At 72.3% G+C, this 57,671-nt stretch carries 43 protein-coding genes, 1 pseudogene and 1 riboswitch (2 of these 45 only partly in view); of the genes and pseudogenes, 30 read left to right on the forward strand and 14 right to left on the reverse strand.

Annotated elements, in window-relative coordinates:
• Positions 1-484, forward strand: the 3' portion of a protein-coding gene (locus tag AB0C66_RS05470; protein WP_362433405.1) for a helix-turn-helix domain-containing protein. The gene continues 59 nt to the left of window position 1, outside the view; only the last 484 of its 543 coding nucleotides appear in the window; its start codon lies off the left edge, out of view; its stop codon occupies positions 482-484.
• Between the two features lie 468 nt (positions 485-952).
• Here AB0C66_RS05470 and AB0C66_RS05475 read toward each other — a convergent pair.
• Positions 953-1,735, reverse strand: a pseudogene (locus AB0C66_RS05475) (peptidoglycan DD-metalloendopeptidase family protein); the annotation flags it as partial.
• Positions 1,736-2,291: 556 nt separating this feature from the next.
• Here AB0C66_RS05475 and rpsB point away from each other — a divergent pair.
• From rpsB to AB0C66_RS05520, 9 genes are all read left to right on the forward strand, one after another.
• The gene (gene rpsB, locus AB0C66_RS05480) at positions 2,292-3,245 is read left to right on the forward strand and encodes a 30S ribosomal protein S2 (RefSeq protein ID WP_362433074.1); all 954 of its coding nucleotides are present in this window, start codon (positions 2,292-2,294) and stop codon (positions 3,243-3,245) included.
• A 111-nt stretch (positions 3,246-3,356) separates the two neighbouring features.
• Positions 3,357-4,193: a translation elongation factor Ts gene (tsf, locus tag AB0C66_RS05485; protein WP_362433077.1), complete on the forward strand. Its 837-nt coding sequence runs from the start codon at positions 3,357-3,359 to the stop codon at positions 4,191-4,193.
• A 154-nt stretch (positions 4,194-4,347) separates the two neighbouring features.
• Entirely contained in the window at positions 4,348-5,130 is a 783-nt protein-coding gene (pyrH, locus tag AB0C66_RS05490; RefSeq protein WP_254745138.1) for a UMP kinase, read from the forward strand.
• A gap of 104 nt (positions 5,131-5,234) precedes the next feature.
• The gene (gene frr, locus AB0C66_RS05495; protein ID WP_176180391.1) at positions 5,235-5,792 is read left to right on the forward strand and encodes a ribosome recycling factor; all 558 of its coding nucleotides are present in this window, start codon (positions 5,235-5,237) and stop codon (positions 5,790-5,792) included.
• Positions 5,792-6,970, forward strand: coding sequence for a phosphatidate cytidylyltransferase (locus AB0C66_RS05500; protein ID WP_362433079.1), 1,179 nt, complete (start codon positions 5,792-5,794; stop codon positions 6,968-6,970). Before frr ends, AB0C66_RS05500 begins: the two co-directional genes overlap by 1 nt.
• 71 nt (positions 6,971-7,041) lie before the next feature.
• Positions 7,042-8,148 carry a 23S rRNA (adenine(2503)-C(2))-methyltransferase RlmN gene (rlmN, locus tag AB0C66_RS05505; protein WP_362433081.1) on the forward strand — a complete coding sequence of 369 codons (1,107 nt, stop codon included), beginning with the start codon at positions 7,042-7,044 and terminating at the stop codon, positions 8,146-8,148.
• A 51-nt stretch (positions 8,149-8,199) separates the two neighbouring features.
• A riboswitch (TPP riboswitch) is annotated at positions 8,200-8,304 on the forward strand.
• A complete protein-coding gene (locus AB0C66_RS05510) occupies positions 8,299-9,366 on the forward strand; it encodes a thiamine ABC transporter substrate-binding protein (protein WP_362433083.1) in 1,068 nt (355 codons plus the stop codon). Its footprint overlaps the riboswitch before it by 6 nt.
• A gap of 95 nt (positions 9,367-9,461) precedes the next feature.
• Positions 9,462-11,075, forward strand: coding sequence for an iron ABC transporter permease (locus AB0C66_RS05515; protein ID WP_362433408.1), 1,614 nt, complete (start codon positions 9,462-9,464; stop codon positions 11,073-11,075).
• Positions 11,076-12,113 carry an ABC transporter ATP-binding protein gene (locus AB0C66_RS05520; protein ID WP_362433085.1) on the forward strand — a complete coding sequence of 346 codons (1,038 nt, stop codon included), beginning with the start codon at positions 11,076-11,078 and terminating at the stop codon, positions 12,111-12,113.
• A gap of 91 nt (positions 12,114-12,204) precedes the next feature.
• Here the strand turns inward: AB0C66_RS05520 and AB0C66_RS05525 are convergent, their stop codons facing one another.
• From AB0C66_RS05525 to AB0C66_RS05545, 5 genes are all read right to left on the reverse strand, one after another.
• A complete protein-coding gene (locus AB0C66_RS05525; RefSeq protein WP_362433088.1) occupies positions 12,205-13,323 on the reverse strand; it encodes an LOG family protein in 1,119 nt (372 codons plus the stop codon).
• Positions 13,324-13,399: 76 nt separating this feature from the next.
• Positions 13,400-14,635, reverse strand: a complete 1,236-nt coding sequence (locus AB0C66_RS05530; RefSeq protein ID WP_362433091.1) for a hypothetical protein — start codon at positions 14,633-14,635, stop codon at positions 13,400-13,402.
• The gene (locus AB0C66_RS05535; RefSeq protein WP_362433093.1) at positions 14,617-15,348 is read right to left on the reverse strand and encodes an ATP-binding cassette domain-containing protein; all 732 of its coding nucleotides are present in this window, start codon (positions 15,346-15,348) and stop codon (positions 14,617-14,619) included. The genes AB0C66_RS05530 and AB0C66_RS05535 overlap by 19 nt, the downstream gene beginning before the upstream one ends.
• A 143-nt stretch (positions 15,349-15,491) precedes the next feature.
• The gene (locus AB0C66_RS05540) at positions 15,492-17,129 is read right to left on the reverse strand and encodes a thiamine pyrophosphate-binding protein (protein ID WP_362433095.1); all 1,638 of its coding nucleotides are present in this window, start codon (positions 17,127-17,129) and stop codon (positions 15,492-15,494) included.
• Positions 17,130-17,190: 61 nt separating this feature from the next.
• Positions 17,191-18,663, reverse strand: coding sequence for a sodium:solute symporter (locus AB0C66_RS05545; protein ID WP_362433097.1), 1,473 nt, complete (start codon positions 18,661-18,663; stop codon positions 17,191-17,193).
• Positions 18,664-18,879: 216 nt separating this feature from the next.
• On the opposite strand from AB0C66_RS05545, the gene AB0C66_RS05550 reads away from it, so the two are divergent.
• On the forward strand, positions 18,880-20,415 hold the full coding sequence (locus AB0C66_RS05550; RefSeq protein WP_362433099.1) for a PucR family transcriptional regulator: 1,536 nt from the start codon (positions 18,880-18,882) through the stop codon (positions 20,413-20,415).
• A 78-nt stretch (positions 20,416-20,493) separates the two neighbouring features.
• Here the strand turns inward: AB0C66_RS05550 and AB0C66_RS05555 are convergent, their stop codons facing one another.
• Together AB0C66_RS05555 and AB0C66_RS05560 are read right to left on the reverse strand one after the other, a co-directional pair.
• Positions 20,494-21,855 carry an aspartate aminotransferase family protein gene (locus AB0C66_RS05555; protein WP_362433102.1) on the reverse strand — a complete coding sequence of 454 codons (1,362 nt, stop codon included), beginning with the start codon at positions 21,853-21,855 and terminating at the stop codon, positions 20,494-20,496.
• Positions 21,856-21,857: 2 nt separating this feature from the next.
• Positions 21,858-22,331, reverse strand: a complete 474-nt coding sequence (locus tag AB0C66_RS05560) for an Lrp/AsnC family transcriptional regulator (protein WP_362433105.1) — start codon at positions 22,329-22,331, stop codon at positions 21,858-21,860.
• A 182-nt stretch (positions 22,332-22,513) separates the two neighbouring features.
• On the opposite strand from AB0C66_RS05560, the gene AB0C66_RS05565 reads away from it, so the two are divergent.
• Complete coding sequence (locus AB0C66_RS05565) at positions 22,514-23,968, forward strand: gamma-aminobutyraldehyde dehydrogenase (RefSeq protein WP_362433108.1); 1,455 nt, start codon at positions 22,514-22,516, stop codon at positions 23,966-23,968.
• Between the two features lie 96 nt (positions 23,969-24,064).
• Here the strand turns inward: AB0C66_RS05565 and AB0C66_RS05570 are convergent, their stop codons facing one another.
• Together AB0C66_RS05570 and AB0C66_RS05575 are read right to left on the reverse strand one after the other, a co-directional pair.
• The gene (locus tag AB0C66_RS05570) at positions 24,065-24,763 is read right to left on the reverse strand and encodes a glycerophosphodiester phosphodiesterase (RefSeq protein ID WP_362433111.1); all 699 of its coding nucleotides are present in this window, start codon (positions 24,761-24,763) and stop codon (positions 24,065-24,067) included.
• Complete coding sequence (locus tag AB0C66_RS05575; RefSeq protein WP_362433114.1) at positions 24,760-25,782, reverse strand: adenosine deaminase; 1,023 nt, start codon at positions 25,780-25,782, stop codon at positions 24,760-24,762. Before AB0C66_RS05575 ends, AB0C66_RS05570 begins: the two co-directional genes overlap by 4 nt.
• A gap of 110 nt (positions 25,783-25,892) precedes the next feature.
• Here AB0C66_RS05575 and AB0C66_RS05580 point away from each other — a divergent pair, with 110 nt between their 5' ends.
• Positions 25,893-26,696, forward strand: coding sequence for a DUF4190 domain-containing protein (locus tag AB0C66_RS05580; protein WP_362433117.1), 804 nt, complete (start codon positions 25,893-25,895; stop codon positions 26,694-26,696).
• On the opposite strand, the gene AB0C66_RS05585 is transcribed toward AB0C66_RS05580, so the two are convergent.
• A complete protein-coding gene (locus AB0C66_RS05585) occupies positions 26,624-27,274 on the reverse strand; it encodes an NADAR family protein (RefSeq protein ID WP_362433119.1) in 651 nt (216 codons plus the stop codon). The two genes, AB0C66_RS05580 and AB0C66_RS05585, sit on opposite strands and share 73 nt — an antisense overlap.
• A 113-nt stretch (positions 27,275-27,387) precedes the next feature.
• On the opposite strand from AB0C66_RS05585, the gene AB0C66_RS05590 reads away from it, so the two are divergent.
• From AB0C66_RS05590 to AB0C66_RS05620, 7 genes are all read left to right on the forward strand, one after another.
• Entirely contained in the window at positions 27,388-27,822 is a 435-nt protein-coding gene (locus AB0C66_RS05590; protein ID WP_362433121.1) for a DUF4190 domain-containing protein, read from the forward strand.
• Between the two features lie 169 nt (positions 27,823-27,991).
• Entirely contained in the window at positions 27,992-29,512 is a 1,521-nt protein-coding gene (locus AB0C66_RS05595; protein ID WP_362433124.1) for a gamma-aminobutyraldehyde dehydrogenase, read from the forward strand.
• 67 nt (positions 29,513-29,579) lie between these two features.
• Entirely contained in the window at positions 29,580-30,827 is a 1,248-nt protein-coding gene (locus AB0C66_RS05600; protein ID WP_362433126.1) for a spermidine/putrescine ABC transporter substrate-binding protein, read from the forward strand.
• Between the two features lie 21 nt (positions 30,828-30,848).
• Complete coding sequence (locus AB0C66_RS05605; protein WP_362433128.1) at positions 30,849-32,003, forward strand: ABC transporter ATP-binding protein; 1,155 nt, start codon at positions 30,849-30,851, stop codon at positions 32,001-32,003.
• Complete coding sequence (locus tag AB0C66_RS05610) at positions 32,000-32,941, forward strand: ABC transporter permease (RefSeq protein ID WP_362433131.1); 942 nt, start codon at positions 32,000-32,002, stop codon at positions 32,939-32,941. The genes AB0C66_RS05605 and AB0C66_RS05610 overlap by 4 nt, the downstream gene beginning before the upstream one ends.
• Positions 32,941-33,735 carry an ABC transporter permease gene (locus AB0C66_RS05615; protein ID WP_362433133.1) on the forward strand — a complete coding sequence of 265 codons (795 nt, stop codon included), beginning with the start codon at positions 32,941-32,943 and terminating at the stop codon, positions 33,733-33,735. Before AB0C66_RS05610 ends, AB0C66_RS05615 begins: the two co-directional genes overlap by 1 nt.
• A 5-nt stretch (positions 33,736-33,740) precedes the next feature.
• A complete protein-coding gene (locus AB0C66_RS05620) occupies positions 33,741-35,186 on the forward strand; it encodes an FAD-dependent oxidoreductase (protein WP_362433136.1) in 1,446 nt (481 codons plus the stop codon).
• Positions 35,187-35,287: 101 nt separating this feature from the next.
• Here AB0C66_RS05620 and AB0C66_RS05625 read toward each other — a convergent pair whose 3' ends face one another.
• On the reverse strand, positions 35,288-35,782 hold the full coding sequence (locus AB0C66_RS05625) for a phosphatase PAP2 family protein (RefSeq protein WP_362433138.1): 495 nt from the start codon (positions 35,780-35,782) through the stop codon (positions 35,288-35,290).
• 564 nt (positions 35,783-36,346) lie between these two features.
• Positions 36,347-37,696, reverse strand: coding sequence for a 4-aminobutyrate--2-oxoglutarate transaminase (gene gabT, locus AB0C66_RS05630; RefSeq protein ID WP_362433140.1), 1,350 nt, complete (start codon positions 37,694-37,696; stop codon positions 36,347-36,349).
• Positions 37,697-38,274: 578 nt separating this feature from the next.
• Between gabT and AB0C66_RS05635 the strand changes: the two genes are divergently transcribed.
• The 3 genes from AB0C66_RS05635 to AB0C66_RS05645 all read left to right on the forward strand — a co-directional run bounded on the left by AB0C66_RS05635 (position 38,275) and on the right by AB0C66_RS05645 (position 44,113).
• Positions 38,275-40,347: an ATP-binding protein gene (locus AB0C66_RS05635; protein ID WP_362433410.1), complete on the forward strand. Its 2,073-nt coding sequence runs from the start codon at positions 38,275-38,277 to the stop codon at positions 40,345-40,347.
• A 222-nt stretch (positions 40,348-40,569) separates the two neighbouring features.
• Positions 40,570-42,417 carry a PucR family transcriptional regulator gene (locus AB0C66_RS05640; protein ID WP_362433142.1) on the forward strand — a complete coding sequence of 616 codons (1,848 nt, stop codon included), beginning with the start codon at positions 40,570-40,572 and terminating at the stop codon, positions 42,415-42,417.
• A 235-nt stretch (positions 42,418-42,652) separates the two neighbouring features.
• Positions 42,653-44,113 (forward strand): aldehyde dehydrogenase family protein, encoded by a 1,461-nt coding sequence (locus AB0C66_RS05645; RefSeq protein WP_362433144.1) that lies wholly within the window; start codon positions 42,653-42,655, stop codon positions 44,111-44,113.
• Positions 44,114-44,141: 28 nt separating this feature from the next.
• Here AB0C66_RS05645 and AB0C66_RS05650 read toward each other — a convergent pair whose 3' ends face one another.
• Positions 44,142-48,431, reverse strand: a complete 4,290-nt coding sequence (locus AB0C66_RS05650) for a CHAT domain-containing protein (protein WP_362433146.1) — start codon at positions 48,429-48,431, stop codon at positions 44,142-44,144.
• Positions 48,432-48,935: 504 nt separating this feature from the next.
• Here AB0C66_RS05650 and AB0C66_RS05655 point away from each other — a divergent pair.
• From AB0C66_RS05655 to AB0C66_RS05685, 7 genes are all read left to right on the forward strand, one after another.
• Positions 48,936-50,870 carry an acyl-CoA dehydrogenase family protein gene (locus AB0C66_RS05655; RefSeq protein ID WP_362433148.1) on the forward strand — a complete coding sequence of 645 codons (1,935 nt, stop codon included), beginning with the start codon at positions 48,936-48,938 and terminating at the stop codon, positions 50,868-50,870.
• 111 nt (positions 50,871-50,981) lie between these two features.
• A complete protein-coding gene (gene dxr / locus AB0C66_RS05660; RefSeq protein ID WP_362433151.1) occupies positions 50,982-52,247 on the forward strand; it encodes a 1-deoxy-D-xylulose-5-phosphate reductoisomerase in 1,266 nt (421 codons plus the stop codon).
• Complete coding sequence (locus AB0C66_RS05665) at positions 52,244-53,545, forward strand: site-2 protease family protein (protein WP_362433154.1); 1,302 nt, start codon at positions 52,244-52,246, stop codon at positions 53,543-53,545. The genes dxr and AB0C66_RS05665 overlap by 4 nt, the downstream gene beginning before the upstream one ends.
• 136 nt (positions 53,546-53,681) lie before the next feature.
• Entirely contained in the window at positions 53,682-54,839 is a 1,158-nt protein-coding gene (gene ispG, locus AB0C66_RS05670) for a flavodoxin-dependent (E)-4-hydroxy-3-methylbut-2-enyl-diphosphate synthase (protein WP_362433156.1), read from the forward strand.
• 212 nt (positions 54,840-55,051) lie between these two features.
• Complete coding sequence (locus tag AB0C66_RS05675; RefSeq protein WP_362433158.1) at positions 55,052-55,897, forward strand: GNAT family N-acetyltransferase; 846 nt, start codon at positions 55,052-55,054, stop codon at positions 55,895-55,897.
• Positions 55,898-55,922: 25 nt separating this feature from the next.
• Positions 55,923-56,489 (forward strand): GNAT family N-acetyltransferase, encoded by a 567-nt coding sequence (locus AB0C66_RS05680; protein WP_362433160.1) that lies wholly within the window; start codon positions 55,923-55,925, stop codon positions 56,487-56,489.
• Between the two features lie 86 nt (positions 56,490-56,575).
• Positions 56,576-57,671: the 5' portion of a proline--tRNA ligase gene (locus AB0C66_RS05685; protein ID WP_362433162.1), read on the forward strand. The gene runs 614 nt beyond the window's last position; 1,096 of the gene's 1,710 nt are visible here — the first part of the coding sequence; its start codon is at positions 56,576-56,578; its stop codon lies off the right edge, out of view.

A 57,671-nucleotide genomic window follows, 5' to 3' on the forward strand; every position in this document is an offset into this window, starting at 1 on the left:
GGCGCTGACCTTCCCCGCCCTCGCCGAGCGCACGGGCCTCGCGCGGTCCTCCGTCTATGAGTACTTCCGCTCCCGCGCGGCCGTGGTCGAGGAGCTGTGCGCCGTCGACTTCCCGGTCTGGGCCGCCGAGGTCGAGGCCGCCATGGAGCGGGCCGACACACCCGAGGCGAAGATCGAAGCGTATGTGCGGCAGCAGCTGGCGCTTGTCGGCGACCGCCGCCACCGGGCCGTGGTGGCCATCTCGGCCGGTGAGCTGGACGCGGGCGCCCGGGAGAAGATCCGTGCCGCGCACGGCGGGCTGATCGCCATGGTGGTCGAGGCGCTGAGCGCTCTTGGCCACCAACAGCCCCGGCTGGCGGCCGTGCTCCTCCAGGGCGTCGTGGACGCGGCGGTGCGCCGTATCGAGCTCGGCGCGGCCGAGGATCCCGAGCGGATCACGGACGCCGCGGTCGCCATGGCCCTGAACGGCGTCGCCCGCCACTGACTCCCGCGAGTCGCTCTGGTCTGGGGTGCCGGGGCCGCTGTGTGCGCGCCCTGTCGGTCGCGCTCCCGCTCACCCCGCTTGCCGCGACACCAGCGGATGATCCGTCCGCCGCACCACGCCCAGGACCTCGCCGTGACGGTCTGAGGGGGCCAGGGACGCGTAGCGGTCGTGGTTCCGCCGGCCAACGATCCGTGCGGCGCGCCCCGCTCTGCGCGCTGGGCCGGTCGCACACGACGGTGGTTCCGGTCCGGCGGACCGGCCGGTTCCTTGATCGGGCACCTCCGACCCGGCTCGGCGCCGGGGCTGCCGGATCCCGGGCGCCCGCCCGGAGCCGGGCTTCCCGTACCGCCGTACGGCGCCCGACCGCAGACGGGCGTGGGCCCAGGCGGAGGCGGCCGCCAGCATCGTGGCCGGAGCGAGGCCGGTCCATCCGGCGGGGGATACCGCCGCGGCGGGCGCGGGAGTACCGGGGACGCCGAACACCGGGAGCAGCCGGGAGGGGCCGCCGCGGAGCATCCAGGGCGGCAGCAGCGACAGCGGGTCGAGATAGTGGTCCCCACGCCGTAGCCCCCAGTGCAGACAGCCCGCCGGGCAGTGGAAGGGCCCCGGCCGCATCACCCCGACCACCTGCCCGGCCGCGACCCGGTCACCCTTGTCCACCAGAGCCCGCACCGGCTCGTAGGTCGTGCGCAGGGGAGGGGCGCCGGTCCCGGACAGCTCGATGGTGAGCACCTCCCGTCCGGCGACCGGACCGGCGAAGGTCACCCGCCCCGCGGCCGCCGCCCGCACCCGTTGCCCGGCGCGTGCCGCGAGATCGACGCCGCGGTGACCGGCGGCCCACGGCGCCGGAGGCGGCCGCCAGCCCCTCAGCACGGCGGGTCGCGGCGCCCCCGGCCCACCGTCCACCGGCCAGGCCCGCCCGGCCGGTCGGTCACGCCCCGGGCCGCGCTCCGCCGGAGCCGCGCGCCCGCGATCGTGCGGGGCGACCCCCGGGGCCGACCGCACCAGCACCACGGCCGAGGGCCCCCGTGCCGAGGTCGCCATCGGCCCGGAGCCCGCGACCGGCCCCGGCCCGGAGTCCACGAGCGACCCCCGACCGCGGTGCGCCGGAACCGCACCGCGGTCGGCCGGGCGGGTGCCGGGCCTCCCGGCGATCCTCAGCGCCCGGCTCGCCCCCGTAGCCGCCGCAGCGGCTCGAGCCGTCCGTGGTCCCACGTCCGGGCGGGTGCCGGAGGTCCGGGCGATCCTCAGCGCCCGGCTCGCCCCCGAAACCCCCGAAACCCCCGAAACCCCCGAAGCCCCCGGAGCCCCCGAAGTCGGCCGCGGTCCCACCGCCGGTGCCACCCCCGCTCCCGCCCCGGGGCTCGGGGGCACGACGGCCTCGGCCCCCCGACCCGGATCCCGACCCGGACCCGGGTCGGGGGCGGTCGTCGTCGTGAGCCATAACGTCAGGACGCACAGGGTGAGCGCCACCCACACCACAAGCCTTCGCATGCGTCCCACCGTGGCCCGGGAAGCCGGATCGGGTGGATCATGGAGCGAATCCGGGTACTACTCACCGGTTGTGGATATCGCCGTCACCCGGCACCGCACCGGTCCCGTACACTTCTTATGGCGATCCGGGTCACCGGATCGACTTCGCACGCCCCGCCATCGGTGCCCCGATCTCGCATCGGGCAGCACGGCGGCCGCGCCCCTCGGTCCTCGGACGAGCCCCTCAAGGCACCGTCCGTGGCAGGCGCGCCGGGGCGTCAGGCGCGGCGGCCACCCGGTCACCGCGGAACCGAGTACCTCAAGGAGTACGGCCATGGCCGTCGTCACGATGCGGGAGCTGCTGGAGAGCGGCGTCCACTTCGGGCACCAGACCCGCCGCTGGAACCCGAAGATGAAGCGCTTCATCTTCACCGAGCGCAACGGCATCTACATCATCGACCTGCTCCAGTCGCTGTCGTACATCGACCGCGCCTACGAGTTCGTCAAGGAGACCGTCGCCCACGGCGGCTCCATCATGTTCGTCGGCACGAAGAAGCAGGCGCAGGAGGCCATCGCCGAGCAGGCGACCCGCGTCGGCATGCCGTACGTCAACCAGCGCTGGCTGGGCGGCATGCTCACCAACTTCTCGACCGTCTACAAGCGTCTCCAGCGCCTGAAGGAGCTCGAGCAGATCGACTTCGAGGATGTGGCCGCCTCCGGCCTCACCAAGAAGGAGCTCCTGGTCCTCTCCCGCGAGAAGGCCAAGCTGGAGAAGACCCTCGGCGGTATCCGTGAGATGCAGAAGGTGCCGAGCGCCGTCTGGATCGTGGACACCAAGAAGGAGCACATCGCCGTCGGTGAGGCGCGCAAGCTCCGGATCCCGGTCGTCGCGATCCTCGACACCAACTGCGACCCCGACGAGGTCGACTACAAGATCCCGGGCAACGACGACGCGATCCGCTCCGTCACCCTGCTCACCCGCGTGATCGCCGACGCCGTCGCCGAGGGCCTGATCGCCCGTTCCGGCGTCGCCACCGGTGACGAGAAGGCCGACAAGGCCGCGGGCGAGCCGCTGGCCGAGTGGGAGCGCGACCTGCTCGAGGGCGAGAAGAAGGCCGACGAGCCCGAGGCCGCCAAGCCGGCCGACGCCGACAAGCCGGCTGAGGCCGCCGACGCCGAGAAGCCGGCCGACGCCGAGAAGCCGGCCGAGGCCGCCGCTGAGAAGCCGGCCGAGGCGCCCGCCGAGACTCCCGCCGAGGCCCCGGCCGCGAGCGCCGAGCAGGGCTGACCACTCAGACGGTGTACGACGGCGGGGGACGGTGCGCAGGCACCGCCCCCCGCCGTTCACCCGTAGAGCTTCCGATAGAGCTTCCGACTTTCGAGAAGAGATTCACAGATCATGGCGAACTTCACCGCCGCTGACGTCAAGAAGCTTCGTGAGCTGACCGGCGCCGGCATGATGGACTGCAAGAAGGCGCTGGACGAGGCCGAGGGCAACGTCGACAAGGCCGTCGAGATCCTGCGCGTCAAGGGCCAGAAGGGCGTGGCCAAGCGCGAGAGCCGCAGCGCCGAGAACGGTGCCGTCGTCTCCCTGATCGCCGACGACAAGTCCTCCGGCGTCCTCGTCGAGCTCAAGTGCGAGACCGACTTCGTGGCCAAGGGCGACAAGTTCGTCGCCGTCGCCGACGCGATCGCCGCGCATGTCGCCAAGACCAGCCCGGCCGACCTCCAGGCGCTGCTCGCCTCGGAGATCGAGTCCGGCAAGACCGTCCAGGCGTTCGTGGACGAGGCCAACGCCACCCTCGGCGAGAAGATCGTCCTCGACCGCTTCGCGCAGTTCTCCGGCGGCCACGTCGCCGCGTACATGCATCGCACCAGCCCGGACCTGCCCCCGCAGGTCGGCGTCCTGGTCGAGCTGGACAAGGAGAACGCCGAGGTCGCCAAGGACGTCGCGCAGCACATCGCCGCCTTCGCGCCGAAGTTCCTCAGCCGCGACGAGATCTCCGCCGAGACGGTGGAGAACGAGCGCCGGGTCGCCGAGGCCACCGCTCGTGAGGAGGGCAAGCCCGAGGGCGCCCTGCCGAAGATCGTCGAGGGTCGCGTCACCGGCTTCTTCAAGGAGAACGTGCTGGTGGACCAGGCGTTCGCCAAGGACAACAAGAAGACCGTCCAGAAGGTTCTGGACGAGGCCGGTGTCTCGCTGAAGCGCTTCGCCCGTTTCCGCGTCGGCGTCTGAGCCGAGCAGCGAATGACCGGCGACCCCGATAGGGTCGTAGGCAGCCAACCGTCAACCGGTCGGCCGCAGATGTGACGAGGAGGCCATTGCCGCAGAGGTCGTACCAGGACCGTCCGGCAATGGCCTTCTTCGTATGTGCACGAGGAGATCTCCAATGAATCACGGCGCGGACGCCAAACAGGCCGCCGACGACAAGCACGCGCGCGGCACAGCCCCACATGGCCGGTTCCTGCTGAAGCTGTCCGGCGAGGCGTTCGCCGGGGGCGGGGGACTCGGAGTCGACCCCGATGTCGTGCACGCCATCGCCCGCGAGGTGGCCGCCGTGGTCCGGGACGGCGCGGAGATCGCGATCGTCATCGGCGGCGGCAACTTCTTCCGCGGGGCGGAGCTCCAGCAGCGCGGTATGGACCGGGCGCGCTCGGACTACATGGGCATGCTCGGCACGGTCATGAACTGTCTGGCGCTCCAGGACTTCCTGGAGAAGGAGGGCATCGACTCCCGGGTCCAGACCGCCATCACCATGGGCCAGGTTGCGGAGCCGTACATTCCGCTGCGTGCGGTGCGCCACCTGGAGAAGGGGCGCGTGGTCATCTTCGGCGCGGGCATGGGCATGCCGTACTTCTCCACGGACACCACCGCCGCCCAGCGCGCCCTGGAGATCGACGCCGAGGCCCTGCTCATGGGCAAGAACGGGGTGGACGGGGTCTATGACTCCGACCCGGCCCGCAACCCGGACGCGGTGAAGTTCGACGCCCTGGAGTACGGCGAGGTGATCACCCGCGACCTCAAGGTCGCCGACGCCACCGCGATCACCCTGTGCCGGGACAACAAACTGCCCATCCTGGTGTTCGAACTTCTCGCCGAGGGCAACATCGCGCGTGCGGTGAAGGGTGAGAAGATCGGCACGCTCGTGAGCGACCAGGGCTCCCGGGCCTGACGGCTCGAACGGGGGATGGACAACGGCCTGCCGGTCGGACACCGTGCAGGAGAAGACGCACGCAGGGGCCAGGCTCTGCCTACGGATAACACCAGGAGCAAGTGGTGATCGAAGAGATCCTCCTCGAGGCCGAGGAGAAGATGGAGAAGGCCGTTGTGGTCGCCAAGGAGGACTTCGCCGCGATCCGCACCGGGCGTGCGCACCCGGCGATGTTCAACAAGATCGTGGCGGACTACTACGGTGCGCTGACGCCGATCAACCAGCTGGCGTCGTTCTCGGTGCCGGAGCCGCGGATGGCCGTGGTGACCCCGTTCGACAAGAGCGCGCTGCGCAATATCGAGCAGGCGATCCGTGACTCCGACCTGGGCGTCAACCCCAGCAACGACGGCAATATCATCCGAGTGGTGTTCCCGGAGCTGACCGAGCAGCGCCGCAAGGAGTTCATCAAGGTCGCCAAGGGCAAGGGCGAGGACGCGAAGATCTCGATCCGCAGCGTCCGCCGCAAGGCCAAGGAGTCCATCGACAAGCTGATCAAGGACGGCGAGGTCGGCGAGGACGAGGGCCGCCGTGCCGAGAAGGAGCTCGACGACACCACCGCGAAGTACGTCGCGCAGGTGGATGAGCTGCTCAAGCACAAGGAAGCCGAGCTGCTCGAGGTCTGATGAACGACTCTTCCTGGGGGGCCCCGCCGCGCGCCGGACTCTGGGGACCCGCCGATCAGGGCACCTCCCCCGGCTACGGCTGGGAGGTGCCCCCTTCTTCGGCGGGTCCCGCGCACGAGGTGGGCGAAGCGGCGCACACTCGCCCCATGCCCACCGTGCCGCACGCAGGCGGTGAACCCGGCGATGCCGCCGGCCGTGACCAGGGGGCCGCCGGACTGGGCGGTCCTCTCTTCCGCGACGAGCGGGATCAGCGGCCCGGTCCCGGGCAGGCCGCCGGGCGTCCTCCGACGCCCTCCGACCCCGCACCGGATCCGGCGCGCTCCGACGGCGCGCGGAGCACCGGCGGCGGGCAGGCGAAGAAGAAGAGCGCCGGCCGGAACCTGCGTGCCGCGATAGGGGTGGGCGTCGGCCTCGGTGTGGTCATCGTGGCCTCGCTCTTCATCTACAAGCCGGTGTTCATCGGCGTGATAGCCGTCGCGGTGGTCGTCGGACTCTGGGAGCTGACCTCGCGGCTGGCCGAGCGCAAGGACATCCGGGTGCCGCTCGCGCCGCTCGCCATCGGCGGTGTCGCGATGGTCGTCGCCGGATATGTGCGCGGCGCCCAGGGCGCCTGGGTGGCGGTGGCGCTGACCTCCCTCGCGGTGCTGGTGTGGCGGATGACCGAACCGCCGGACAACTACCTCAGGGATGTCACGGCCGGTGTCTTCGCCGCGTTCTACGTGCCGTTCCTCGCCACCTTCGTGGCCCTCATGCTGGACACCGAGGACGGCGCGTGGCGGGTGCTCACCTTCCTGCTGCTCACCGTGGTCAGCGACACCGGCGCGTACGCGGTCGGCTGGCGCTTCGGCAAGCATCCGCTCGCGCCGCGGATCAGCCCCGGGAAGACCCGTGAGGGGCTGATGGGCGCGGTGGCGTTCGCCATGGTCGCGGGCGCGCTGTGCATGGAGTTCCTGATCGACGGCGGCGCGTGGTGGCAGGGGCTGGTGCTCGGCTTCGCGGTCGCGGTCAGCGCCACCCTCGGCGACCTCGGCGAATCCATGATCAAGCGGGATCTCGGCATCAAGGACATGGGCAAGCTGCTGCCCGGCCACGGCGGGATCATGGACCGGCTGGACTCGCTGCTGCCCACCGCTCCGGTGGTGTGGCTGCTGATGGTGATCTTCGTCGGCGGAGGCTGACCGGCCCGCCGATCGGCCCCGCGCCCCGGGCGGCGCGGGGCCCTTCGTACGTCTGCGACACTGGGTGAACCATGCCTAAGCCCGGAGAACTCACTTTCGTCGCGCCGCGCGGGGCCAAGAAGCCCCCGCGGCACCTTGCCGATCTCACCCCCGCCGAGCGCCGTGAGGCCGTCGCGGCCCTGGGGGAGAAGCCGTTCCGGGCCGGTCAGGTGTCGCGCCACTACTTCGCGCGGTACACCGACGACCCGGCCCAGTGGACGGACGTCCCCGCCGCCGCCCGCGAGAAGCTGGCGGCCGGGCTGCTTCCGGACCTGATGAGCGTGGTGCGGCACATCAGCTGTGACGACGACACGACCCGCAAGACCCTGTGGCGGCTCTTCGACGGCACGCTGGTGGAGTCCGTGCTGATGCGCTACCCGGACCGGGTCACCATGTGCATCAGCTCACAGGCGGGCTGCGGGATGAACTGTCCGTTCTGCGCCACCGGCCAGGCGGGTCTGGACCGCAATCTGTCCACCGCCGAGATCGTCCACCAGATCGTCGACGGGATGCGGGCCCTGCGGGACGGCGAGATCCCCGGCGGACCGGCCCGGCTGTCCAACATCGTCTTCATGGGCATGGGCGAGCCGCTGGCCAACTACAACCGGGTCGTCGGCGCCATCCGCAGGCTCACCGACCCCGAGCCGGACGGCCTCGGCCTCTCCCAGCGCGGGATCACGGTCTCCACCGTCGGACTGGTTCCGGCGATGCTGCGATTCGCCGATGAGGGCTTCACGTGCCGGCTCGCGGTCTCCCTGCACGCCCCCGACGACGAGCTGCGCGACACCCTCGTCCCGGTCAACACGCGCTGGAAGGTCCGCGAGGTGCTGGACGCCGCGTGGGAGTACGCGGAGAAGTCCGGCCGCCGGATCTCCATCGAGTACGCCCTGATCAAGGACATCAACGACCAGGCGTGGCGGGCCGATCTGCTCGGGCGGCTGCTCAAGGGGCGCCGGGTGCACGTCAACCTCATCCCGCTCAACCCGACGCCCGGTTCCAAGTGGACGGCCTCCCGTCCCGAGGACGAGAAGGCGTTCGTGGCGGCCCTGGAGGCGCGCGGTGTGCCGGTGACCGTCCGGGACACCCGGGGGCAGGAGATCGACGGCGCCTGCGGGCAACTGGCGGCCACGGAGCGCTGAACGGCGGCTGATACGGTGCCTTCGCGAAACATCGCACCGTCGTACAAATGAACATTCCGACAGGGGAGCGCTCAGGGCGCTGAGAGTGCGGCACGGCCGCAGACCCTCGGACCTGATCCGGGTCATACCGGCGTAGGGAGTCAGCACAGCATGAACAGCCACCTCCGGCGTGCCATCGGCGCCGCCCTCCTCGGTTCGCTCGGCCTCATACCCCTCTCGGGCTGTGCGGAGGACTCCCAGGGCGGCGGTGCGGACGCCAAGACCGTCACCCTGGTCTCGCACAACTCCTTCGCGGTCTCCAAGGACGTGCTCGCCGAGTTCACCGAGCGGACCGGCTACAAGGTGCGCAGACAGACCGGCGGCGACGCGGGTTCGGCCGTCAACCAGGCCATCCTGTCCAAGGGCCATCCACAGGGCGACGTCTTCTTCGGTGTCGACAACACCCTGCTCTCCCGCGCCCTCGACCACGACCTGTTCACGCCGTACCGGGCCAAGGGCCTGGACAAGGTGCCCGCCGCGCTCCAATTGGACGGCGACAAGCACCGCGTCACCCCCGTCGACTACGGCGATATCTGCGTCAACTACGACCGCGCGTACTTCACCGAGAAGAAGCTGGCGCCGCCCCGGACCCTCGAGGACCTCACCAAGCCCGCCTACAAGAACCTGCTCGTCACCGAGAACGCGGCCACTTCCTCACCCGGTCTCGGCTTCCTCCTCGGCACCGCCGCCAGGTATGGGGACGACGGCTGGAAGGGTTACTGGAAGAAGCTGCGGGCCAATGGCGTCGAGGTCGTCGACGGCTGGGAGCAGGCGTACTTCGACCGCTTCTCCGGCGGCGGCAAGGGCGACAAGCCGCTCGTCGTCTCCTATGCTTCCAGCCCGCCCGCCGGAGTGGCGGACCTCAAGAACAAGCCCGCCAAGGCCCCGACCGGAGTGGCCACGGGAACGTGTTTCCGGCAGGTGGAATTCGCCGGACTGCTGAACGGCGCGTCCAACTCCCGGGGAGGCAAGGCGCTGTTGGACTTCCTGCTCACCAAGCGGTTCCAGGCGGACGTTCCGCTCAGGATGTACGTCAACCCGGCGCGCGGGGACGTCAAGCTGCCCGAGCTCTTCACCCGGTACGGGGTCGAGATCGCCGACCCGGCGACCCTCTCCCCGCAGAAGATCGCCAAGAACCGTGAGCCGTGGGTCAAGGCATGGTCCTCGCTCGTCCTGTAGGGACCCGGCACACGGAGAACCCCAAGACCACCCGGGACACGGGAGAGGGAAAGCGGCGGCGCGATCCGCGCGGCGCGGCGGTGCGCCTCGCCCTGATGGCCGTGCCCCTCGCGTTCTTCGGGGTCTTCTTCGCCTATCCGGTGGCCGCCATCGTCACCCGGGGGCTGCGCGCCGACGGCCGGTGGCGGTTCGGCCGGATCCCCGAGGTGGTGAGCGACCCCGCCGTGGTGGACATCCTGTGGTTCACCGGCTGGCAGGCGGCCGCCTCCACCGCCCTCACCCTGCTGATCGCCCTGCCCGGCGCCTATGTCTTCGCCCGTTTCGCCTTCCCCGGCAAGGGGCTGCTGCGCGCCGTGGTGACCGTGCCGTTCGTGCTGCCGACCGTCGTCGTCGGCTCGGCGTTCCTGGCGCTGCTCGGTCGCGGCGGACTGCTGGACGAGCTGTGGGGGGTGCGGCTGGACACCTCGGTCTGGGCGATCCTCCTCGCCCATGTCTTCTTCAACTACGCCGTGGTGGTGCGGACCGTGGGCGGGCTGTGGGCCCAGCTCGACCCGCGCCAGGAGGAGGCCGCGCGGATGCTCGGCGCGAGCCGTCCCGGCGCCTGGCGGCGGGTCACCCTGCCCGCGCTGGCACCCGCCGTGGCCGCCGCCGCCCTGATGGTCTTCCTCTTCACCTTCACCTCCTTCGGGGTGGTGCAGATCCTCGGCGGACCGCGCTACGCCACGCTGGAGGTGGCGATCTACCGGGAGACCGCGCAACTGCTCGACCTGCCGACCGCCGCGGTGCTCACCCTCGTCCAGTTCGCCGCGGTCGGCGGCGTCCTGGTCCTGCACGCCTGGACCGTACGGCGCCGGGAGAGCGCGCTGCGGCTGGTCGACCCCGCCCGCACCGCCCGCCGCCCCCGGGGCCCGGCGCAGTGGGCGCTGCTGGGGAGTGTGCTGGCCGTCGCCGCACTGCTGGTCCTGACCCCGCTCGCGGTGCTGGTCGAGCGCTCGCTCCACGGGCCCGACGGCTATGGGTTCGCCTCCTACCGGGCGCTCCAGTCGGCGGCCGACAGCGGCGGCACGTTCTTCGTGGCCCCGCTGGAGGCCGTCGGCAACTCCCTGCGGTACGCGGCCGTCGCCACCCTCATCGCCCTGGTCGTCGGCGGGCTCGCGGCGGCCGCCCTCACCCGGCGGGCGGGCAGGCTGGTGCGGGGCTTCGACGCGCTGCTGATGCTGCCGCTGGGCACCTCCGCCGTCACCGTCGGTTTCGGCTTCCTCATCGCCCTGGACGAGCCCCCGCTGGATCTGCGCGCCTCGTGGATCCTGGTGCCGCTGGCACAGGCACTGGTGGGCGTGCCGTTCGTGGTCCGCACCATGCTCCCGGTGCTGCGGGCGGTGGACCACCGGCTGCGCGAGGCCGCGGCCGTGCTGGGCGCCTCCCCGCTGCGCGTCTGGCGGGAGGTGGACCTGCCGCTGGTGGGGCGGGCGCTGGCGGTCGCGGCGGGTTTCGCGTTCGCCGTGTCGCTGGGCGAGTTCGGGGCGACGGTGTTCATCTCCCGGCCCGACCACCCCACCCTGCCGGTGGCCGTCGCCCGTTTCCTGGGCCGCGCCGGTGAGCTCAGCTACGGGCAGGCGATGGCCCTGAGCACGATCCTCATGCTGGTCTGCGCCGCGTCCCTGGTGGCGCTGGAGCGCATCCGCACCGACCGTTCCGGGGAGTTCTGAATGACGCTGCTGCGCTTTGACGAGGTGTCGGTCAGGTTCGGCCGCCACGACGCCCTGGACGCCGTGGACCTGGCGGTCGCCGAGCACCAGACGGTGTGTGTGCTGGGGCCGAGCGGCAGCGGCAAGTCCACGCTGCTGCGGGTGGTCGCCGGGCTCCAGCGCGCCGACGCGGGCCGGGTCTGGCTCGCGGGCCGCGACCAGCACGGCGTCCCCGCCCACCGCCGCGGAGTGGGCCTGATGTTCCAGGACCACCAGCTCTTCCCGCAGCGGGACGTGGGCGGCAACGTCGCCTTCGGGCTGCGGATGCGCCGGGCGGGGCGTACGGAGACCGAGCGCACCGTCGCCGAACTGCTGGACCTGGTCGGGCTCCCCGGTGCCCAGCGGCGCGCCGTCGACTCGCTGTCCGGCGGTGAGCAGCAGCGGGTGGCGCTGGCCCGCGCCCTGGCGCCGCGGCCCCGGCTGCTGATGCTCGACGAGCCGCTGGGCCAGCTCGACCGCGGGCTGCGGGAGCGGCTGGTGGTCGAACTGCGGGAGCTCTTCGGCCGGTTGGGCACCACGGTGCTCGCGGTCACCCACGACCAGGGGGAGGCGTTCGCGCTCGCGGACCGGGTGGTGGTGATGGACCACGGCCGGATCGCCCAGAGCGGTACCCCGCTGGAGGTGTGGCGGCGGCCCGCGAACGAGTTCGTCGCCCGCTTCCTCGGCTTCGACAATGTGGTCGGGGCGACCGTGGACGGCACCGTCGCCGACACCCGCTGGGGCAAGCTGCCCGTACCGCCCGGTACCCGGCCCGGGCCCTGCCGGCTGCTGGTCCGCCCGGCCGGGGTGCGGCTGACCGAGCCCCGGGACGGGCTGGAGTGCACGGTGGCCGCGCGCACCTTCCGCGGCGACCATGTGGCGCTCATCCTCCGGCCGTCCGACACCGGCGCCCCCCGTCTGGAGGCGTCCTGCGCGCTGCGCGACGCCCCGGAGAGGGGGGAGCGGGTCGGGGTGGCGTTCGAGGCGGCGGAGGTCGTGGTGCTGGAGCCGGACGCCTGACGCTCTACGCCTGGCGTTCTACGCCTGGCGTTCTGCGCCTGGCGTTCTGCGCCTGGCGTTCTGCGCCTGGCGTTCTGCGCCTGGCGCCGGTTCAGCCCCGCAGGGCGGCCAGCGCGTCCGGCGCCTCGTCCACCGAATCCACCAGCGCGATGCGGGACTTCATGGAACGGCCTTCCGCGAGCGCCTCCAGCAGCGGCCAGGTCGGCAGCCGCCGCGTCCAGTGGTCGCGGTCCACGAGCACCATCGGGGTCGGCTCACCGCGCGACTCGTAGTAGTTGGGCGTCGCGTTGTCGAAGATCTCCTGCACGGTCCCGGCCGCGCCCGGCAGGAAGACCACGCCCGCGGTGGACCGCGCCAGCAGCCCGTCCTCACGGGTGGCGTTGGCGAAGTACTTCGCGATGTGCGACGCGAACGCGTTCGGCGGCTCATGGCCGTAGAACCAGGTGGGGATGCCGACCGAGGCGCCGCCCTCGGGCCAGCGCTCGCGCACCGCGAACGCCATCTCGGCCCAGGCGCCGATGGACGGGCCGAACGAGGGCGCCTTGGTGAGGAGTTCCAGCGCCTCGTCCAGCATCGGATCCCCGAACGGCGCCGCGTAGGCGCCCAGGTTCGCCGCCTCCATGGCGCCCGGACCGCCGCCGGTGGCGACCGTCAGCCCCGCCCGGGCCAGGGTCCGGCCGAGCCGGGCCGCGCCCGCGTAGCCGTCGGATCCGCGCTCCAGCGCGTGGCCGCCCATGACGCCCACCACCGGCGCGCCGATGAGGAGTTCGTCGAGCGCGTCGGAGACCGCGTCGTCGTGGACGGCGCGCAGCATCGAGCCGAAGATGTCGCCGTCCTTCTTGGTCCGCTGGAACCACGCGTAGGACAGCGCGTCCGGCGTCCGCTCGTAGCCCCCCGCGGCGAGGCCCTCGAAGAGCTCCGCCGGGGAGTAGAGCGTGCCGCGGTACGGGTCGAAGGGCAGGTCCGGCACCGGCGGGAAGACCAGCGAGCCCCCGGCCCGCACCTTCGCCGCGGCTTCGGGGTCCATCGGACAGCCCAGGAAGACGGCGGACGAGGTGTCGGTGGAGAGCAGCGCGGCGGTACGGTCCGTCAGATCGACGGACTGGACCCGGAAACCGGCCAGCGTGCCGCGCGCCACGACCTGGTCGAACTCCTCGAGGGATTCGATCTCCCGGTCGGGCGCGGTGGAGGAAGCGTCATCGGTCTGCATCGCGACATGCTAATCACACCGCGACGGACGGTCCCCCTCCGCGACCGTCCCCGGTGGCCCAGGGGTGCCAAGGGCCTCAGTGGCTCACCGGCAGGGTGGTGAGATGCGCCACCGCCAGGGTGAGCGGGGAGAGCAGGGCCACCAGGGCCGCGGCGCGCACGGCGGCGGCGCCCCGCAGCAGCCGGGACGGGGCGCCCAGGCGCAGCAGGGCGTCGGTGGTGCGCCGCCGCGCGGCCCGCGCCTCCAGCGCCGCCGTGAGGGTGGTGGCCAGGGCGCACACCACGACCAGCGCCGCGCCCAGGACGGTGAGCGGGCCCAGCAGCTGGTCGCCGGAGCGCCCGGACCCGGTGCCGCCCAGCCGCGCCACGGCATACCCGGAGGAGGCGATGGCACAGAGCACCCCGACCGGGCGGCCGATCAGCCCGGCCTCCTGCTGGAGCACGCGCCCGGCCAGCAGCCGCAGCGCGCCCGGCCGCCCCACGGCCAGCAGCCAGCCGCACAGATGGGTCAGGCCCGGCCCGGCCAGCACCAGCCCGGCCATGGTCAGCGCCCAGCCGCCCACCGCGCCGGGCGGGGTGTCGCCGAGCCGTCCGGGCAGGTGGAACAGGGCGTCATGGCGGGGTGCCGCACCGCTCCCCGCGTACGCCTCCAGGGCCAGCCCGGCCGCCGTCAGGGCGATGCCCCACGGCAGCCCGGAGGCCGTCCGGTCCGGCAGGGGCCCGACCGCGCCGGTGGCGACCGTCGGGGTGGTGCCCGGCCGGGCGTCGGCGGTGGTCCGCCCGTCACCGGTCGCGCGCGGCCACAGCACCGCCGCGCACACCGCGCCCGCGACCACCGGGACCAGCGCCACCAGCGTGATCGCACCGGCCAGCGGCAGCGGCCGCCCGGCGCCGAGCGCCCGGCCCGCCGCACCGCTGCCCGCCCACAGCAGCCAGGAGCCGCCGAACCCGCCGCGCAGATGGAGGAAGGTCAGCAGGGCGAGCCCGGACCCGGCCGCGCAGGACAGCGCCGCGCCGGTGGCCGCGAGCAGCGCCGAGCGGACCGGGCCGAGCCCCACCGCCGACAGCCCGGAGGAGGGGCGGGTGCCGGGGTCGGCGCGTGCCACGGTCACGGTCAGATGGATGGTGGCGGCCAGCGGCACCACGCACCACAGCAGCCGCGCCACGCCGCCCCGTGGCTCGGTGGGATGGCCCGCCGCGAACCCGAGGGCACACAGCAGCAGAAAGCTGGCGGCCGCCGCGGCGACGACGACAAGCGCCCTGCGCAGCAGCACGGCCGGACGGGAACCGCGGGCTAGGCGGAGACTGAGCACGCCGCCCTGCCCTCCTCCTCGGAGGCGGGCGCCGCGCCCGCCCGGCAGCCGTCCACCAGCGCGACCGTACGGTCGGCGAGGGTGGCCACCTCCTCGTCCTGGGTGGCCAGGACGACGGTGATGCCGTGGGAGCGCGCCGCCGAGGTGAGGGTGCGCAGCACCTGACCGCGGTCGGCGCGGTGCAGCGGTGCGGTGGGCTCGTCGGCGAAGAGCACCGCGGGGGTGGCGGCCAGCGCGCCCGCGATGGCGATCCGCTGGCGCTGCGCCTGGAGCAGTCCGGCCGGACGGACCCGGGCGCAGTCGCCGACGTCGAGCCGGTCCAGCCATTCGTGGGCGAGGCTCTTGGCGGTGCGCCGCGCGGTGCCGCGCAGCAGTAGCGGCAGGGCCGCGTTCTCCCAGGCGGTCAGTTCGGGGGCGAGCTGGGGCTCGGTGCCGATCCAGCCGAAGCGCTCGCTGCGCAGCCGCTCGCGGTCCAGCGGGGGGAGGCGGTGCACGGCCATGTCCTCGAACCACACCTCGCCGTGGTCCGGTACGAGCTGGCCCGACAGACAGCGCAGCAGGGTGGTCTTCCCACAGCCGCGCGGTCCGGTGACGCCGAGGATCTCCCCCTCCCGCGCGCCGACGGAGACACCGAGGAGGGCGGGCGAACCGCCGTGGGCATACGACAGGGTGCGTGCCCGGAGCACATCATCGTTGTCCGGCGGAGCCACCATCCAGAGCACCTCGCCTTACCTGCGACCGTCCCGTTCCCCCGGTGGGGTGAACGAGCGCGGAGCCAATGGGTCACTGGCACGGTAAGGACTCGGCGGGAGGGCCGGGCCCAGGCTCGGCGCCCGGCGGGGCCCATTTCCTCCGATCAGCCCTGGCCCGCGAGGTGGGTGGGCGCGAACATGCGCAGCACCGCGGGCAGCACCACGACCGAAGGACCGGGGGCGGCCAGCGCGGCGCCCAGGTCCTCGGCCAGCCGCCCGGGTGTGGTACTGACCGCGGGGACGCCGAACGACGCGGCGAGCGCCACGAAGTCGGGGCGGGCCAGCTCGGTGCCGGTCGCCTCGCCGAAGGCGTCCGCCATATAGGCGCGCAGGATGCCGTAGCCGCCGTCGTCCACGATCAGCCAGGTGACGGGCAGCTGGTACTGACGGGCCGTGGCCAGTTCGGCGATCGAGTACATCGCCCCGCCGTCGCCCGAGACCGCGAGCACCGGCCGGGTCCGGTCCGCGGCGGCGGCCCCGAGGGCGGCGGGGAAGCCGTAGCCGAGACCGCCCGCGCCCTGCGCCGAGTGCAGGGCCCCCGCGCGCGGGTCGAAGGCGGACCAGGCCCAGTAGGCGAGGATCGTCATGTCCCAGAAGCTGGGGGAGTCGTCGGGCAGCGCCTCCCGCACCGCCGCGAGAACCCCCTGCTCGAGCTCCAGGCCCTGGCCGTCGATCCGCTCCCGCACCCGGGTCAGCAGCTCCACCGCGGCCTTGGCGCCGGTCCCCGCGGGACGGGCGGGGACGGCGTCGGCCAGGGCGGCCAGCGCCGTGCGCGCGTCGGCGTGGATACCGAGCGCCGGATGGTTGGACTCCAGCTTGCCGAGGTCGGCCTCGATCTGGACGACCCGGCCGCGCGGCCGGAACGTGTGGTAGTTGGAGGAGAGTTCACCGAGTCCGGAGCCGACGACCAGCAGCACATCGGCGTCCTCGAGGAAGGTGGTGGTGTGCCGGTCCTCCAGCCAGGACTGGAGGGACAGCGGATGGTCCCAGCCGAACGCGCCCTTGCCGCCGAAGGTGGTGGCCACCGGCGCGTCCAGCCGCTCGGCCAGCTCCCGCAGCTCCTCGTACGCCCCGGAGCGCACCACGCCGCCCCCGGCGAGGATCACCGGCCGCTCGGCGTCCCGCAGCAACTCCGCGGCCTGCGCGATCAGTTCGGGCCGGGGCGGCAGCGGCCGGGGCTCGGCGGGCAGCGCGGTCACCGGAGGGACGGACACCGGCGCGAGCAGTACGTCCTGCGGGATCTCCAGCCATACCGGACCGGCGGGCGCCGCCAGCGCGGACGCCCACGCGGCGGCCACCGCGGAGGGGATCTGGGAGGCGGCGCGGACGGTGTGCACGGACTTCACCACATCGCGGAACGACGCCTTCTGGTCGGTCAGTTCATGCAGATAGCCCTTGCGTCCGCCGCCGAGCCCGGCGGTCGGCACCTGGCTGCCGAGCGCCAGTACGGGCGCGGAGGCGGCGGCCGCCTCCTGGAGCGCCGCGAGCGTCATCAGCGCCCCCGGCCCGGTGGACACCAGCAGTGGTGCGACCGAGCCGGTGACCCGGGCGAAGGCGTCGGCGGCGAAACCCGCGTTGTTCTCCACCCGCAGGCCCACGTACTCCAGTCGCGACCGGCGCAGTGCGTCGAACGCCCCGAGGGCGTGCTGCCCGGGAAGTCCGAAGACGGTGGTCGCGCCGAGCGCGGTGAGGGATTCCACGACGAGATCGCCGCCGTGACGCTCACACGGTGCGGTGTGCATGGGAGGGAGAAGCCTTTCGGTGGGGGCTACGAAGAGGGAGACAGAAGGGACAGGGGCGCGGTTACGCGCCCGCGGTGGCCGGGGACGTCGGCTTTTCGGCGGGTACGGTCTCCCCGGCCAGCCTGCGGCGCCAGAGATCGAGCACCGCCGGGTCGGTCGGCCTGGTGGCCAGGCTGACGACCACATACGCGGCGAGGGAGGCCAGCAGACCGCCGTAGATGGGCTCGTTGGCGAGGATGCCCTTCCACGCCATCAGCCCGATCACGGTCACCCCGCCGACGCCGACCGAGGCCAGCGCGCCCGTGCCGGTGCCGCGCTTCCACAGCAGCCCGCCCAGGATCGGCACCAGCAACCCGCCGACCAGCATGTTGTACGCCACCGTCAGCGCCTCGACCACATCATTGAGCGCGATCGAGATGCCGACCACCGCGACACCCATGATCAGGATGAACAGCCGGTTGCCCGCGACCTCGTCATGCGGACCGCCGCCGGTGCGCAGCGTGCGTCCGCGCAGCCGCGCCCAGATGTCGTTGTTGGCGACGGTGGCGCAGGCGATGAGCGCGCCCGAGGAGGTGGACATCACCGCGGACAGCGCCGCGGCCAGCACCAGCCCCTTCACCCCCACCGGCAGGGCGTCCTGGACGATGGTCGCGAACGCGGCGTCGGGCGAGGAGAGATCGGGGTAGAGCACCTTCGCCGCGGTACCGATGACGGCGCCCGCGACGGCGTAGGCCAGACAGTAGGTCCCGGCCGCGGTGCCGCCGCGCCGGGCTACCCGGTCGTCGCGGGCGGTGAAGACGCGCTGCCAGATGTCCTGCCCGATGAGCATGCCGAAGGAGTAGATCAGCACATAGGTGAAGACGGTCTGCGCGCCGATGCCCATGGGGGAGAAGTAGGCGTCCGGCAGTTCGTCCCGCATCGCGCCGAAGCCGCCCGCCTTGACCACGGCGATCGGCAGCAGCAGAAGCAGCACACCGACCGTCTTGACGACGAACTGCACCATGTCGGTGAGGGTGATGGACCACATCCCGCCGAGCGTCGAGTAGCAGACCACGATCGCCCCGCCGAGGACGATCGCGATCGTCCGGTCCAGGCCGAAGATCACGTCGAAGATGGTGGCGTAGGCGATGGTCGAGGTGACCGCCAGCATCAGGGTGTAGGCCCACATGACGATGCCCGAGACCAGCCCGGAGGTGCCGCCGTAGCGCAGGTCCAGCATCTGGCTGACCGTGTAGACCTTCAGCCGGGCGATCCGCGCCGAGAAGAAGACGGAGAGCGCCAGCAGACCGAACCCGATGGCGAGCACCATCCAGGCGCCGGACAGCCCGTACTGGTAGCCCAGGCCCACCCCGCCGATGGTGGACGCGCCGCCCAGCACGATCGCCGCCATGGTGCCGGAGTACATGGCCGGTCCCAGACGGCGGCCCGCGACCAGGAAGTCGCTGGTGGAGGTGGTGCGGCGCATCCCCCACCAGCCGAGCGCGAGCATGCCCGCGAGATAGATGACGATCACCGTGTAGTCGACAGCGCTCATGGGTGCTCCTCGGTCCGGCGCGGAGCCGGGATAGCGGGGGGAGACGGGCGGGGACGGGGAGGACGGGGAGGGATCCGCGGGGGGTGAGGCGGATCGCGCTGTGGGGAGTGACCGAGACCCTAGGTGTCGCCGGCACGGCCGGGAAGTGTACGTTTCCTTCACTCCCGGCCCTCGGGATGTAGGAACCGTCCATTCGCGCCCCTCGGTGAGGCCCCCGTGAGGAACGACCGCGTACCCCCCACCGCCCCCGTCCCGCTCTCCGCCCTGCTCGCCCAGCCCGCGCTGGGGCTGCGCCAGGTCGCGGGCCCGCGTGAGCCGGAGACCTGGGTGTACCTGGTGCACACCAGCGAGATGGAAGACCCCGTTCCGTATCTGCTCGGCGGGGAGCTGCTGCTCAGCGCCGGGGTGCACTCCCCGGACCCGGAGTCCACCGACGGCTCCTGGGACCGCTATGTCGCCCGTACCGTGCAGGCGGGCGCGGCCGCGCTCGGCTTCGGTATCGCGCCGGTGCACCAGACGGTGCCGCGGGCGCTCGCCGAGGCGTGCGACCGGCATGGGCTGCCGCTGGTCGAGGTGCCACGCGAGACGACGTTCACCGCCGTCGCCAGCGCGGTGTGGGACGCCATGGCCGAGCGCCGCCACCACGAACTGCGCCGGATCACCGAGGCGCAGCAGTCCCTCGCGACGGCCGCCGCCCGCCCGCACCCCGTCCCCGCCGTGCTGCGGCGGCTGAGCCAGCACCTCGGCGCCTGGGTGGCCCTCCACGGCCCGGACGGCGCCGAACTGGCCGACGCCGGACCGCGCCCGCCCCACCCGGCCCGCGCCGCGCTGGGTTCGCTCGCCGCCCGGCTGCGGCCCGGGCTCTCCTCGGCCGCGGACACCGCGGTCGTCGGCGAAGGCGCCCCGCTGTACCTGAGCGCCTACGGCCTGGGCCACACGGAACGGCGGCTCGCGCTCGGGGTGTGCGCGCCGCGGCGCGACGCGGCGGACGGGGCGAACTGGGCGATCGTCGGGTTGGCCGTCGTCCTGCTCGCGCTGCTCACGGGGCGCCGGACGGCCGGCGCGGAGACCGCGCGGACGGCGGCGCTGGTACGGCTGCTGCTCGGCGCGGCCCCGGAGGAGGCCGCCGGGCTGGTCCGGGCCTCCCTGACGGGCGCGGGGGAGGAGCCCACCGGAGCGGTGGACGACGGACCCTGGACGGTCGTACGCGGACGGCGGCGAGGGCGCGCGGTGGACGACGGACCGCTGGTCGCCGCCGCGCTCGCGGCCGGACTCGGCACCCCGCTGATCGACCTGGCCGGGGACGAGCTGCGCGCCCTGGTCCCGGGCGAGGTGGAGGTGCCCGCCCAGCCCGGCTGGACCCTCGGCGTCGGAGCGCCGGTGCCGGCCGCGGAACTGCCGCGCGGCGAAGCCGACGCGGCCCGCGCGCTGCGCCGGGCGGTGGCCGGGCGGACGTCCCTGGCGCGGCACGCCCCGGACCGGACCGACGGGGTCGCCTCGCTGGTGGACCCGGACGAGGCGGGGGCGCTCGGCCGGGCCCTGCTCGCCCCGCTGGAGGGCGCACCCGCGCTGCTGGAGACGCTGCGGGTATGGCTGTCGCTGCACGGCAGCTGGGACCGTACCGCGGTGGCCCTGGAGGTCCACCGCAATACGGTCCGACAGCGGATCGCCCGCGCCGCTGCCCTGTTGGGGGCGGACCTGGCCGACGCGGACGTCCGTATGGAGTTGTGGTTCGCGCTCAAATGGCGGTGAGGGGCCCGGGGCCGGGGGTGCCCCGGAGCCCGGGGGTGAGGGTCCCCGGGTGACGGCCCCTCACCGCCCGCGCGAGGGTCAGAGCTTGGCCCACGCCTCGGTCAGGACACCGCGCAGCACCTGCTCGATCTCGTCGAACACCGACTGGTCGGCGATCAGCGGCGGCGCGAGCTGCACGACCGGGTCGCCGCGGTCGTCGGCCCGGCAGTACAGACCGTTCTCGAAGAGCGCCTTGGAGAGGAAGCCGTAGAGGATCCGCTCGGTCTCCTCGTCGTTGAAGGACTCCTTGGTGTGCTTGTCCTTCACCAGCTCGATGCCGTAGAAGAAACCATTCCCCCGGACATCGCCCACGATCGGCAGGTCGTACAGCCGCTCCAGGGTGGACCGGAACGCGCCCTCGTTGTCCAGCACATGCTGGTTGAGGCCCTCGCGCTCGAAGATGTCGAGGTTGGCGACGCCGACCGCGGCCGAGACCGGGTGGCCACCGAAGGTATAGCCGTGCAGGAAGGTGTTGTCGCCCCGGTAGAACGGCTCGGCGAGCCGGTCGGAGACGATGCACGCGCCGATCGGGGAGTAGCCCGAGGTCATGCCCTTGGCGCAGGTGATCATGTCCGGGACGTAGTCGAACTTGTCACAGGCGAAGATCGTGCCCAGCCGTCCGAAGGCGCAGATGACCTCGTCCGAGACCAGCAGCACGTCGTACTGGTCGCAGATCTCGCGGACCCGCTGGAAGTACCCGGGCGGCGGCGGGAAACAGCCGCCCGCGTTCTGCACCGGCTCCAGGAAGACCGCGGCCACCGTCTCCGGGCCCTCGAAGAGGATCTGCTGCTCGATCTGGTCGGCGCACCAGCGGCCGTAGGCCTCGGGGTCGTCACCGTGGATCGGCGCCCGGTAGATATTGGTGTTGGGCACCTTGTGCGCACCGGGGACCAACGGCTCGAACGGGGCCTTCAGCCCCGGCAGTCCGGTGATGGACAGGGCGCCCTGGGGGGTGCCGTGGTAGGCGACCGCCCGGGATATCACCTTGTACTTGGTGGGCTTGCCGGTGAGCTTGAAGTACTGCTTGGCCAGCTTCCAGGCGGTCTCGACCGCCTCACCGCCGCCGGTGGTGAAGAAGACCTTGTTGAGGTCGCCGGGGGCGTGACCGGCGAGCCGCTCGGCGAGCTCGACGGCCTTGGGGTGGGCGTAGCTCCACACCGGGAAGAAGGCCAGCTCCTGGGCCTGCTTGTAGGCGGTCTCCGCGAGTTCGACGCGGCCGTGGCCGGCGTTGACCACGAACAGCCCGGCGAGGCCGTCGATGTACCGCTTGCCCTTGTCGTCGTAGATGTACGTGCCCTCACCGCGCACGATCGTGGGCACGGGGGAGTTCTCGTACGACGACATGCGGGTGAAGTGCATCCACAGGTGGTCGTACGCCGTCTTGGAGAGGTCGGCGCTCATTGCTATCTCGTTCCCCAGGTATAGGTCTGCTTCCGGAGCTTGAGGTAGACGAAGCTCTCGGTGGAGCGCACGCCGGGCAGCGTACGGATCCGCTTGTTGATCGTTTCGAGGAGATGGTCGTCGTCCTCACAGACGATCTCGACGAGGAGATCGAAGGAGCCCGCGGTGACGACCACGTACTCGACCTCGTCCATGGCGGTCAGCGCGTCCGCGACCGGGTCGAGGTCACCGTCGACGTCGATGCCGACCATCGCCTGACGCCGGAACCCCACAGTGAGAGGATCGGTGACGGCGACGATCTGCATCACGCCCTGGTCGAGCAGCTTCTGCACGCGCTGCCGTACGGCCGCCTCGGAAAGGCCCACGGCCTTTCCGATGGCTGCGTACGGGCGGCGACCGTCTTCCTGGAGCTGCTCGATGATCGCCAGGGATACGGAGTCGATCGACGGCGTGCCGTTCTTGTCAGGTGTGGCCACGGCCCTCACTGTGCACGAGGGTCGGCTGTCTCGCAACCCTCAATCGATGAAATTCGTCGTCCAGGCACCCTCAGATCACTGATTCCGTTGTTCTGGTGTGGCGGGTATGTTGAAAGCGTCGTCCCGCAGATTAGGGTGGACATCTCACCCATCAAGACAGCTGACTTAGGAGGGGTGGCAACGTGACCACCGAACTGCGTCGTCTGCGCAACTACATCGACGGAGAGTTCCGGGACGCCGCGGACGGGCGGACCACGGAGGTGGTCAACCCGGCCACGGGCGAGCCGTACGCCACGGCCCCGCTCTCCGGACCGGCGGACGTGGACGCGGCGATGGCAGCCGCCGAGGCCGCCTTCCCCGCCTGGCGCGACCTGGTGCCCGGCGAGCGGCAGAAGGTGCTGCTGAAGATCGCCGACGCCTTCGAGGCGCGGGCGGAGGAGCTGATCGCCGCCGAGTCCGAGAACACCGGCAAGCCGATCGGTCTCACGCGGGACGAGGAGATCCCGCCGATGATCGACCAGATCCGCTTCTTCGCGGGCGCGGCCCGGATGCTCGAGGGCCGCTCGGCCGGTGAGTACATGGACGGGCTGACCTCGATCATCCGCCGTGAGCCCATCGGGGTGTGCGCACAGGTCGCGCCGTGGAACTACCCGATGATGATGGCCGTATGGAAGTTCGCCCCGGCCCTCGCGGCGGGCAACACGGTCGTCATCAAGCCCTCGGACACCACCCCCGCCTCCACCGTGCTGTTCGCCGAGATCATCGGCGGGGTACTGGCGGAACTGGGCCATCCGCAGGGTGTGTTCAACGTCGTCTGCGGTGACCGTGAGACCGGGCGGCTGATGGTCGAGCACTCCGTGCCCGCCATGGCGTCCATCACCGGTTCGGTGCGCGCCGGTATGCAGGTCGCCGAGAGCGCCTCGAAGGACCTCAAGCGGGTCCACCTGGAGCTCGGCGGCAAGGCGCCCGTCGTGGTCTTCGAGGACAGCGACATCAGCAAGGCCGTCGAGGACATCTCGGTGGCGGGCTTCTTCAACGCCGGTCAGGACTGTACGGCGGCCACCCGTGTGCTGGTCCACGAGTCCATCCACGACGAGTTCGTGAGCGCCCTGGCCAAGGCCGCGTCCGAGACCAAGACCGGTGCCCCGGACGACGAGGACGTGCTCTTCGGCCCGCTCAACAACGCCAACCAGCTGGCCCAGGTCACCGGCTTCATCGACCGGCTGCCCGCGCACGCCAAGGTCGAGGCGGGCGGCCACCGGGTCGGCGACAAGGGCTACTTCTACGCGCCGACCGTGGTCTCCGGGCTCAAGCAGGACGACGAGATCGTCCAGCACGAGGTCTTCGGCCCGGTCATCACCGTCCAGTCCTTCTCGGACGAGGCCCAGGCTCTCTCCTACGCCAACGGCGTGGAGTACGCGCTCGCCTCGTCGGTGTGGACCAAGGACCACGCCCGCGCGATGCGGATGTCCAAGGCCCTGGACTTCGGCTGTGTGTGGATCAACACCCACATCCCGCTGGTCGCCGAGATGCCGCACGGCGGCTTCAAGAAGTCCGGCTACGGCAAGGATCTGTCGGCCTACGGGTTCGAGGACTACACCCGGATCAAGCACGTGATGACGTCGCTGGACGGCTGATCCCGCGAAACCCCGAGGGGCACGGACGCGCTCACCGCGTCCGTGCCCCTTCGCCGTGCGAGGGCGCTTCGCCGTGCGAGGGCGCCACGAGGGCCGTCAGCGGCGGGCGAGCAGGGCGCACAGGGCGCCGACGCGATTGGTGGTGATCGCGTCGACACCCGCGCGCAGCAGCCGGGACATCGAGCGGCGGGTGTCGGCGGTCCAGGCCGAGACCAGCAGTCCGGCCGCGTGGTCGCGGGCCACCAGCTCCGGCGACACCAGCCCGAAGCGGTAGTTGAGCCACCGGGGGCGCAGCGCGGCCAGCAGCTCCGGACGGGGCGGCGCCAGCGTCGTCCAGGTCAGCGCGATCTCGGCGTCCGGGTCGGCGCGGCGTACGGCGCGCAGCGCGGCGAGCGCCCCGCAGTAGTACACCCGGTGGCCCGCCCCGCTCGCGCGCACCTCCTCGACGGCGGCCGGTGCCGCCGCCGCGTCGGGGAGGTCTATCAGCAGCCGGGCCGAGTCGGCCGAGGCCAGGGCGTCGCGCAGGGTCGGCACCCCGCCGCCGGTCAGCTCCCGCGCCTGGTCGGCGGTCAGCCCGGACAGCGGCCGGTCATGGCCCCACAGCCGCTTGAGCGTGGCGTCGTGGAGCAGCACCGGCACTCCGTCGCGGGTGAGCCGTACGTCGATCTCGACGGCACCCGCGCCGGACTCCACCGCGGAGCGGACCGACGCCAGGGTGTTCTCCCGGTGGACATACGGATCGCCGCGGTGGCCGACCGGGACACACCGCGCGCCCGCCCCCACCGGCGCCGTCATCGGCCCGCGACCGCCGTATAGGCGTCGATCTCCGCGCCGAGCCGCGCCTTGCCCTCGGCGTCCAGGAAGGACGCCTCGACCGCGTTCTTGGCGAGCGCCGCGACCCCGGCCGCGTCCAGCCCGAGCAGCCGCGCGGCCACCTGGTACTCGGTGTTGAGGTCGGTGCCGAACATCGGCGGATCGTCGCTGTTGATCGTGACGAGTACCCCGGCCTCGACCATCTGCCGGATCGGGTGCTCATCGAGCGTGGCGACCGCCCGCGTGGCGATATTGGAGGTCGGGCACACCTCCAGCGGAACGCGGTGCTCGGCGAGATGGGCGAGCAGCTTCGGGTCCTGCACGGCGCTGGTGCCGTGGCCGATGCGCTCCGCGCGCAGCTCGTGGAGGGCGTCCCAGATCGTCTGCGGTCCGGTGGTCTCGCCCGCGTGCGGCACGCTGTGCAGCCCGGCGGCGATGGCCCGGTCGAAGTACGGCTTGAACTGGGGCCGCGGCACCCCTATCTCCGGGCCGCCGAGACCGAAGCCGACCAGCCCCTCGGGGCGCAGGTCGCAGGCGATCCGGGCGGTCTCCTCGGCGGCGGCCAGACCGGCCTCGCCGGGGATGTCGAAGCACCACCGCAGCACGGTGCCGAAGTCGGCCTCGGCGCTCTTGCGTGCGTCCTCGATGGCCTCGACGAAGGCGGTGTCCGGGATGCCGCGGCTGGTGGAGCTGAAGGGGGTCACGGTCAGCTCGGCGTAGCGGATGTGCTGCCGCACCATGTCACGGGCGATCTCATAGGTGAGCAGCCGTACGTCCTCGGCGTCCCGGATCAGGTCCACCACGGAGAGGTAGACCTCGATGAAGTGGGCGAAGTCCCGGAAGACGAAGTAGTCGGCCAGTGCCTCGGGGTCGGTGGGCACCTTGGAGTCCGGGTGGCGGGCGGCGAGTTCGGCCACGATGCGCGGCGACGCCGACCCGACGTGATGGACGTGGAGTTCCGCCTTGGGCAGTCCGGCGATGAACGTATTGAGATCGGGCAACGAAACCTCCGGGAGACGGCTGTCTGTGGCGGACTCCGGTCATCGTAAAGGGGCGGTCGGGCGGGCCGCCGCAGGCCGTAGCATGGGCGGACAGCGCAGGGGGGATATCCATGGCCGACCAGCAGGACCAGCCCAGCCCGCAGGATGGCGCGGGAGGTGCGCCGGAGTCCGGACCGGCCCGGCAGCCGGAGCCGCGCGACCGCGATCCATGGGCTCCACCGGCGCAGCGGGTGCCACTGGACAAGCCGGCGCCGCGGCCCTCGGTGGCCGATCAGCCGACGGCCACCGCCACCCCGCCCCTGCCGCCCCTGCCGCCGCAGGGCGTCCCCGGCGCTCCGCCCCCCGGGATACCGCCGGGGGCGGTGCCTCCGCCGCCGCCCGCGCCGACCGGCCCCGGTACCCCCAGCGCCTACCAGGCCGGGCCGTACGGCGCCGTCGGGTACGGCGCCCAGGCGGCCCCGTACCCGGGCGCGCCCTCCTACGGGCAGCCCGCGCCGTACGGGGTGCCCGGCTATGGCCACCCGGGCGGCTACCCGGGCCCGGCCGGTCCGTACGCGCCGGGCGGCGGATACCTCCCGAACAACGGCAATGGCACGGCCGCCCTGGTGCTCGGCATCGTCGGCCTGGTCTTCTGCTTCAGCATCGTGTTCGGGATCATCCTCGGGGTGCTGGCGATCATCTTCGGCGCACTGGGCCGCGGTAAGGCGGCCACCGGGGAGGCGACCAACGGCGGAATGGCCCTCGCCGGGCTGATCCTCGGGGTGGTCGCCGTGGTGGCGAGTGTGCTGATGATCTTCGTCTATATCGCCGCGGACGAGGAGGACGACGATCCCTACGACCCCTACGACGACATTTCGGCCGTGCTGACGCTGCCGTCCGCCGGGTCCGCCGGGCCGGCCGCCATAAGCCGCTGACGGGCCTCCATCAGCGCGAAGCCCAGCAGATTCGGCCCGCGCCAGCGGGCCGGGTCCGCCGCCCGCTCGTCGTCCGCCGCGAGCCCGATGCCCCACACCCGGTCCACCGGGCTCGCCTCGACCAGCACCCGTGACCCGGTGCCCAGCAGATAGTCGCGCAGCGCCGGATGCTGCCCGAACTTGTGCACACTTCCCTCGACCACGATCCGGAAGCGATGCTCCCGCCAGACCGCCTCGTCGAAGGCGCGCACCGAGCGGCCCGCGTCCTTGGCCTCCTTGGGGTGGCCCGCCGCCAGCGCCCGCCGCTCGGCCTCGGCATCCCCGAACAGCCGGGCCTTCCCGGCCATCATCCAGTGCTCCGCGGTGGCGTACTCGACCCCGGCCACGGTGAACGGTGACGGCCACCACTGGCTGAAGCACCCCGGACCGACGCTTTTGTCCCGCCGCGGCCGGTGGCCCCAGAACCAGACGTACTTCACCCGCTCACCACGTGCGATGAGCGCCCTCAACTCCTCGACTGACCGGGGGCCGCCGTCCTCCGGCGCCCGCCCCGCCACCCCGTCCCCGTATGTCTCCATGCCGGGATTCTCGCACCGGCCACCGACAGCACCGCCGGGCATCGCCGGTCGGCTGACCGGATGTGCGTCATGCCCATAACATTGCGCGATATTCACCAGGAGGGGAAACCGCCATGTCCACCAGCAATCCGGGCCCGCAGCAGGGCCCGTACGACCCCAATCAGCCCTACGCCGCGCCCCAGCAGGGCTATCAGCCGCCGCCCCCGCCGCAGTACCCGGCCCCGGGCGGCGGCTATCCCGCCGCGCCGCCCGTCTACCCGGGGCAGACCGGGATGCCGATGCAGCAGAGCAACGGGATGGGCACCGCCGCGCTGGTCTGCGGCATCATCGGGCTGGTCTGCGGACTCACCTACTTTCTGTGGGTCTTCGCAGTCATCCTCGGCATCCTCGCGATCATCTTCGGCGCCCTCGGCAAGGGCAAGGTGAGCCGGGGCGAGGCGGCCAACGGAGGTTCGGCCACCGCCGGGCTGGTCTGCGGCATCATCGGCATGGTCATCCCGGCCATCTACCTCGCCGCGCTGGACGCCGCCCTCGACTCCGTGTTCTAGCCCGGAATCGGTGACCTCCGGCCCTATCGGATCACTGAATCCGTCGCGAAACTAAAAAGCAACAACGGAATCCCTTGTTGAAGAGAAGGTCCTCTGTCAGGATCGGCCTTCGATTCCGGTTGGAGCGACGCCATGCCCCGAGGGGCGACTGGCGGAGGAGAGCAACGCGATGGATCAGCGGTTCGATGTGACGGAGCGGTTCGCCCAGGGTGCGCAGTACATCGCGGGCCGACTGCGCACGGGTGGTTCGGAACGCATACACGCGGTCGTCGACCCGGCCACCGGCGAGCAGGTGTACACCTACCGGCTCGCCGGTGCCACCGACGTCGACGACGCCGTGGCGGCGGCGGAGGCCGCCTTCCCCGTATGGGCAGGCGCCACCCCCGGTGAGCGTTCGGACGCCATGCACCGGTTCGCCGCCGCGCTCGGCGAGCGGGCGGGGGAACTCGCCTACGCCGAGTCGTTGCAGTGCGGTAAGCCGATCAAGCTGAGCGCCGAGTTCGACGTGCCCGGCAGCGTCGACAACACCGCCTTCTTCGCGGGCGCCGCCCGCCATCTGGAGGGCAAGGCCGCCGCCGAGTACAGCGGTGACCACACCTCGTACATCCGCCGTGAACCGATCGGTGTCGTCGGCTCCATCGCCCCCTGGAACTATCCGCTCCAGATGGCGGCGTGGAAGGTCCTCCCGGCCATCGCCGCGGGCAACACCATCGTCCTCAAGCCCGCCGAACTCACCCCGCTGACCTCGCTGATGTTCGCGCAGGCGGCCACCGAGGCGGGCATCCCGGACGGCGTGGTCAACATCGTGACGGGCACCGGCCTCGAAGCCGGTGAACGGCTGGTCGGCCACCCCGGAGTGGCCATGACCTCCTTCACCGGGTCGACCGCGGTCGGCAAGCGGGTGGCCGAACTGGCCACCGCCACCGTCAAGCGGCTCCACCTCGAACTCGGCGGCAAGGCGCCGTTCGTCGTCTTCGACGACGCGGACGTCGAGGCCGCCGCCCACGGCGCCGTCGCGGGCGCCCTGATCAACAGCGGCCAGGACTGCACCGCCGCCACCCGCGCCTACGTCCAGCGCCCGCTGTACGACGCGTTCGTGGCCGCCGTCGCCGATCTGATGGCCACCGTCCGCCTCGGCGACCCCTTCGACCCGCGCACCGACCTCGGTCCGCTCATCTCGCACGCCCAGCGCGACCGCGTCGCGGGCTTCGTCGAGCGGGCCCGCGGCTACGCCACCGTCGTCACCGGCGGTGAGGCCCCCGGCGGCGATCTCGCCAAGGGCGCCTACTACCGGCCCACCCTCGTCACCGGTGCCGCCCAGGACAGCGAGATCGTCCAGTCCGAGATCTTCGGCCCGGTCCTGGTCGTGCTCCCCTTCGACAGCGACGACGAGGGTCTCGCCCTGGCCAACGACACCCCCTACGGCCTCGCCGCCTCCGCCTGGAGCCGCGACGTCTACCGGACGAACCGCGCCACCCGTGAGATCAAGGCCGGATGTGTGTGGATCAACGACCACATCCCGATCCTCAGCGAGATGCCGCACGGCGGGATGCGCGCCTCCGGCTACGGCAAGGACATGTCGGCGTACTCCTTCGAGGAGTACACCCAGGTCAAGCATGTGATGTTCGACAACACTGCGGAGGTCCGCAAGGACTGGCACCGCACGGTCTTCGGGGACCGACAGACCTGATTCGTGCGGCCACCACGCGTGGCCTCGACCGGCTGAGCCCGGCCGACACCTCGAAAGGCACAGCTTCATGGAACCAACCCACGAGCCCGAGAGCCTGTCCCCACCGCAGATCGCCGCGATCCACCGCAGCATGACCGGCGGCCGGATGGCACTGACCCGCCGCAATCTGCTGCGCGCGGGCGGCGCCGGGGCGTTCGCCATCGGCGGGCTCGGGGCGCTGAGCGGCTGCGGTATTCCGCCCGCCGGGCGCGCCGAGGCGGACAACTCCGCCGAGGATCACTCCGCCGAGGAGAAGCGGGTCAACTTCTCCAACTGGACCGAGTACATGGACGAGACGAAGGACAAGCGCCGTCCGACGCTCGACGAATTCCGGCGCCGCACCGGCATCGAGGTGAAGTACACCGAGGACATCAACGACAACGTCGAGTTCTTCGGGAAGATCAAGCCCCAGCTCGCCGGCGGCCAGGACACCGGACGCGACCTCATCTGCGTCACCGACTGGCTGGCCGGACGGATGATCCGGCTCGGCTGGATGCAGCAGCTGGACGCCGCCAACCTGCCGCACGCGTACACCAATCTGGCCGCCGGCTTCCGCGACCCCGACTGGGACCCGGGTCGCGCCCACTCCTATCCATGGACCGGAATCCCCGCCGTCATCGCCTACAACAAGAAGGCCACCGGCGGCCGTAAGGTCACCTCCGTCTCCCAGCTGCTGGACGACCCCGCGCTCAAGGGCCGGGTCGGGATGCTGACCGAGATGCGCGACACCGTCGGGCTCACCCTGCTGGACATGGGCAAGCGTCCGGAGACCGTCACGGCCGACGAGTACGACGCGGCGATCGCGCGCATTCAGAAGGCGTCCGACCGCGGCCAGATCCGCCGGTTCACCGGCAACGACTACACCGGGGACCTCACCAAGGGCGACCTCGCCGCCTGTGTCGCCTGGGCCGGTGACCTCATCCAGCTCCAGGCGGACAACCCGGAGATCGAGTTCACCATCCCGGAGGCGGGCTATATGACCGCCACCGACAATCTCCTCATCCCCAACAAGGCCCGCCACAAGAAGAACGCCGAACGGCTCATCGACTACTACTACGAGCCCAAGGTCGCCGCGAAGATCGCCGCGTACATCAACTACGTCTGCCCGGTAGACGGCGTACGCACCGAACTCGCGAAGATCGACAAGGATCTGGCGAACAACCCGCTGATCCTCCCGGACGACGAGATGGCCGCCAAGTCCCACGCCTTCCGCCTGCTGTCGAGCAAGGAAGAGACGGCATTCGAGGACAAGTTCGCCAAGCTCACCGGCGCCTGACAAGCGAGGAAGCCCCCAGCCATGACCCAGCAGCCCACCGCCGGCGGCGATGTCCGCCTCACCGGGATCAGCAAGACCTACGGGTCCTTCACCGCCGTCCACCCGCTCGATCTGCATATACCCGCCGGCTCCTTCTTCGCCCTGCTCGGCGCCTCCGGATGCGGTAAGACCACCACCCTGCGCATGATCGCGGGCCTGGAGGACCCCACGACCGGCGTCGTCCAGCTCGCCGGGAACGATGTCACCGCCCTGCCGCCGCACAAGCGGCCGGTCAACACCGTGTTCCAGAGCTACGCCCTCTTCCCGCATCTCGACATCTACGAGAACGTCGCGTTCGGACTGCGCAGACGGGGCGTCAAGTCGGTGAAGAAGCAGGTCGACGCGATGCTGGAGCTGGTCCAGCTCGGCGACTTCGCGCGCCGTAAGCCTCAGCAGCTCTCCGGCGGCCAGCAGCAGCGCGTCGCCGTCGCCCGCGCCCTGATCAACCACCCCCGCGTACTGCTCCTCGACGAGCCCCTGGGCGCGCTCGACCTCAAGCTGCGCCGTCAGATGCAGCTCGAGCTCAAGCGCATCCAGACCGAGGTCGGCATCACCTTCGTCCATGTCACCCACGACCAGGAGGAGGCCATGACCATGGCCGACACGGTCGCGGTGATGAACGGCGGCCGGGTCGAGCAGCAGGGCGCCCCCGCCGAGCTCTACGAGAACCCCGGCACCACCTTCGTCGCCAACTTCCTCGGCACCTCCAACCTCATCGAGGCCGAGATCGCGGACAAGAGCGGCGGCGACCTGGTGCTGACCACCGCGGGCGGCAAGCTGGCCCTGCCCGCCGCCCGCTGCGGCGCGGCCGTGCGCACCGGCGGCAAGGTGCTCATCGGAGTGCGCCCGGAGAAGATCTCCCTCACCCATGCCGAGGACGCCGCCACCGTCGCCGACGGACGCAACCGGATCACCGGCCGGATCGCCGACTCCAGCTTCATCGGGGTCTCCACCCAGTACGTGGTGCAGACCCCGGACTGCGCCGAGATGGCCGTCTACGAGCAGAACATCGAACGCGATCCGCGGCTGGTCCCGGGCGCCGAGGTCGTCCTGCACTGGAACCCGGCGCACACCTTCGGCCTCGACGCCGCCCAGGACATCGACGCGGGCACGGAACGGGACGAGGAGGCGGCGTGAGCACGGCCACCGCCACCGAGACGGCACCCCCGGCCAAGCCCCCTGCGGCGTCCGAGAGCGTCCGTAGGGCCTCGCGCCGCAAGAAGCTGGTCCCGTACTGGCTATTGCTCCCCGGCATCCTGTGGCTGGTGATCTTCTTCGCGGCGCCGCTGGTCTACCAGGCGTCCACCTCGATCCAGACCGGCTCCCTCGAAGAGGGCTTCAAGGTCACCTGGCACTTCCAGACCTACTGGGACGCGCTCACCGAGTACTACCCGCACTTCCTGCGCTCGGTGATGTACGCGGCGACCGCCACCGTGCTGTGCCTGGTGCTCGGCTATCCGCTCGCGTACTTCATCGCGTTCCGCGCGGGCCGCTGGCGGAACCTGGTGATGATCCTGGTCATCGCGCCGTTCTTCACCAGCTTTCTGATCCGCACCCTGGCCTGGAAGACCATCCTGTCCGACAGCGGCCCGGTGGTCGGTGTGCTGAACTCCCTGCACATCCTGGACATCACCAGCCAGCTCGGCCTCACCGAGGGCGAACGCGTACTGGCCACACCGCTGGCCGTGGTCTGCGGTCTGACCTACAACTTCCTGCCCTTCATGATCCTTCCGCTCTACAGCTCACTGGAGCGCATCGACGGCAGGCTGCACGAGGCGGCCGGGGATCTGTACGCCAAGCCCCTCACCACCTTCCGCAAGGTGACCTTCCCGCTGTCCATGCCGGGCGTCGTCGCGGGCACCCTGCTCACCTTCATCCCGGCGGCGGGCGACTACATCAACGCGGAACTGCTGGGCTCCACCGACCAGAAGATGGTCGGCAATGTCATCCAGTCGCAGTTCCTGCGGGTTCTCGACTATCCGACGGCCGCCGCGCTGTCCTTCATCCTCATGGCGGCGATCCTCGGGATGGTCACCGTCTACATCCGCAAGTCCGGGACGGAGGATCTGGTCTGATGGCTCTGACACGCTGGATACGGCGGAACCTGGTCGTCATCGCGGGACTCGGCACGCTCGGGTACCTGATCCTGCCCAACATCGTCGTCCTGGTCTTCTCCTTCAACAAGCCCAACGGCCGGTTCAACTACGAATGGCAGCGGTTCTCCACCGATGCCTGGACCGACCCCTGCGGCGTCGCCGACATGTGCGGCTCGCTCTCGCTGAGCCTGAAGATCGCGGTCTGGGCCACCATCGGCGCCACCGTCCTGGGCACCATGATCGCCTTCGCGCTGGCCCGCTACCGCTTCCGGGCCCGCCCGGCCGTCAACAGCCTGATCTTCATGCCGATGGCCATGCCCGAGGTCGTCATGGCCGCCTCGCTGGCCACCCTCTTCCTCAACATGGGCGTGGACTTCGGCTTCTGGACGATCCTCATCGCCCACATCATGTTCTGCCTGAGCTTCGTCGTGACGGCCGTCAAGGCGCGAGTGATGAGCATGGACCCACGGCTGGAACAGGCCGCCCAGGATCTCTACGCCTCCCCGGTGCAGACCTTCCTGCGCGTCACCCTGCCGATCGCCGCCCCCGGTATCGCCGCCGGTGCGCTGCTGTCCTTCGCGCTCTCCTTCGACGACTTCATCATCACCAACTTCAACGCCGGATCGACCGTGACCTTCCCCATGTTCGTCTGGGGATCCGCGCAGCGCGGTACGCCGGTGCAGATCAATGTGATCGGCACGGCGATGTTCGCCATCGCGGTGCTGTGCGTCCTCGCCGGCCAACTGGCCGGCACCCGCCGCAAGAGGAGCTGAGAACCATGGCCGCTGACGCCATGACGCGCTCTGCCGGGGACAGCACCCCCGGACCGTCCGCCCTGGAATCCCTGGCCGACACCGCGTACACCCCGTACTGGCTGGAGGACCCCGGTCGGCCGCGTGCCCGCCCCGCCCTGGTCGGCGACGAGACATGCGACCTGCTGGTCATCGGCGGCGGCTACAGCGGGCTGTGGACCGCCCTGATCGCCAAGGAGCGCGACCCCGCGCGCGATGTGGTCCTGCTGGAGGGCCAGGAGGTCGGCTGGGCCGCCTCCGGGCGCAACGGCGGCTTCTGCGCCGCCTCGATCACCCATGGCCTCGGCAACGGCCTGGCCCGCTGGCCCGGTGAGCAGACCGAACTCGAACGGCTCGGCCACCGGAACCTCGACGAGATCGAGGCCGCCGTCGAACGCTATGGCATCGACTGCGACTTCGAGCGCACCGGCGAGATCGACGTGGCCACCGAGCCGCACCAGATCGAGGAGCTGCGCGAGGGCGCCGAACTCGCGGCCCGGCTCGGCGTCGGCGAGCATGAGTTCCTCGACCGCGACGCGGTACGGGCCGAGGTCGACTCGCCGACCTTCCTCGCCGGTCTGTGGGACCGCGAGGGTGTCGCGATGGTGCACCCCGCCAAACTGGCCTGGGGCCTGAAGCGCGCCTGCGTCGAGCGGGGCGTGCGGATCTACGAGCACACCCCGGCCGAGAAGCTGGCGAGCGCCGGGGCGGCGATGGCCGTCCGCACCCCCTACGGCCGGGTGCGCGCCCGTCAGGTGGCCCTCGCCACCAACGCCTTCCCCGCGCTGGTGCGCCGCGTCCGCCCGTACGTCGTACCCGTCTACGATCACGCGCTGATGACGGAGCCGCTGACCCCGGAGCAGCTCGACGCGATCGGCTGGAAGCGGCGGCAGGGACTGAGCGACACCAACAACCACTTCCACTACTTCCGCATCACCGCCGACAACCGCATCCTGTGGGGCGGTTACGACATCATCTACCGCTACGGCGGCCGGGTACGCGCCGAGTACGACCACCACCCGGCCACCTACCGCACCCTCGCCCAGCACTTCTTCCGCTGCTTCCCGCAGCTGGAGGGCGTGCGCTTCAGCCACGCCTGGGGCGGTGCGATCGACACCTGTTCGCGGTTCTCCGCGTTCTTCGGCAGCACCCACGGCGGACGGGTGGCCTACGCCCTGGGCTACACCGGCCTCGGCGTCGGGGCGACCCGGTTCGGCGCGGAGGTGATGCTCGATCTGCTCGGCGGCGAGCGTACCGAGCGCACCCGGCTGGAGATGGTGCGCAGCAAGCCGCTGCCGTTCCCGCCGGAGCCGGTGCGCTGGGCGGGCATCGGGATCACCCAGTGGTCGATGACCCGGGCCGATGAGAACGGCGGCCGCCGGAATCTATGGCTGAAGGCGATGGACAAGGTGGGGCTGGGCTTCGACAGCTGAGGCCGGGCGTCGGACCGGTGACCGGTACGGGCCGGGGCGTGGTGGTGTGGTCCACCGGGCCCCGGCCCTTCGCGTCCCCGGGTCGTCGGGCTGGGTGTGTGTCAGTCCGACGTGGTTGTCGGGGCCGGGGCGGGCTCGGAGGAAGGGGCGGACCCCGGGGAGGGGGCGGACCGGCTCAGCCGTACCACCGCCCACAGCAGACAACCGGTCAGACACCAACTGGCGACCACGTCGAGCGGCCAGTGGTACGCACACCGCACCAGGCCCCCGCCCACCCCGATATTGAGGAGGACGACGGCCGTGAGGAGGGTCCGCCGCAGCCGCTGTCCCGGGCGCGGACACAGCAGGAGGGCGGCGGCGCCGTAGGCGACGGCTGCCGTCGCGGCATGCCCGGAAGGGAAGAATCCGGTCTCGTCCGCCAACGGTCCGGGCGGCCCCGGTCGGCCGATCAGCGCCTTGAACGGGACGACCAGCGCGGGGACCGCCGCCATCGCCACCGCGGCGGCGAGCGCCGGGAGCCACCAGCGGGCCACACCCGTACGCCGGGCGCGCCACAGCGTCCAGACCAGGGCGGCGCCGAGCACCGGGAGCGCCACCGCGGTGTTGCCGAGGTCCGCGAGGAACCGGGCGACGGGGGATACGGGCGAGGGGAGGGCGGTTCCGGCGGTCGCCCGCCCGAGCCGCTCGTCCAGGGAGCGCAGTGGACCGTGCGAGGTGATCTGCCAGGTGCACAGCGCGAGAAGGACGAGCAGCGCGGCGGGGATGGCACGAGAGGGCGAGGAACCCAGGGAGCCCGAGGAGTTCGGGGAGCCCGTGGTGTCCGAGGAAGACGGGGAAACAGTCGGCGGCCCCGGAACAGGGGGGGTGGTTCCGGGGCCGCCGTGGCGACCGGGGTGCCGCGCGCCCCGGGGGGTTTGGGGCGGGCGGCCGTCCGATCGGTGAGGAGATCCGGAGCCAGAGGCTCCAGTGGTGTGCGCGAGGGCACGGCCGGGTCGGGGCTGGGGAAGCACCGGCTCGACTTCGCCCGCAGTCCCCTGCGAGCGGGGTGTTTCTCTCATCTGGAATGACCGTACGGCAGCGGAGCCCCGCCCAACAGGCCGATCACCCTCCTGTCATCGGCCCCGCACATCTTCTTCACGCAGCCCGTCGAACACGCATGGTCACAGCTGGCCGAAGGCGCTCTCGATGATGTCGAGACCCTCGTTGAGCAGCTCCTCGCCGATCACCAGCGGCGGCAGGAACCGCAGCACGTTTCCATAGGTTCCGCAGGTCAGGACGACCAGTCCGGCGGAGTGGCACGCCTTGGCGAGGGCGGCGGTGGCCTCGGGGTTGGGGTCCTTGGTGCCGGACTTCACCAGTTCGATCGCGATCATCGCGCCACGGCCGCGGAGGTCGCCGATCACGTCGTACTTCTCCTGCATCGCGGCGAGGCGGCCCTTCATGACCTCCTCGATGCGCCGGGCCTTGGCGTTGAGGTCCAGCTCGCGCATGGTCTCGATGGAGCCGAGCGCGGCGGCGCAGGCCACCGGGTTACCGCCGTAGGTGCCGCCGAGGCCGCCGGAGTGCGCCGCGTCCATGATCTCGGCGCGGCCGGTCACGGCGGCGAGCGGCAGCCCGCCCGCGATGCCCTTGGCGGTGGTGATCAGGTCCGGGACGACGCCCTCGTCCTCACAGGCGAACCACTGGCCGGTGCGGCAGAAACCGGTCTGGATCTCGTCGGCGACGAAGACGATGCCGTTGGCGCGGGCGAACTCCTGGATCCGGGGCAGGAACCCCTTGGCGGGCTCGATGAAGCCGCCCTCGCCCGCGATCGGCTCGATGACGATCGCGGCCACGTTCTCCGCCCCGACCTGCTTGCTGATCATGTCGATGGCCTGCGCCGCGGCCTCCTCGGCACAGTTCTCGGCGCCGGTCAGCCAGCGGTAGGGATAGGCGAGCGGAACGCGGTAGACCTCGGGCGCGAAGGGTCCGAAGCCGTGCTTGTACGGCATGTTCTTGGCGGTGAGCGCCATGGTGAGGTTGGTGCGGCCGTGGTAGCCGTGGTCGAAGACCACGACCGCCTGGCGCTTGGTGTAGGCGCGGGCGATCTTCACCGCGTTCTCCACCGCCTCGGCGCCGGAGTTGAACAGCGCCGACTTCTTGGCGTGGTCGCCCGGGGTGAGCTCGGCCAGCTCCTCACAGACCTCCACATAGCCCTCGTAGGGCGTGACCATGAAACAGGTGTGGGTGAAGTCGGCCAGTTGCGCCGAGGCCCGGCGTACGACGGCCTCGGCGCTGGAGCCGACCGAGGTCACGGCGATACCGGAGCCGAAGTCGATCAGCGAGTTCCCGTCCACGTCCTCGAGCACCCCGCCGCCCGCGCGCACGGTGAAGACCGGCAGCACATTGCCGACCCCGGCGGCGACCGCCGCGGTCTTGCGGGCGAGCAGCTCCTGGGACTTCGGGCCGGGGATCGCGGTGACGACGCGGCGCTCCTGGGGGAGGGACGGGCCTCCGGACATTGCGGTCATGAGGTGCTCCAGGGGGAGAGGGGTGGGAGGTCTGGAATGTTTCTCAGCTGTCGTGGCTGTCTTAGCTGGTCTTGGCTGTTTTGGCGTCTGCCGGTAGTGGTCCATATGCCTGGACGAAGGCAAGCCGGTCGCTTCTTCGCAGGCTAGGCGCGCGGGGGCGGATCAGGCATGTTCCGTTCGGTAGCAGTGCGCGTGTTGGGTTGTCCGCGACGGCCATAGCGGCGGCGTCCCGCCGGGGGCGGCTCGGAAGGGCCCATACCGCCCGGGTCGCTGAACTCCCCCGGCGGGAACACTAGATTGAGCGGTGCGCATCAGCACAGGCACAGCCGGTAGGGGGCAAGGGGCAGCACATGGACACCGAGGGCACGTTCGATTCACCCGGTACGCGGCGCGATGCGGTGCCACCCCCCGCCCCCCCGACCCCGCCGGAGGCCCGGTCGGCCCCGCCGCGCCCCGGGCAGACGCCGCCGTCGTATCCGAACCATCCGCATACGCCTCCCCCCGCGCCCGCGCCCTCCGCATGGCCGCCGGTGACCGCCTCGGGCTCCGCCGACGGGCGGCCTCCGGCCGCGCCGCCGATGCCGCAGGGCGTCCCTCCGACACCCCCCGCTACCGCCCCGGCCGCCACCGCACGTCCGCCCTTCCTCACCTGGCTACGCGCCCCCCGTCCCGAGGCGAGCGCAGGTGTCTGGACGTACGGGCACAAGCCCAAGCCGCCGGAGGATCCCGAAAGGATTCCCGGGCGCCGGCTCCTCAGCGGCGCGTTGATTGCGGCTCTCTGCGGCTGGCTGGTGTGGTCGCTGCTCTGGAACGGGTATCTCGGCGGATATTGGCTGTGGCCGCTGGATCTGCTCACCCCGGACTCATGGTCAGAGAACGGAGAAGCGGCCTACGTCGTAGCGGCATACACCTACTACGGCATTTTTGCCTGCGTCATCGCCGTCATCTTCGGTCGCGTCGGCCACTGGGGCGAAGTCTTCCGCCGCTACGTCGCCCCCCTCTTCCGCCGTGCCTGGGACGACCCCGGCACCCAGCCGGACGGCGCCGCCGCACACGCCGCCGCGCACCCCGAGACCGATCCGGCCGAGTGGCCGCATCTGCGGGCGGCCGGGGCGCACAGTGCGGCTGATCGGCTGGCGGCCGAGGCGCGGGCCGGGGCGATGAACGACGTCGACCACGCCCGGATCGAACGCGCCTGGCAGACCGTGCGGGCCGGGAGGAATTCGCTCGCCGCCTTCACCGACACCGTGCTGCGCCACGGCGCCGCCGCCCACGGCCACCCCTCCGGCGCCCGCGATCTGCCCGCCCGGACGGCGCACCACGACCTCGTCGCCCGTCAGGTCCGTATCGGCACCGCCCCCGAGGACCTCCGCAACCCTTACCACCACCGCGGTGTCGGCCTCGCCCTCGACCCCGACGTGCTCGGCACCTCGCTGCTCGCCGTCGGACCGCCCGGTGCGGGGAAGACCGGGCGGCTGGTGCGGCCGGTCGTGGAGTCGCTCTGCCTCCAGGCGCTCGCCGGGCAGACCGCCGTCGTCGCCGTCGGCCCCGCGGGGGCGGGGCTCGGGGGAGACGAGGCGTTCGACGTCGTCGTGAAGATCGGCCGCCCCGACTCCGCCTACGACCTCGATCTCTACGGCGGCACCACCGACCCCGACGAGGCCGCGGGCATCCTCGCCGAGGCCCTTATCGGCGACATGGCCGCCTCGCTCCCGGGCGGTGACAGCCGCCGCGCCGCCACCGCGCTGGCCCAGCTGCTCGGCCCCTACCGCGCCGCCCACGGCCGCTTCCCCTCCGTACCCGAGCTGCGCGAGCTGCTCGACGGTTCGAAGACGGCCGTCGGCGCGCTCCGTGACGCGCTCGAGGCCGCCGGGGAGCGTGCCCAGGCGCGCGAGCTGGAGGCGCGGGTGCGCCAGTCGGGGGCGCCCGGGGACGCGGGCGCGCTGCTCGCCGACCGGATCGCGCTGCTGGACCGGCCCGCCTTCGCCGACTTCTTCGACACCAGCGGCGACCGTCGGCCGTTCTCGCTTCGCGCCCTCGAACACCCGCTGCGGGTCCGGATCGACCTGCCCGAGCGCGGTCACGCCGAGGCGTCCCGGATGCTGGCCCGGCTCGTGCTGGCGCAGTTCACCGAGTGCGCCGTGGGCCGCGCCGACCGTTCGCTCTTCGCCTGCCTCGTCCTCGACGACGCCTCGCACACCATCACCCCCGAGGCGCTGCGCGGCATCCAGCGGCTCCGCTCCGCCAACGCCGGTGCCGTGCTCACCCTGCGCACCCTCGACGACGTCCCCGACGCGCTGCGCAGCGGGCTGCTCGGCGCCGTCGGCTGCCGGATGGCCTACGCCGGGGTGACGACCTGGGACGGGGCGCGATTCGCCGAGGTGTGGGGCACGGAGTGGGTGGAGACGCGGGACATCACCGACCGGCAGATCATCTCGGACGAGCCGTTCACCAAGGTCCTGCACTTCATCCGCAAGGTGGTCACCGGCCGGGCCGTCACCACCCAGTCCGTGACCGTACGGAAAGTGGAGCGCGAGCGCTGGTCGGCCTCCGAGCTGGCGCACTCCGTCCCCGCCGGGCACGCGGTGCTGTCCGTCACCTCCGTACGGGGCGAGGGCGGACCCCCGGTCCTGGTGGACCTCCGCGGATGACGCCCCACCCGTGGCCACCCGACGCCCGTGCCGCCCCCCGGCGGTCGGCCCCGCGCGGGTCGACCGCCGTACCAGCCCCGCGCGCGGTCCCGTCCCGGCGTGCCACCCCCGCCCGCCCGCCGCGCTCCGGACGCGGATTCCGCCGATTCCTCCATTGAGGCAGAATCGGCAGTAGCCGTTCATACGGGGCGGTGAAGTCATCGCATTCGCTTCGAAGGTGCCATGCCTCCCACGCTCGCCTCTCTCGTCCACCACACCGCGCTCAAGCTGACCGTCCTCGCGGGCGAGGACCGGCTGGAGACACCCGTGCGCTGGGCCCATGTCAGCGAGCTCGCCGACCCCGTGCCCTATATGGACGGCGGTGAGCTGCTGCTCATCACCGCCATGCAGCTCCGGGCCGAGGATCCGGAGGAGATGGGCCGCTATGTGCGGCGGCTGGTCGGCGCGGGGGTCGTCGGGCTCGGCTTCGCGATCGGCGTCAAGTACGACGAGGTTCCGGCCGCGCTGGTGGCGGCGGCCAAGGAGGAGGGGCTGCCGCTGCTCGCCGTACCGCGCCGCACCCCCTTCATCGCCATCAGCAAGGCCGTCTCCGCGGCGATAGCCGCCGACCAGTACCGGGCGGTGACCGCCGGGTTCGAGGCACAGCGGGAGCTGACCCGGGCCGCCATCGGCGCCGAGGGTCCCGCCGCGCTGCTGGCCCGGCTGGCCTCCCATCTGGACGGCTGGGCGGCGCTCTACGACGCCTCCGGCTCCGTGGTCGCCGCCGCCCCCGACTGGGCGGCCCGCCGCGCCGCCCGGCTCACCGGTGACGTCGAGCGGCTGCGCGACCGGCCCGCGCCCGCCAGTGTCGTGGTCGGCGGGGACGGCGCGGAGTCCGCGTCCGACACGGCCGTCTCGGACCGGGTGGAGCTCCAGTCGCTGGGCACCGGGCGCCGCACCCGGGGCGTTCTCGCCGTGGGCACGGTTTCTTCGCTGGGCACCGCCGAGCGCTACGCCGTGCACTCGGCCGTGGCGCTGCTGACCCTGACCACCGAGCGGTCCCGCGCACTCCAGGAGGCCGAGCAGCGCCTGGGCGCCGCCGTGCTGCGGATGCTGCTCGCGGGCGAGCCCGATCACGCCCGGGCGGTCGCCGGGCGGCTCTACGGGAGTCTGCTCGACGCGCCGTTCCGGATGCTCGTCGCCGAGGCCGCGTCGAGCGCCGCCAAAGCCAGCGCCGCCAAAGCCAGCGCCGCCAAGGCCAACACGGCCAAGGCGAGCGCCGCCAAGGCCGGCGGTGCCACGGCGACGGGCACCACCAACCCGGCCACCGTCCTGTCCGGGCCCGCCGCGTCCGCCGGTACCGGTGCCACCGGGGACGACGCGCCGGCCGAGCACCTCGCCGACCCCGGAATCACCCCACCCGCCGGGGAACCGGTCACCGCCGACCCCCTCGCCGCGCTCGCCGACGCCATGGAGTCCGCGGCGGCCCGCAGCGGGGAGTCGGTGCTCGTCGTCCCCGACGGCGGACGGCTGATCGTGCTGGCCCCCGACGACGGCGCCGCCGTCGCCGTGTGCGCGGAGCACGCCGGGGCCATCGAGGACCGCCGCGGCACCGCCACCCGCCCCCGGGACCGCGGCGCCGCCGCCACCCCTGGCGACGACCTGGTCATAGGTCTTTCCGCCCCCGCGGGGCCGATCGCCGCCGCGGCCGCCTACCGCCAGGCGGAGCAGGCGCTGTCGGTGGCCCGCCGCCGCGGCCGGGTGCTGGTCGAGCATGAGCAGGTCGCCGCGGGCTCGGTGCTGCCGCTGCTCGCCGACGACGCCGTACGGGCCTTCGCCGACGGCATGCTGCGTGCCCTGCACGAGCACGACGCCACCGGCCGCGGTGACCTGGTCGCCTCCCTGCGCGCCTGGCTCTCCCGGCACGGCCAGTGGGACGCGGCCGCGGCCGACCTGGGCGTCCACCGGCACACCCTGCGCTACCGGATGCGCCGGGTCGAGGAGATCCTCGGCCGTTCCCTGGACGATCCGGACGTCCGGATGGAGCTGTGGCTCGCCCTGAAGGCGACCTCCCCGGCCACCGCGCCCTGACCCCCGGCCACCGAAGCCGCCGCCCCCGCACCGCGTCCTGACCACCCAGGACGGCCCCCCCCGCGACGCCACCCGCGATGCCGCCCGCGAACGCCGCCCGTCACGCCATAGCGGAGCGCATCCGTCCCCGACTGCTACGCCCCGGACAAACGCCCCGCGCGCCCCGCGCGCCTACGGTGGGGGCAGAGACATCCGCACCACCACCCCCACCACTCCAGAAGGGTCGGGATCCGCCGTGCCAGACACAACCGAAGCTGTCACCCACGCGTTCTGGCTCGCCGGCCGCAAGGCGACGGGCGAGACCACGCTCGAGGTCACGTCCCCCTGGGACGGCCGTCGCGTCGGCGCGGTGAGCGTTCCCACCGATGCGCAGATCGAGGAGGCCGTCGCCGCGGCCGACGCCGTCCGGGACGCGTTCGCCGCGACGCCCGCCCATGTCCGGGCGGCCGCGCTCGACCATGTCTCCCGGCGGCTCGCCGAGCGCACCGAGGAGATCGCCCGGCTCATCTCGGACGAGAACGGCAAGCCCATGAAGTGGGCGCGCGGTGAGGTCGGCCGCGCCGTCTCCGTCTTCCGGTTCGCGGCCGAGGAGGCCCGCCGGTTCAACGGCGGAGAGGCCCAGCGGCTGGACACCGACGCGGGCGGCGTCGGCCGTCTGGCGCTCACCCGCCGCTTCCCGCGCGGCACCGTGCTGGGTATCGCGCCGTTCAACTTCCCGCTGAACCTGTGCGCCCACAAGGTCGCCCCGGCCATCGCCGTCGGCGCGCCGATCATCCTCAAGCCCGCGCCCGCGACCCCGCTCTCCGCGCTCGTCCTGGGTGAGCTGCTGGCCGAGACCGAGCTCCCGGCGGGTTCCTGGAGCGTGCTGCCGGTGTCCAACGACCGGATGCCCGCGCTGGTCCAGGACGAGCGGCTGCCGGTCATCTCCTTCACCGGCTCGGACAAGGTCGGCTACGCCATCAAGCAGTCCGTGCCGCTCAAGCACTGCACGCTGGAGCTCGGCGGCAACGGCGCGGCGGTCGTCCTCGGCGACTACGCCTCCGAGGCCGACCTCGACTGGGCCGCCACCCGCATCGGCACCTTCTCCAACTACCAGGGCGGCCAGTCCTGCATCTCCGTACAGCGGGTGATCGCGGACGCGTCCGTCTACGAGCGGCTGCTGCCGAAGATCATCGCGGCGGTGGAGGCCCAGGTCACCGGTGACCCGACCGACGGTGCCACCGATGTCGGCCCGCTGGTCAGCGAGGAGGCCGCACAGCGCGTCGAGGCGTGGGTGGACGAGGCCGTCCAGGCCGGTGCCCAGCTGCTGACCGGCGGCAAGCGCGACGGTGCCAGCTACGCCCCGACGGTGCTCGCGGACGTCCCGGCGGACACCACGATCGCCTGCGAGGAGGTGTTCGGCCCGGTGCTGACCGTTCAGCGGGCCGAGGGCGAGGAGGCGGCGTACGCGGCCGTCAACGCCTCCAAATACGGCCTCCAGGCGGGTGTGTTCACCCGCGATGTGCAGACCGCCTTCCGCGCCCACCGCGCGCTGGAGGTCGGTGGCGTGATCATCGGCGATGTGCCCTCCTACCGCGCCGACCAGATGCCGTACGGCGGTGTCAAGCAGTCCGGAGTCGGCCGCGAGGGCGTGCGCTTCGCGATGGAGGACTACACCTACGAGCGGGTCATGGTCCTCACCGGCCTCGACCTCTAGACCGGTCCACGGCCGCCCGCCCCCGGCCTCAGGCGCCCACGTGGACGAACGCGGCCCACCGCGTGGGCGCCGCCGGATACGCGTCGCGCAGGGCCCGCACCGCGCCGTGCAGTGCGCGGGCGGCCCCCGCGGTCCCCTGGGCGGTGAGCTCCGCGTAGCAGGCGTCGGCGACCAGGGCCGCCGCCATATCGCCCGGGCTCCAGAGCGTCCCGAGGACATGCGCGTATCCGGCGAGGTGGAACGCCCCGGTCAGATGGACCGGTTCGGCGCCCGGCTCCGGCCGGGTCCGGGCCGTCACACACCCCGGCAGATACGCCAGCCGTGCGTCGCCGAGGGGGAGCCGGGCCAGATCGGCGGCGGTCAGCGGACGCTCCCGGTGGTCGTAGAGCAGCACCCGCCCGGCCGACGGGGCGCCGAGCTCGCTCACCGCGTGGCAGGCGAAATGCGCCCAGCGGTGCCGCGGCAGGGTGTCGAGCACCACGTCCCGGCGGGCCCGCTCCCCGGTCAGCACCCGGGTGGCGGGCAACCGGCCGGTCAGCGCGGCGATCCCCTCCCCGGCCCCTGCCGGACCGGGGGTGTCCGGGGTCGGCGGAAGGGCCACCACCAGCGGTTCCTCCGGCCCCGGCGGTCCGTCGTCACCCCGCCGGACGGCGCGGGCGAGCGCGAGGACGGTCGGGGCGTACGACGAGACCACCCGGTCCAGTACGGAGTCGGCCGGGCGGCCCGACGCGTCGTGGCGTCCGGCCGCGTGCAGCGGCAGCCCGGTCAACGGACCCGTCGGAACCCACCACAGCCGCGGTGGGGACGAGTCCTTCGCGCCCCGCGAGCGCCGGCCGGTGAGGCCGAGCGCACCGAGCACCGGCTCGGCCACCGCGGTCCACAGCCACTCCAGCGTCTCGCGGACCCGCGCCCGCGCGGCGGCCCGCTCCTCCTCCGCCGCCCCGGTGTCCTCCGCCGTGCGCACCGCGGGAAAGAAGGCGTCCGCGCGGCGGACCGCCTCCTCCAGGTTCAGCGCGGGCAGCGGAACGGCCCGTACCGCGCGGTGGGTGAGCACCAGGGCGTCACAGCGCAGCCCGCTCACGTTCACGACCGCCACCGGGCCCCGCTCGCCGCCGGCGGCCAGCAGCTCCGCCGTCTCCGGTGCCCGCAGGACCCCCTCGAAGCCCGGCTGTTGACGGATCCGCGCCATCAGCCGCTCCCACTCCTCCGCGAGCGCGTGCCGGTCCTCACCGCCCGGACCGCACACCGCCCCCTCCGCGTGGCCCGCGACGGTTCCGGCGGCGCCGAGGACGGACTCCTCCGGGCGGTCCAGGGCCGCGCGCAGCTCCGCGAGGCGATGGGTCGGACCGGGGTGCTCCGTCCGCAGCTCCGGCGGTTCCGCGCCGATGTCCAACGCCTGGCCGAGCAGCGCTCCGCGGCCCAACTCCAGCAGTCGCAGGGCCCGTTCCGGGTCACCGAGCCCGATCGCGCAGGCCGCCGCGTCCGACGCGAGACCGGCGAAACCGTCCGGTCGGCGTTCACCGGCGGACCGGCCGCCGCGGCGCGGTGCGGCGGTACGCGGCAGCAGCTCCACGGCGAGCGTGAACGGCTCGAGCGCATTGGAGAGATCGCCCGCCGTGAGCGCCGAGTGCGCCCAACTCCGGGCGGCCCGCACCCGTGCGCTCACGGGAGCGGTCGCGTCCTGGGCCAGGGCGCGGTGGACGGCCTCGGCCTCGGCCCGTGCCCCGGCGGTGGTCCGGAGCCCCAAGGCGTGGGCGTACAGGGGGAGTGCCTGGGCGCGCAGCCGATGGCCGGGCGGCGCCGCGTCGGCCGCCGCGCGGGCGGCGTCGACCAGCGCGTCCGGCCCCTCCGCGGCCGGCCCCTCCGCCGGCCGCCGCTCGTGGTCCAGCAGCAGCACCCGCGCCAGCACGGTCAGCCGCTCGGGCCGGTCGCGGTGGCCCGCCGGGGTGGCGGCCACCGCCCGCCGGGCGGCGTCCACCGCGGCGCGCAGATCCTCCGGGTCGGTACGGCGGAGGAACCGCTGGTGCAGGGTGACGGCCAGTCGGCACTGGAGGTGCGCGGCCGACGGCCGGTCGGAGGGGGTCCGGTCGAGCGCCGCGGACGCCAGCGCGACCGCCTCGTCCAGTGCCTCCGCCGCGCCCGTGCCCTCCAGCCCGGCCAGCTCCCGCAGGGTCTCGCCGAGCCGGGAGCGGGCGAGGGCCCGGCCCTCGGCGTCGTCGGGGGCGGTGGCCAGCGCCTCGCGGCGGATGCGGACGGCCTCGGCCAGCGCCGAGGGGTCCCGGTGGTGCAGAAAGACTCCCAGCAGCCCTCCGGCGAGCCCGGACAGCCGCTCCGGACGGAGCGGATCCGTCGGCGCGGTCGCCGCCAGCGCGGCGCGTGACAGCTCGACGGCGGCCGTCAGATCCTCGCCGTCGCCGGTGAGCCGCCAGCGCAGCCGCAGTACGTCCGACAGCCGCGCCCGCACCGCGGGTGCCTCCGGATCGTCCCCGGAGCCCATCGCCAGCGCGTCGGCGAACAGGTCGACCGCGCGGTCCAGATCCCGCCGTTCGCCGCCCCGCTCGTAGCGCGCCCGGGTGGCGGAGCCCAGCCCGTTCGCCGCCGAGGCGCGCAGCACGGCGTCGGCGGCGGACCGCAGAACGGACTCGAAACCCGCCACCGCCGCGTCCAAGTCCGCCGGCGCGCAGGTGCGTTCGTACGCGGCGAGCCGGGCGGACGCGTCCCGCAGCACGGCGGCGGCCCCGGCGGGGGCGCCGGGCCGTGCGGTCCGGTGCGGCTGGGTGGTGCCGCGGCCGGTGTGCACCGCCTGCCGGACCTGGGCGCAGGTGTCCAGTGCCTCCTGGACCCCCTTCCGGGCCGGATGCCCGGCCGGGAACGCCTCCAGCGCGCGTTCATAGGCGTCGACGGCCTCGTCGAGCGCGGGCAGTTGGACCGTGGCGATCGCGTACTGCAACAGCGCGGCGCCCAGATTGCTCAGGGCGACCGGATGGCGCGGATGGTCCGGGGGAGTGCCGCGCACCGCCGACCGCCCGGCGGACACCGCCTCGTCGAGCAGGGCGGGGTCGGGGTCCCGGCGGGCGCGGCGGAGCAAGCAGGTGCCGAAGTCCGTTTGCAGACCGGCGTGTTCGGGGTGGGAGGCCGGAACGACGGACAGACAGGTGCGGTAGAGCCCGATGGCCTCGTCGAGCTCGGCGAGGCCGCCCGACCGCTCGAACACCTCCTGGAGGGAGCTGGCCAGCCCGGACAGATGCCGCGGATATTCCGGGTCCTCCCGGGAGGAGGCGGCGACCGCCGCCCGCCCCGATTCGACGGCCTCGGCCAGCGCCGCGGGGGAGCGCTCGCGTGCGTAGGTCAGGCGCAGCAGGACACCGAGGGTGGAGAGGGCGAGTGCGTGGCGGTCGGTGCGGGCGGAGCCCCGGTAGGTCTGGACCGCGAGCCGGCACATGTCCAGGGCGAGTGCGAGCAGTTGGGGGTCGCCGGTCCGGGCGTAGGCCAGCCGCAGCCCGTCGGCGGAGGTGAGGGGATCCCCGGGGTCGATGGTGATGGCGGGGTGCTCGGGCCCCGCGCCGTGCTCCACGGGGCCGTCGGGGCCGGGCGCGGTCGGCGGCCGTTTCGGCGGCTCCTGGCTCACGGGCGGTTCCCCCGGCGGCCCGGGGGCGGGGCGCGCCCCGCCGTCCTCGCCGGTGCGGGCGGCCTCGGCCCCGGTGGTGACGGCCAGTGGATCGCCCCGCTCCGCGGCCGCCGCCAGCAGCCCGCGCGCCTCGTCCTCGCGTCCCAGCGTGCGCAGCGTCCGGACGAGCCCGGCCAGCGCGTCCGGATCGCCCCCGGTCAGATACGCCCGCTCGAACCAGACCGCCGCCTCCCCGACCTCACCGCGCGCGTGGAGGGCGCGGGCGAGCCGGTGCGCCGCGTCCGGGTTGCCCGTCCCGGCCGCCTCGCGCAGCCGACGCTCGGCGTCGCCGGGCGGCCGCCGCTCCGGTTCGGTGAGCAGCGCGCCCAGGGTCCGCATGGCGTCCGTCGAGCCGTACCGCGCCGCGCGCTCGTACAGCGGCCGCGCCGCGCCGGGGTCGCCGAGCAACCGGTGGTGTACGCCCGCGACGGTGCACAGCACGTCCGGATCGTCCGTGCGGGCGGCGCGTGTCAGCCACTGCCGCGCCCCGTCGGTGTCCCCCCGCCGGGCCAGCCGCAGTGCGACGGTGGCCAGGGCGCGCGCGTCGTCCGGAACCGCGCGGCCGGGGGCGGGGCGGTACGCGAGGCCGTCCTGGAAGCCGTAAGGGGAGCCGCCACCCGTTCGGGCCCAGGAGCTGTCGCGGGCATCCAAGCCGTCGCGGGCATCCGCCTCACCGTCCTCGCGCTCCCCGCCCGAAGGCGGGCGGGAAGGACAGAAAGGCTGATGTCCCCCCATGCGCGGCACCCCCCAGAGCGTGCGGATCTCCCGGGTCGAGTGTGGCAGGCGGCGGGGCGCGCGGGGTGCGAATCGAGCCTGTGCGGACGGGGTCCTAGGCGATGCCCCAGAACCCGGCCTGAGCAGGCAACCAGGGCCCGGTCCGAGAGTGGCCGAAACCCGTCGCGGCGGTGCCGGGACCGCCGTGAAAGGGGGCCCGGGACCCGGCCCGGCCGCCACGGACCCTCACACCGGAGAAGCCGGGGCGGGTTGTCCCGGTAGCCCCCGCGCAGCGTGACACGGTCCCCTCGCGCCCCACTCGTGGATCCGCCGAAGATCCTCGCGTCCGCCCGCTTTGCCGACGTGCCCGACCAGAGGCACACTGGCAGCGGTACGTGCCGGTAATGTCACGAGATCGTCATTCGCGGCAAGGGAGCACCGATGACCGCATCATCCGTCAGGCCGGTGTCCGAACGTGAAGCGCGCCAGGTGGCCGAGGCCGCCCGCGAACAGGTGTGGCACAAGCCGAGCTTCGCCAAGGAGCTGTTCCTCGGCCGCTTCCGACTCGATCTGATCCATCCGCACCCCGCCCCCGCACCGGACGATGTGCGCCGCGGTGAGGCGTTCCTCGGCAAGCTCCGCGAGTTCTGCGAGACGCGGATCGACCCCGCCCGTATCGAGCGCGAGGCCCGGATCCCCGACGAGACCATCAACGGTCTCAAGGAGATCGGCGCCCTGGGCATGAAGATCGACACCAAGTACGGCGGGCTCGGCCTCACACAGGTGTACTACAACAAGGCGCTGGCCCTGGTCGGTTCCGTCAGCCCGGCCGTGGGCGCGCTGCTCTCCGCCCACCAGTCCATCGGGGTGCCGCAGCCGCTCAAGCTGTTCGGCACCCAGGAGCAGAAGGATCTGTTCCTGCCGCGCTGCGCCCGCACCGACATCACGGCCTTCCTGCTCACCGAGCCGGATGTGGGCTCCGACCCGGCCCGGCTCGCCACCACCGCCGTCCCGGACGGCGACGACTACATCCTCGACGGCGTCAAGCTGTGGACCACCAACGGTGTGGTCGCCGATCTGCTCGTGGTCATGGCCCGGGTGCCGCGTTCCGAGGGACACAAGGGCGGGATCACGGCCTTCGTCGTCGAGACCGCGGCCGAGGGCGTCACCGTCGAGAACCGGAACGCCTTCATGGGGCTGCGCGGCCTGGAGAACGGGGTGACCCGCTTCCACCGGGTGCGCGTCCCGGCCATCAGCCGGATCGGCCCCGAAGGCGCCGGGCTCAAGATCGCGCTGACCACGCTCAACACCGGCAGGCTCTCGCTGCCCGCGATGTGCGCGGGCGCCGGGAAGTGGTGTCTGAAGATCGCCCGCGAATGGTCCGCCGCCCGCGAGCAGTGGGGCAAGCCGATCGCCCGCCACGAGGCCGTCGGCGCCAAGATCTCGTTCATCGCGGCGACCACCTTCGCCCTGGAGGCCGTGATCGACCTGGCCTCGCAGATGGCCGACGAGGACCGCAACGACATCCGGATCGAGGCCGCGCTCGCCAAGCTGTACGGCAGCGAGATGTCCTGGCTGATGGCGGATGAACTGGTCCAGATCCGCGGCGGCCGCGGCTTCGAGACGGCCGCCTCGCTCGCCGCCCGCGGCGAACGGGCCGTCCCCGCCGAGCAGATGCTCCGGGATCTGCGCATCAACCGGATCTTCGAGGGCTCCACGGAGATCATGCATCTGCTCATCGCCCGCGAGGCCGTCGACGCCCATCTGTCGGTGGCGGGCGACCTCATCGACCCGGACAAGTCCCTGTCGGACAAGGGGAAGGCGGCCGCCAAGGCCGGTGGCTTCTACGCCCGCTGGCTGCCCGGTCTGGTCACCGGGCCCGGCCATCTGCCCGGTGCCTACGGCGAGTTCCACCCCGAGGGCCACCGGGACCTCTCACCCCATCTGCGCTATGTGGAGCGCTCGGCGCGCAAGCTGGCGCGCTCCACCTTCTACGCCATGTCGCGCTGGCAGGGCCGGATGGAGACCAAGCAGGGCTTCCTCGGCCGGATCGTCGACATCGGCGCGGAGCTGTTCGCGATGAGCGCCGCCTGTGTACGGGCCGAGATGCTGCGCAGCCGCGGTGACCACGGCGTGGAGGCGTACCAGTTGGCCGACGTCTTCTGCCGGCAGGCCCGGATCCGTGCCGAGGAGCTCTTCGGACGGCTGTGGACCAACACCGACGAGCTCGACCGCAAGGTCGTCTCCGGGGTGCTTTCCGGCTCGTACACCTGGCTGGAGGACGGCATCCTCGACCCCAGTGGCGACGGTCCCTGGATCGCGGACGCCACGCCCGGCCCCGCGACGAAGGACAACGTCCACCGGCCCATCCGCTGAGGCTCCGGCGGAAGCCGCCCGCCCGGAGCTCCCCACCCGTGATCCCGGGGCCCGTCGGCACATGGCGGGCCCTGGGATCGGGCCGTCCTCCCGAGCGGCCACAATGGGGGGATGACGGAATCCCTGGCTGACCCGCATCTACGCTTTCCGGCGGCCTCCGGCGCCGCCGGAGCGCTGCGCGACCTCGTGATCCTGGGCTCCACCGGATCGATCGGCACCCAGGCCATCGACGTGGTGCTGCGCAATCCCGACCGCTTCCGGGTGACCGGCCTGTCCGCCGCGGGCGGACGGGTCGGGCTGCTCGCCGAGCAGGCCCACCGGCTGCGGGTGGCCAGGGTCGCGGTCGCCCGGCAGGAGGCGGTGCCCGAGCTGCGCGAGGCGCTGGCCGCGCGCTACGGCGCCGGTGAACCGCTGCCGGAGATCCTGGCCGGGCCCGACGCGGCCACCGAACTGGCCCGCTCCCAGTGCCATACGGTGCTCAACGGCATCACCGGCTCCATCGGCCTGGCGCCGACCCTGGCCGCCCTGGAGGCGGGCCGGGTGCTGGCGCTGGCCAACAAGGAATCCCTCATCGTCGGCGGCCCGCTGGTGCGCGCCGTCGCCAAGCCCGGCCAGATCGTCCCCGTCGACTCCGAGCACTCCGCCCTCTTCCAGGCCCTGCTGGGCGGTACCCGCCAGGAGGTGCGCAAGCTGGTCGTCACCGCCTCCGGCGGCCCCTTCCGCGGCCGTACGAAGAAGGAGCTGACCTCGGTCACCCCCGATCAGGCACTGGCCCACCCCACCTGGGACATGGGCCCGGTGGTCACGATCAACTCCGCGACCCTCGTCAACAAGGGGCTGGAGGTGATCGAGGCCCATCTGCTGTACGACATTCCCTTCGAAAGGATTGAGGTGGTCGTCCACCCGCAGTCGTATATCCACTCGATGGTTGAATTCACCGATGGCTCCACGCTCGCCCAGGCGAGCCCGCCGGATATGCGGATGGCCCTCGCGCTCGGCATCGGCTGGCCCGACCGGGTGCCGGACGCCGCGCCCGGCTGCGATTGGTCCAAGGCCCACACCTGGGAGTTCTTCCCGCTGGACCACGAGGCGTTCCCCTCGATCGGCCTCGCCCGGCACGTCGGCGCCCTCGGCGGCACCGCGCCCGCCGTCTTCAACGCGGCGAACGAGGAGTGCGTGGACGCCTTCCTTGACCGGAAGCTGCCCTTCAATGGGATCGTCGATACGGTCGCGGAGGTGGTGGCGGAGCACGGCACCCCCACCGCGGGAACGCAGCTCACCGTCGCGGACGTCCTCGAGGCGGAGAGCTGGGCCCGTGCCCGCGCCCGTGAACTGGCCGCCCGAGCGGCGAAGGCGACCCCGGAGGCTCGCGCATGACGACACTGATGACGGTCCTCGGCATAGTCGTATTCGTCGTCGGCCTGCTCTTCTCGATCGCCTGGCATGAGCTCGGCCATCTCTCCACGGCCAAGCTCTTCGGCATCCGGGTGCCGCAGTACATGGTCGGCTTCGGGCCGACGATCTTCTCCCGCAAGAAGGGGGAGACCGAGTACGGCGTGAAGGCGGTCCCGCTCGGCGGCTATATCCGCATGATCGGGATGTTCCCGCCCGGTGACGACGGCAAGATCACCGCCCGCTCCACCTCGCCGTGGCGCGGCATGATCGAGGACGCCCGGTCGGCCGCCTTCGAGGAGCTCCAGCCGGGGGACGAATCCCGGCTGTTCTACACGCGCAAGCCCTGGAAGCGCGTGATCGTGATGTTCGCCGGGCCGTTCATGAACCTGGTCCTCGCCGTGGTGATCTTCCTCGGCGTGATGATGAGCTTCGGCGTCAACACCCAGACCACCAGCGTGGGCACCGTCTCCAAGTGTGTGGTCCCGGTCTCGGCCCACACCGACACCTGCCCCAAGAGCGCCAAGGACTCCCCGGCCAAGGCGGCCGGGCTCCAGCCCCGTGACAAGATCGTCGCCTTCAACGGCCATCCGACGCCCGACTGGAGCACCCTCCAGCAGGACATCCGGAAGACCACCGGACCGGCCACGATCACCGTCGAGCGGGACGGCGCCCGCAAGACCCTGCACGCCAACCTCATAAAGAACCAGGTGGCCAAGTCCGACGGGGACGGCGGCTATGTCGAGGGCGAGTACGTCACCGCGGGCTTCCTCGGCTTCACCCCGGCCAACGGTGTGGTCCAGCAGTCCTTCGGCCAGTCCGTGGACCGGATGGGCACCATGGTCGAGGACGGCGTCGACTCCCTGCTCGACCTCCCCTCCAAGGTCCCCGACCTGTGGAACGCGGCCTTCGGCGACGGTGAGCGCAAGGCGGACTCGCCGATGGGCGTCGTGGGCGCGGCCCGGGTCGGCGGTGAGGTGGCCAGCCTCGACATCCCGCCCTCACAGCGGATCGCGACCATGCTGTTCCTCGTCGCGGGCTTCAACCTCTCGCTGTTCCTGTTCAACATGCTCCCGCTGCTTCCGCTGGATGGCGGACATATGGCCGGCGCGCTGTGGGAGTCCGTACGGCGGCATGTGGCGCGGCTGGTGCGGCGGCCCGATCCCGGCCCGTTCGATGTGGCCAAGATGATGCCGGTCGCCTATGTGATCGCGGGAGTCTTCATCTGCTTCACCCTGTTGGTGCTGGTGGCCGACGTGGTGAACCCGGTGAGAATCTCCTGATGACGCCCGATGTCCCGAAGTTCACCTTTGGGTGGACTTCGGGTCCGGGTGTGCTGGGGCAGGGGCCCGTGCCGTAATCTCGGACGCGGAGCCCGCTGATCTCGGGCCTGTCACACACCTTGGGGTTGCTCGCCAGATGACTGCGATTTCGCTAGGCATGCCGTCCGTACCGACCAAGCTCGCCGACCGCCGGATCAGCCGGAAGATCCAGGTCGGATCGGTGGCGGTGGGCGGTGACGCTCCGGTGTCGGTGCAGTCGATGACGACGACGGTGACCGCGGACATCGGGGCCACTCTCCAGCAGATCGCCGAGCTGACCGCGTCGGGCTGCCAGATCGTACGGGTGGCGTGCCCCTCGCAGGACGATGCCGAGGCGCTGCCGGTGATCGCGAGGAAGTCGCAGATCCCGGTGATCGCCGATATTCACTTCCAGCCGAAGTACGTGTTCGCGGCGATCGACGCCGGATGCGCGGCGGTGCGGGTGAACCCGGGGAACATCCGGCAGTTCGACGACAAGGTGAAGGAGATCGCCAAGGCGGCCTCCGATGCCGGGGTGCCGATCCGTATCGGGGTGAACGCGGGCTCGCTGGACAAGCGGCTGCTGGAGAAGTACGGCAAGGCCACGCCCGAGGCGCTGGTGGAGTCGGCGTTGTGGGAGTGCTCCCTGTTCGAGGAGCACGGCTTCCGGGACATCAAGATCTCGGTGAAGCACAACGACCCCGTCGTCATGGTCAACGCCTACCGTCAGCTTGCCGCCCAGTGCGACTACCCGCTGCACCTCGGGGTGACCGAGGCCGGTCCGGCGTTCCAGGGGACCATCAAGTCGGCGGTGGCGTTCGGCGCGCTGCTCAGTGAGGGCATCGGCGACACCATCCGGGTCTCGCTGTCCGCGCCTCCGGCGGAGGAGGTCAAGGTCGGCATCCAGATCCTGGAGTCGCTGAATCTGCGCCAGCGCCGTCTGGAGATCGTCTCGTGTCCGTCCTGCGGCCGGGCCCAGGTCGATGTCTACAAGCTGGCCGACCAGGTCACCGCCGGTCTGGACGGGCTTGAGGTGCCGCTGCGGGTGGCGGTCATGGGCTGTGTGGTGAACGGCCCGGGTGAGGCGCGCGAGGCGGATCTGGGTGTCGCCTCCGGTAACGGCAAGGGCCAGATCTTCGTCAAGGGCGAGGTCATCAAGACCGTGCCCGAGTCCAAGATCGTGGAGACCCTCATCGAGGAAGCCATGAAGATCGCCGAGCAGATGGAGAAGGACGGCATCGCCTCCGGCGAGCCCCAGGTCTCGATCAGCGGCTGAGTCCCGCCGCCGAATCCCGTCGGCCGCATCGGACTGTTCCGGCCGCATCGGACTCCCTCGGCCGCCTCCGGCACGGCCGGAGCTCGCGGTGGTGGACCACGCCATAGGTGGCCCGCCCCGCCTGCGGGGTACAGTGCGGAGAATCGACGCCCTCTTGGCCCGCAGGCCCCTGTCCGGCCCGCAGGCCCGCGACCGGTGAGGCAATCACTCACGTGCTGACCACGTCCACCACCAGGGTCCTCGAGCCCGGCGAGCTCGACGCGGCCCTCGCGGTCCTCAACCGCGACCCGGTGTCCAACGCCTTTGTCGCCGCCCGCGTCCAGGTGGCCGGGCTGGACCCGTGGCGGCTCGGCGGCGAGATGTGGGGCTGGTACACCGGCGGACGGCTGGAGTCGCTCTGCTACGCCGGAGCCAACCTGGTCCCCATCTGCGCCACCCCCGAGGCCGTCCGCGGTTTCGCCGAGCGCGCCCGCCGGGCCGGTCGGCGCTGCTCCTCCATCGTCGGCCCCGCCGCCACCACCGCCGAGCTGTGGTCCCTGCTCGAGCCCAGCTGGGGACCGGCCCGCGAGGTCCGTGCCCACCAGCCGCTGATGGTCACCACCACGATGCCCGCCGACGTCTCCCCGGACCCGCTGGTGCGCCGCATCCGCAAGGACGAGCTGGACGTGATCATGCCCGCGTGCGTGGCCATGTTCACCGAGGAGGTCGGCGTCTCCCCGCTCGCCGGGGACGGCGGACTGCTCTACCAGGCCCGGGTCGCCGAGCTGGTCACCGCCGGGCGCTCGTTCGCCCGGGTGGAGAACGGCCGGGTGGTCTTCAAGGCCGAGATCGGCGCCGCCACCCCGCACGCCTGCCAGATCCAGGGCGTCTGGGTCGCCCCCGAGTACCGCGGCCGCGGACTCTCCGAGACCGGAATGGCCGCCGTCCTCCACTACGCCCTGCACGAGGTCGCCCCCGTGGTGAGCCTGTACGTCAACGACTTCAACACCGCCGCCCGCGCCGCCTACCGTCGCGTCGGATTCCAGGAGGTCGGCGCCTTCATGAGTGTGCTGTTCTGATCGACGGGCCAGTAGGGTCTGGCGCATGGTGCATCTGCCCGGGGAGCGGTCCCCGGAACCCGAAGGCGTCGCCGTCGGGCCGCTCGACCTCGCCGCGCGCGTGGACGACGCCCTCGCCGTCCAGGCCGTCGCCTTCGGGCTCTCGGCCGAGGAGGTCGGCGTACGGCGCCATATCGTGCTGCGCCACCTCACCAGCCCCGGTGCGCGCGCCCTGGGCGCCACCACCCCCACCGGACGGCTCGTGGGCTTCGTCTACGGCATGCCCAACGACCGGACGCACTGGTGGTCCACGGTCGTCCAGCCGTATCTGCGTGCCGCGGGAAGTGACGACTGGCTCGACGACTCCTTCGTCATCACCGAGCTCCACGTCCACCCCGCGTACCAGAACCGCGGCGTCGGACGGCGGCTGATCACTACCGTCACCGACGGCGTCTGCCAGCCGCGCTCCCTGCTGTCCGCCATCGACAGGGACAGCCCCGCCCGCGCTCTCTACCGGTCCCTCGGCTATGTCGACCTCGCCTGCCCGGTGCTCTTCCCGAGCGCGCCGAGCCCGTACACGGTCATGGGAGCGCCCCTTCCGCTGCGCCGCTGAGCCGCCGCCGGGGGAACGCATTTCCCGGTTGTGCACACCTGCGGCTAACCTCCTGCACATCCCTTCCCGCACGCAGGAGAGTCCCCATGGCCCACGCCGCCAACGTCCAGCGCCTGTCCACGATGATGCTGAAGACGCTGCGCGAAGACCCGGCGGACGCCGAGACCGCCAGCCACAAGCTGCTCGTCCGCGCCGGATACGTCCGCCGCGCGTCGGCGGGCATCTGGACCTGGCTGCCGGTCGGCAAGAAGGTCCTGGAGAACGTCTCGCGGATCGTCCGCGAGGAGATGGACGCCAGCGGCGCCCAGGAGGTCCTGCTGCCCGCCCTGCTGCCCCGGGAGCCCTACGAGACGAGCGGCCGCTGGGACGAGTACGGCGACCTGCTGTTCCGGCTCAAGGACCGCAAGGGCGGTGACTACCTCCTCGGCCCCACCCACGAGGAGATCTTCACCCAGACCGTCAAGGACCAGTGCACGTCCTACAAGGACCTGCCGGTCACGCTCTACCAGATCCAGACCAAGTACCGGGACGAGGCCCGCCCCCGCTCCGGTGTGCTGCGCGGCCGTGAGTTCCTGATGAAGGACTCCTACTCCTTCGACACCACCGACGAGGGCCTGGCCGAGTCCTACCGCCTCCACCGCGAGGCGTACCGCCGGATCTTCGAGCGGCTGGGCCTGGACTACCGCATCGTCTCCGCGGTCTCCGGCGCGATGGGCGGTTCGGCCTCCGAGGAGTTCCTCGCCCCGGCGGCGGCCGGTGAGGACACCTTCGTGGACTGCCCGAACTGCGACTACGCGGCCAACACCGAGGCGTACACGGTGACCGTCCCGCCGGTCGAGGGCGGTATCCACGGCCCCGTCGAGGAGCTGGACACCCCCGACAGCCCCACCATCGAGAGCCTCGCCGAGCACCTGGGCATCCCGGCCTCCGCGACCCTGAAGAACCTCCTGATCAAGGTCGACGGCGAGATCACCGCGGTGGGCGTCCCCGGCGACCGCGAGGTGGACCTCGGCAAGCTGGGCGAGCACCTCGCCCCCGCCGAGATCGAGCTGGTCACCGCCGAGGACTTCGAGGGCCGCCCCGACCTGGTGCGCGGCTACGTCGGACCGCAGGGTCTCGCGGGCAAGTCCTTCCGCTACATCGCCGACCCGCGCGTCGCCCCCGGCACCGCCTGGGTCACCG

It is taken from the genome of Streptomyces sp. NPDC048636 (assembly GCF_040650655.1).
Lineage (GTDB): Bacteria > Actinomycetota > Actinomycetes > Streptomycetales > Streptomycetaceae > Streptomyces.

Bases quoted from the DNA above. Each gene is read 5' to 3' on its own strand.
- AB0C66_RS05640 (WP_362433142.1), top strand. From the start codon at position 40,570: ATGCCTCCCACGCTCGCCTCTCTCGTCCACCACACCGCGCTCAAGCTG.
- AB0C66_RS05585 (WP_362433119.1), bottom strand. From the start codon at position 27,274: ATGGAGACATACGGGGACGGGGTGGCGGGGCGGGCGCCGGAGGACGGC.
- AB0C66_RS05520 (WP_362433085.1), top strand. From the start codon at position 11,076: ATGACGCTGCTGCGCTTTGACGAGGTGTCGGTCAGGTTCGGCCGCCAC.
- dxr (WP_362433151.1), top strand. From the start codon at position 50,982: ATGACGGAATCCCTGGCTGACCCGCATCTACGCTTTCCGGCGGCCTCC.
- pyrH (WP_254745138.1), top strand. From the start codon at position 4,348: ATGAATCACGGCGCGGACGCCAAACAGGCCGCCGACGACAAGCACGCG.
- AB0C66_RS05515 (WP_362433408.1), top strand. From the start codon at position 9,462: ATGGCCGTGCCCCTCGCGTTCTTCGGGGTCTTCTTCGCCTATCCGGTG.
- AB0C66_RS05590 (WP_362433121.1), top strand. From the start codon at position 27,388: ATGTCCACCAGCAATCCGGGCCCGCAGCAGGGCCCGTACGACCCCAAT.
- AB0C66_RS05545 (WP_362433097.1), bottom strand. From the start codon at position 18,663: ATGAGCGCTGTCGACTACACGGTGATCGTCATCTATCTCGCGGGCATG.
- rlmN (WP_362433081.1), top strand. From the start codon at position 7,042: ATGCCTAAGCCCGGAGAACTCACTTTCGTCGCGCCGCGCGGGGCCAAG.
- AB0C66_RS05510 (WP_362433083.1), top strand. From the start codon at position 8,299: ATGAACAGCCACCTCCGGCGTGCCATCGGCGCCGCCCTCCTCGGTTCG.
- AB0C66_RS05680 (WP_362433160.1), top strand. From the start codon at position 55,923: ATGGTGCATCTGCCCGGGGAGCGGTCCCCGGAACCCGAAGGCGTCGCC.
- AB0C66_RS05595 (WP_362433124.1), top strand. From the start codon at position 27,992: ATGGATCAGCGGTTCGATGTGACGGAGCGGTTCGCCCAGGGTGCGCAG.
- AB0C66_RS05600 (WP_362433126.1), top strand. From the start codon at position 29,580: ATGGAACCAACCCACGAGCCCGAGAGCCTGTCCCCACCGCAGATCGCC.
- AB0C66_RS05555 (WP_362433102.1), bottom strand. From the start codon at position 21,855: ATGAGCGCCGACCTCTCCAAGACGGCGTACGACCACCTGTGGATGCAC.
- AB0C66_RS05620 (WP_362433136.1), top strand. From the start codon at position 33,741: ATGGCCGCTGACGCCATGACGCGCTCTGCCGGGGACAGCACCCCCGGA.
- rpsB (WP_362433074.1), top strand. From the start codon at position 2,292: ATGGCCGTCGTCACGATGCGGGAGCTGCTGGAGAGCGGCGTCCACTTC.
- AB0C66_RS05535 (WP_362433093.1), bottom strand. From the start codon at position 15,348: ATGGTGGCTCCGCCGGACAACGATGATGTGCTCCGGGCACGCACCCTG.
- AB0C66_RS05570 (WP_362433111.1), bottom strand. From the start codon at position 24,763: ATGACGGCGCCGGTGGGGGCGGGCGCGCGGTGTGTCCCGGTCGGCCAC.
- ispG (WP_362433156.1), top strand. From the start codon at position 53,682: ATGACTGCGATTTCGCTAGGCATGCCGTCCGTACCGACCAAGCTCGCC.
- AB0C66_RS05665 (WP_362433154.1), top strand. From the start codon at position 52,244: ATGACGACACTGATGACGGTCCTCGGCATAGTCGTATTCGTCGTCGGC.
- gabT (WP_362433140.1), bottom strand. From the start codon at position 37,696: ATGACCGCAATGTCCGGAGGCCCGTCCCTCCCCCAGGAGCGCCGCGTC.
- AB0C66_RS05605 (WP_362433128.1), top strand. From the start codon at position 30,849: ATGACCCAGCAGCCCACCGCCGGCGGCGATGTCCGCCTCACCGGGATC.
- AB0C66_RS05540 (WP_362433095.1), bottom strand. From the start codon at position 17,129: ATGCACACCGCACCGTGTGAGCGTCACGGCGGCGATCTCGTCGTGGAA.
- AB0C66_RS05635 (WP_362433410.1), top strand. From the start codon at position 38,275: ATGCCGCAGGGCGTCCCTCCGACACCCCCCGCTACCGCCCCGGCCGCC.
- AB0C66_RS05500 (WP_362433079.1), top strand. From the start codon at position 5,792: ATGAACGACTCTTCCTGGGGGGCCCCGCCGCGCGCCGGACTCTGGGGA.
- tsf (WP_362433077.1), top strand. From the start codon at position 3,357: ATGGCGAACTTCACCGCCGCTGACGTCAAGAAGCTTCGTGAGCTGACC.
- AB0C66_RS05525 (WP_362433088.1), bottom strand. From the start codon at position 13,323: ATGCAGACCGATGACGCTTCCTCCACCGCGCCCGACCGGGAGATCGAA.
- AB0C66_RS05615 (WP_362433133.1), top strand. From the start codon at position 32,941: ATGGCTCTGACACGCTGGATACGGCGGAACCTGGTCGTCATCGCGGGA.
- AB0C66_RS05580 (WP_362433117.1), top strand. From the start codon at position 25,893: ATGGCCGACCAGCAGGACCAGCCCAGCCCGCAGGATGGCGCGGGAGGT.
- AB0C66_RS05655 (WP_362433148.1), top strand. From the start codon at position 48,936: ATGACCGCATCATCCGTCAGGCCGGTGTCCGAACGTGAAGCGCGCCAG.